Here is a 57671-nt window from a genome sequence, read left to right on the forward strand (position 1 = left end):
GTGTCTGCAATTGTTTGGCAGAAATGTGCAAAGCTTTTGGAAGAAGAATATCCTCCCCCACAATTTAATACTTGGTTACGGCCTCTACAAGCTGAAATGCAAGAAAATTGTCTGATTCTTTTAGCGCCAAATAAGTTTGTAGTGGAGTGGGTAAGAAAGAATTTCTACACGCGTATTAAAGAGTTAGTACATCAATTTGGTGGTGAGCTTGTTTCTTCTGTGAGTATTGAGGTGGGAACTAAAGTAGTTCAGCCAGTTGTCTTAGATAAAACCGTTGCTGAGGCAAATGTAGTTAGTGCTAAGGTATCAACTAATAAAACTGCTGACTATAAAAATAGCTATTTAAATAAAAAATTCGTTTTTGATAGTTTTGTTGAAGGTAATTCTAACCAATTAGCACGTGCCGCCTCTTTACAAGTCGCTGAGCGGCCAGGTGATGCTTATAATCCTTTATTCATATACGGTGGTGTAGGTTTAGGTAAAACACATTTAATGCATGCTATTGGCAACGCAATACTAAAAAATAACCCTGAGGCTAAAGTACTTTATTTACACTCAGAAAGATTTGTTGCGGATATGGTCAAAGCCTTGCAAACTAATTCTATTAATGAATTTAAGCGTTTTTATCGCTCCCTTAATGCGTTATTAATTGACGATATTCAATTTTTTGCAGGTAAAGATCGGTCGCAAGAAGAGTTTTTTCATACATTTAATGCTCTATTAGAAGGCCAACAGCAAATTATTTTGACCAGTGATCGCTATCCTAAAGAAATCGAAGGTGTAGAAGAGCGCTTAAAATCTCGTTTTGGGTGGGGCTTAACTGTCGCTGTAGAGCCGCCTGAGCTAGAAACACGTGTAGCGATTCTTATTAGTAAAGCAGAACAATCAAATATTGAGTTACCTTATGAAGTAGCATTTTTTATTGCTAAACGTATTCGCTCTAATGTTCGAGAGTTAGAAGGTGCTTTAAGACGAGTAATTGCTAATGCCCATTTTACTGGCAAACCAATTACTATTGAATTTGTTCATGAGGCCTTACGAGATTTACTTGCTTTGCAAGACAAATTAGTCACTATAGAAAATATTCAAAAAACGGTGGCTGAATATTATAAAGTGAAAGTCGCTGATTTGCTGTCTAAGCGACGTAGTCGATCGATTGCCCGCCCTAGACAAATGGCAATGGCTTTAGCAAAAGATTTAACTAATCATAGCCTTCCTGAAATTGGCGATCATTTTGGTGGACGTGATCATACAACGGTTATTCATGCTTGCCGTAAGATTAAGGAATTAATACAGATTGAAAATGATTTCGCAGAAGATTTTAAGAATCTTATGCGTATTTTATCGTCTTAATTGAGAATTACTATGTTTGAAATTGCTATTCCTAAAAACGAATTGCTCCCACGTTTATTAATGGTTGCTGGCGCTGTCGATAAACGTCAATCGCTGGCTATTTTAGCCAATATTTTAATTACAATTAAGCAAAAGCGATTAGTATTAACCGCGACTGACTTAGAAATGGAAATATCAGCTTTTTTAAATTGCCATGATTGCCTTACTGAGGGTGAGATTACCGTCCCTGCTAAGAAATTTATTGATATTATTCGTTCCCTTGATGAGGAAGCAGTTCCTACTATTAAATTAGACGATAATGCAGTGCTTTTAAAGGCGGGCCGTAGTAAATTTAAACTTGCAACGCTGCCAGCAGAGCAATTTCCTAATAGCGACCAAGAGCAACCTGATATTGAGCTTTCTCTACCACGAGTAGAGCTTCTTTATTTATTACAATCTACTCATTTTGCTATGTCGCAACAAGATGTGCGCGTCTTTTTAAATGGTTTACTATTTGAGCTTGAAGGTAATACGATTACTACTGTTGCTACTGATGGTCATCGTATGGCTATTTGTAGGCGTTTATCTAATCAAGATTTACCAAGTCAACGTCTACTTATACCGCGCAAAGGTATTCAAGAAATGCTACGCTTACTTAACTCGGTGACTGATGAAACAATTAGTGTTATTGCGGGAAAAAACTACTTTTGTTTAATCACTCAAGATTATAAGTTCAATTCAAAATTGATTGAAGCGCGTTTTCCTCCGTATGCTCGAGCAATTCCTGCTAACAATGATAAATTTGTTTTAATTGAAAAAGATATTTTAAAACGTTCGTTGCAACGAATTATGATTTTAGCACATGAAAAATCTCGGGCTGTTTTACTTCATATTCAAGCTTCAGGAGTAACGTTAGTCGCTAATAATCAAGAAAAAGAAGAAGCAACGGAGTCATTAGAAGCTAATGTAGATGGCAATGAACTTAAAATAGGAATTAATGCCAGTTATCTTTTGGATGTTTTAAATATTTTACCAGGCAATCTTGTTCGCTTATCAATGTCAACTACCGATCGCAGTATATTAGTTGAATCGTTAGAGGATGAACAATATCAATATATTATTATGCCTATGAAATTATGAAGCTTAATGAGATACAAATAACTAATCTTCGTAATATTAGATCTGCGAAAACTACTCTTCATCCACATATCAATTTTATAACAGGCAATAATGGCAGCGGTAAAACCTCATTTCTTGAGGCAATTTACCTTCTTGCTAGCGGCCATTCTTTTAGAACGCGAGAGATTTCAGCATTAATTTCTCATAATCAGGAAAAATTAGTTGTTTTTGCCAATACGGTAAATGAACAATATGTCAGTATTCAAAAATCTATTAAATTACCCACTATTGCTCGTCTTAATGGCCAACCATGTTTAACGAGCAGTGAGTTAGCTTTTTTTTTGCCTTGCCAAGTAATTTATCAAGATATTTTTCAATTTATTGACGCAGGCCCGGTTGTAAGACGCGGTTTACTTGATTGGGGATTGTTTCACGTGGAACATTCCTATCATTCAATATGGAAAGATTATCGCCGTGCATTGAAACAGCGCAATGCCTTATTAAAGCAGCGGGTTCCAAACACACAATTGTTACCGTGGAACAAAATGCTTTCCTCTTTGGCGACAATGCTTGATGAATTACGTAGAGGGTACTTTTTGAAATTAGAACAGGCTTTTACAGAAATCTTGCCTAAGCTGATAGACGTCGAATGCTCACTGCACTATTACAAGGGTTGGGATAAACGTAATGAAGATAAAGACTTAGAAACCTTACTAAATGCCAATTATGAAATGGATTTAGCACGTACACATACACACTATGGGGCTCATCAAGCTGATCTAAGCGTTACTAGTAGTGATTTTAAAGTAAAGAATTTTCTCTCTCGTGGCCAACAGAAAATGATTTTGTTTGCTTTGAAGTTTGCGCAATCAACGTTACTTAAAGAGCCATGTATTTATCTAATTGATGATTTTACTTCCGAATTAGATAGTATCCATGTGCAGCGTCTATTAACTTATATTGCTGAAAGCAGCCATCAATTTATTATAACTCTACGTAAAGAGTTGCCGGTAAGTGATCAATTTATTTCTGCACATCATGTATATAGTATGCATCTAGGCCATATTACAGAGAAATTTTAGGTAGTCATTAATCAACGTAATTAAGCGAATATTGTTCTGTAAAATGCATAGTATTCTAAAGAAATTCAGTAAAGAATTAAGTTAAGGTAATTGATAGCTATGGTCTATACTGAATTAATTTTAAATAATGTTTCACGTGAAACATAGCCGCATGCTTAAATCAAATGGTTTATAGAATTAAAACAATCAATACAAATTTATGCCTTTCCTAGCCATTGATGGGCATTCGCAGGAATTGTTGTGAATTATTAGCAAGTGATATAAACCCTATACGATTAATGGTATAATTATTTTTTAGTAAACTGTATATTAGGTAAGAGGATACTCTTTATGGCTGTTGATGCTAGTTATGATTCGTCTAATATCAAAGTATTAAAAGGATTAGATGCAGTAAGAAAAAGACCTGGAATGTACATCGGTGACACAGATGATGGTACAGGCTTGCATCACATGGTTTTTGAGGTAGTTGATAACTCAATAGACGAAGCATTAGCAGGTTATTGTAAAGAAATTTATGTCACCATTCATGCAGATGAATCCATTACAGTCAAAGATGATGGCCGTGGTATTCCCGTTGATATTCACCAAGAAGAAGGGCGATCGGCTGCTGAAGTAATTATGACTGTCCTTCATGCAGGCGGTAAGTTTGATGATAATTCTTACAAGGTTTCAGGTGGTTTGCATGGTGTAGGTATTTCGGTTGTTAATGCCTTATCAGAAGAACTGCATTTAGTTATCCGACGCCATGATCAAGTACATGAGCAACATTACCGTCATGGTGTACCAGATGCACCCTTGACAGTAACAGGTACGGCTACCAGTACAGGTACCCAAGTTTGGTTTAAGCCTAGTGCCGAAACCTTTAGTAATATTGAATTTCATTATGATATTTTAGCTAAGCGCTTAAGGGAGCTGTCTTTTTTAAATTCCGGTGTCTGTATTCATTTATATGATGAACGTACCCAAAAGCGGGATACCTTTCGCTATGAAGGTGGAATAAAAGCGTTTGTTGAACACCTTAATCGTAATAAAACACCTATCATTCCTGTGGTTTTCTCATTCACATCCGAAAAAGAAGATGTGACGGTTGAGTTAGCTATGCAATGGAATGATTCGTTTCAAGAAAATATTTTTTGCTTTACTAATAACATACCTCAGCGCGATGGTGGAACTCACTTAGCAGGATTTCGCGCGGGCTTAACTCGTACATTGAATAATTACATTGAAAATGAGGGATTTGCTAAAAAGGCTAAAGTAACAACCATTGGTGATGATGCGCGTGAAGGCCTTACTGCGGTTTTGTCGGTTAAAGTGCCCGATCCTAAATTTTCTTCGCAAACAAAAGACAAACTTGTCTCATCAGAGGTGAAGTCAGCGGTTGAATCACTGGTCAGTGAAAAATTCCATGACTTTTTATTAGAGAATCCGGCTTTGGCGAAATCGATTGTCGGTAAAATGATTGATGCTGCGCGGGCACGGGAAGCGGCACGCCGTGCTCGAGATATGACCAGGCGTAAGGGCGCTTTAGACATAGCAGGCCTACCTGGTAAATTAGCTGATTGCCAGGAAAAAGACCCCGCCTTATCTGAGCTTTATATTGTAGAGGGAGATTCTGCAGGTGGTTCAGCTAAGCAAGGTCGTGATCGTAAATTTCAAGCCATTCTACCGCTTAAAGGTAAAATTCTTAATGTGGAAAAAGCTCGTTTTGATAAGATGCTTTCTTCACAAGAGGTAGCTACGCTAATAACTGCATTAGGCTGCGGCATTGGCCCTGATGAATATGATCCAGATAAAATTCGCTACCATCGTATAATTATCATGACCGACGCTGACGTTGATGGATCACATATCCGTACTCTGTTATTAACCTTTTTTTATCGTCAAACTCCTGAACTTGTTGAGCGCGGCTATATTTATATTGCCCAACCTCCTCTTTATAAAGTAAAACGAGGTAAGCATGAGCAGTATGTAAAAGATGATGAGGCCTTATTTGAGTATTTAACTCAAAGTGCCCTAGATAATGCTGAACTGTATCCTGCCAATGATGCGCCACCCATCTCGGCCAGGGCGTTAGAAGAATTAGTAAAACAGTTCAGGCAAACTGAAAGAATCACTAGACGTCTAGCCAAACGCTATAATGAAGAAGTGCTTAAGCAGTTAGCTTATTTACCTGTATTAAATTCTACCAATTTTACGGAGTTTGAGACTATTACGACTTGGTCTAATCAATTAGAGCAGAGTTTACAAGATATACGTAATAAGTCAGTACAATACCGTGTGGAGGTTATTCAGCAAGCTGAGCAAAGCCTCTATATGCCCCGAGTCGTGACTACGCAACATGGTATGGAAAGCTTTTCGACACTAAATGTAGAGTTTTTTGCCTCTAAAGATTATAAAGAATTAGTTCAGTTAGGTTCAAAATTAGCGAATTTAATTGAAGAAGGTGCCTATGTAAAACGAGGTGAAAAGGTTCATTCAATTGTGCAGTTTGAACAGGCACTGTTATGGTTAATGGAAGAAGCAAAACGCGGGCAATCTATTCAACGTTATAAAGGTCTGGGTGAAATGAATCCTGAGCAACTTTGGGAGACGACCATGGATCCTAATGTGAGGCGGATGTTACAAGTTAGCATTGAAGATGTAATTGTTGCTGATGAAATGTTTACAACGCTCATGGGAGATAATGTTGAGCCACGCCGTGACTTTATCGAAAGTAATGCCTTAGAAGCAGAAAATATAGATGTTTAGTTCACTACCAAAAAAAAAGCCGCATCCTTGCGGCAAAGCACATCCTGTGCTGGTCCCTTGTCTGTTGACTTCCTGTCAGACTATTCCATGTCATCCTTTATTGACAAGTATATGTATTCTTTAAAATTTAACCTAAAGTTAATTGCGGTTTAAATTGTAAGAAATATCTCAAAAAGAAGAGGGCTAAGGCGGGGTTAACAAATTAGTACGATTTAGGTACACAAAATAACCTGCTTAGAAGCCTTTACGAAGGCAATCTAGCCTGCAATGATAAATTACTGCAATTTCTTGGAATAACGCGCATGCCCATGCAACTTTTGCGCTGGTTTTTTTACAATTCCAGATAGTTAGTTGAAAAAAGAAGAGCTTATGCTAAAAATAATTATTATTTTTAGCGCAAATTTACCTACGCTACTCGTCAAACCAATACCTGGCTAAGGGAGTATGACGGTAATGGTTAAGATAGCTCTGGAAAAATTTATTTGCTTTTTCTTTTTGGTTAGTTTTTAACAGGCTACAAAGAAAAGTTTGAGTGTAAATTTCATTTTGAGCATCACTACCACCTAATTGAAAGCAATTCTCTATAACAGGCTCCATTAAATCACAAGCACGCTGATACTGACCTTGCGCAAAAGCGTTAATACCTTGACATAAGGGAAGAGCAAGAGTCTGCCATAAATATTGTTTATAGGGTGAAGTTAGGCTTGCAGCATAATGCGCCATTGCCTGCAATGATTCTTCAGCTAAATCGGTGTGGCCAGCTCGAGTAAGGCAATAGATGAAATGTGCATTATTAAAAGCAATATAATGCTCCATAGGATGTAAACCTAAGTAAGGTATAATTTTAGTAAAGTAATGATCTTGTGGAAGCCCTGCTAAATCCATACGCCAGAGTAATGAAATAGCATCTAATTGCTCTAATACCGTATCAGGCATCGTGCCAAAAATTTTAGGAAAAAGATTTAAAACGGCTTTTTCATTCCGGTTGGCGACATAAAAGAGGGCAAGGTGCCAAGTATTATGACCTCTTAACAGAGGCAGAACATCATTCCAGGATGATACTAAACGTTGTAGGCAATCTATACCCCCTTGGATATCATTTTCTAAAAGATAAGCATGAGCTAGTGTGTGATGTGCCCAGGGGACTGCTTCTTTTGTTATTTTGAGTGCTTGGTTAGCAATTGTTTTAGCTTCGCTATAATGACCGCATAACTCATGGGCAAAAGAATAGCTTGCTAAAAAAGCGGGATCATGTTGATTCTGCCTCACACATTTTTCACAAAGCGCTAAAAAGTATTTATTTTGATAAGATTGTCCCGTGCAGTAGAAAAGCCATTCAGCAAATTTTAAAGCTAAAATATCTTGCGGGAAAAGTTCAAGAATACTGGTAAACAACGTAATCGCACACTCATAGTCTAAATGAGCCCATGCATAAACAGCATAAAATGTTAGCTTTTCTCGTAAATTTGAGGTGCGTAGCGCCTTTTCTGCATGTTGTAACAGCTCTATAGCCAGGGTTGTAGCAGCATCTTCTTGAGCATACAAATAAAAAGCAGCTGCATACGTTTGTAAAAGTAAATTATCAGGCTCATTATTCGCTGCTTGCAGAATGCTAATAGCATTATTGCCTGAATTTAACATTTCATCATAAAAGTGATTAATACTATCAATCACCTGCTGTGAATCAGTGGTAACTACTAAATCTCTTTGTGTTTTCATAGGGCTTACTTAAATTTAGGCACATAAAGAAATCATAGCAGATGTAAATTAATTACTAAGAAAGGAGGTAATTGTTTTAGGTGAAAACGTGGTAATTTTAGCGTTATTTTGCGATAATACATATTGTATTAGTACTTAATTTTAGCGTTTAATTCAAACTTCAATTCTTTATACTAGCCGGTGTCCAAAGTAATAAACAATTTAAATGATAAGGAGACGCTTGTGCTTAATTGTAAGGGATTAATAAAAGTAATTATGAGTGCTAACTGACCTTTAAATTTTAGATAGTGTGTCTTTATATGATGATATCCAATATTGAGCAAAAATCTCTTACCGACTTTACCGAAAAAGCATATCTTGATTATTCAATGTATGTGATTTTAGATAGAGCCTTACCTCATATTGCTGACGGTTTAAAACCGGTACAACGACGTATTGTCTACGCGATGTCAGAGCTTGGCCTTAAGGCAACTGCAAAGTATAAAAAATCAGCTCGCACCGTGGGAGATGTATTGGGTAAATTTCATCCGCACGGTGATTCAGCCTGTTATGAAGCCATGGTATTAATGGCCCAACCCTTTTCTTATCGCTACCCTTTTGTTGATGGTCAAGGAAACTGGGGGTCGCCTGATGATCCTAAATCCTTTGCAGCAATGCGCTATACTGAGGCAAAATTGTCAAACTATGCTGAGTTACTTTTGTCAGAACTACAGCAAGGAACAGTTGATTGGGTCGATAATTTTGATGGGACTTTGCATGAGCCTTCTTTATTACCAGCGCGATTGCCAAATGTCTTATTAAATGGCGCAACAGGTATCGCTGTAGGGATGTCAGCTGACATTTTGCCACATAATTTAACTGAGGTGGCAAATGCTTGTGTTCATCTATTAGAGCACCCAAATGCAAGCTTAGACACGATTTGCAAGCACATTAAAGCCCCTGATTTTCCGACACAAGCTGAAATTATTACACCTAAAGCACAAATTCGTACGATGTACCAAACGGGCATAGGTTCAATTAAGATGCGTGCAGTTTATAAAATTGAACATCATCAAGTTGTTATTACAGCACTACCTTATCAGGTTTCAGGCGCGAAAGTAATAGAGCAAATTGCTGCTCAAATGCAGCAAAAGAAATTGCCTATGGTTGAAGATTTACGAGATGAATCTGATCATGAGCATCCTACTCGTTTAGTTATCCTACCTAAATCAAATCGAATAGATGTTGAAAGCTTAATGTCACACCTTTTTGCAACCACCGATTTAGAGCGTAGCTATCGGGTTAATTTTAATATGATTGGTTTAGATGGTAAACCTAAGGTAAAAGGTTTATTGACCATTTTAACGGAGTGGCTAAGTTTTAGATTAACTACCGTTGAGAAAAGATTACGTTATCGCTTAAATAAACTATTAGAGCGCATCCATGTCCTTGAAGGTTTACTTATTGCTTTTCTTAATATAGATGAGGTCATTGAAATAATTCGTGAAGAGGAAAATCCCAAACAAGGATTAATAAAAAAATTCAATTTAAGCGAGAAGCAAGCCGAAGCTATTCTTGAAATAAAATTACGTCACTTAGCTAAGCTTGAGGAAATAAAATTGCGGGCTGAATTAGATGAGTTATCGACAGAACGTAATACTATCGAAGCTATTTTAGAAGATGAATCAGCGTTAAGACAGTTAGTTAAAAATGAAATTATTGCTGATCGTAATAAATACGGCGATAAGCGAAAATCGGCTTTAATTGAACGCAGTGAATCACAAGCCCTTAAAGAAACAGATATCTTACCTAATGAACCTATTACTGTGGTTTTATCTCAGAAAGGATGGATTCGCGCAGCCAAAGGTCATGATGTTAAAGGGGATGATTTAAGTTATAAGGCCAATGATGCCTTTAAAGCGCAAGCAAATGCGCGTAGTAATCAACAAATTGTCTTTTTTGATAGTGAAGGAAAAGTCTATACGCTACCAGCGCATGTATTGCCTTCTGCTAGGGGCCAAGGTGAGCCATTAACTGGCAAGTTAAATCCTGCTGATGGCGCTACATTTGAGGCCGTTATTGCAGGCGAGCCTGACGATTATTTTTTAATTGCAAGTGATGCGGGCTATGGCTTCATTACGCAATTAAGTGATTTATATGTTAAAAACCGTAATGGGAAAGCTTGTATTAAATTGACTGAGCATAGTTTGGTTTTAACGCCACGTTTAGCAAATCAACGTGAAACATTAAGCATTGCTTGTGTGACCAATACCGGCCGGCTGTTAGTATTTTCAGCAGAAGAATTACCTCTATTGAGTAAAGGCAAAGGGGTAAAATTAATTAATATTCCAAGTGCAAAAGCTGACGTGCGGGAAGAGTACTTAATCGATGTACAAATTTTAAATAAAAATGATTTCTTAACAGTTCATGCCGGAAAACGCCACTACACACTTAAGCCTACTGATCTAGAACACTATCGTGGTGAGCGGGCAAGACGTGGTCATTGCCTACCTCGAGGTTTACAGAATGTAACTGCCTTGCGGGTTATTACTTCTGATGCGCAATAAAATTGCAGGAAGTTGTCAATTACATGCTAAGGGATAGAGGTACAAATAATTAAGCCATTAGTTATAAAAGGATTGACTGTTAATGAGTAGACTTTACAATTCCTGCAACTGAAACCTTGTAGGGATTGTAAGTGGGACAACAAAAATTCTTAGCCAGGCTTAATAAGCGCCTGATCCTAACAGATAAAGCGCGTTATAAGCGTGAACCGTATCAATCCTATATGACAGGGCCTGAATGGGGGAATGTAGAATTAGCAGAAGATTTTGCTAAATTTCTCCGTGAAAGTAATTCGATGTTTCAATTCCCTTATTTTAGACGCATAGTCGATTTATGGGGGATTTTTAAGAACTCCTATCAGGCTGCACGTAAATACAATAGCTTTTGGCAAATTGCTACCTCTGAATACATGTTAATGGATGTCTTTGTTTGTTTTTTTACCACCATTGAATTGTTGCCTAAAGGAATTTTATCTTTATTAGTTAGGCCGTTTCTAAAAAAGGAAAACCCTACTGAGTTTCAAACACACCTGGCTGCTTTCTTCACGCGCTATGCCAATGACTTACAAACTATTCCATTTTATGATCAAAATTATGCAAAAGCGCGTCACGATTTAGCAAAACACTACCAGCATTCTCCTGATAAATCATGGATTGATTGGATAAGTTTTAAATTTGTCTCCATGGAGTTATGGGCAAGGCATTGGATCTCTAAGCCTTTGCATCATTGGTTTCATCAAGAAACAAATCTGGTAGAAGCAACGACAGATATAGTGGTTAAATTCAATACGCCTCATATTAGCTCTGCTGCTGCGACACATGCTTTTACAACTAAGCTTGCAAGGCTAGATCCAAGTATTAAAGCAGACATTGTAAACGATCAAATTTATACAAAAAAATATAAGTCAGATTACACATCTGTTTACGCGCGTTTAAGAGTATCACGCTACAGTGCTTTTAAGCCTGCCCTACATGCTTTAAATGAACAAGGAATTTATTTAAGAAAAATTGCTGGTCAAGATCAGGTGCAAGTGAAGTGCGAAATAAATACGGTTAATGAAAGGACAGTTAAATTAATACAAAATAAATTAGAACAAATTGAGGGCGTCTCATCTGTAGGTGATTATGGGGATAGACTTCGTCGCAACCGTCGTATTTGTTTGTTTGATGTACCTGTTAAAAATCTCGCTGATAAATTAACTGAATTTGAAAATATAGAAGATGTACAAGTGAAGTTTATTCATAATTTTTAAAGAGATTAATATGTCATTTTTTAAGAAAATAAAAGCAGGTTTACCCGCATTAGGTAAATTCAATGCCATTCCTGCTGGGATAATTGATAGAGCCTATTTAGAAGAGCCGAAAGGGTTTTTAAGTCATTTTGTGCGCTTTTTAAAAATTCGCCTAATTTATGCAGCGTTATTTATTCCGCTAAGTGTGATTGATTTAGTGGTATCAGGGCTCTTGGCTACACGTTATGCATTAGGAACGTTTTTCATATCAGATGATTTACAAGATAGCCGTTTAACACAGCAAAAAAAATATACCTCAATATTTAGTAAAAATTTATATTCTTTATTTGCCTCCCTCGTTGGTTTGGTTTTTCCTAAATTAGTTGCATTTTACTTTACTCCCGATAAAAGCACGACCACGGGCGTGGAAGCAGGCGGTAGTTATTATAAAGCTAACGAGGCTGAACTTAGGCAGCCTGAGACAGTTGAAGAACTGCAAGCTATTATCCTTAATGCCGCAGCAACAAATACTACGATTATTCCCAAAGGCGCAGGACGTAGTCAAGGTAGGCAATTTATACCGGAGCAAGGTAAATCAGGACTTGTTATTGATTTAAGTAAATTTAACAGCGTAGAAATTCACACAACTGAAAAGATTGCCTATGTTGGTGCTGGCGCACGTTGGATAGATGTACAAAAAGAAGCAGATAAACATAAGTTGGCCCTAGATGTGATGCAAGCATCTAATGTGTTTTCTGCTGCAGGTTCCGTAGGCACTAATATTCATGGCTGGTCACATAAATCAGGTTTGCTTTCTAATACTATTTTAGAAATGGAGATTATTAATGCAAAAGGTGAGCTTGAAACAGTTAAACCTGACCATCCTTTATTTAGTTTAATTGCAGGCGGATTAGGGCTTTTTGGTGTCATTACGCGTATTAAATTACAATTAGTGGACAATGAATTACTAACTGAAAAAAGCGTTGAAGTTCACTTAAAAGAGTACACAAATTATTTTTACCATACTGTTTTACCTGAAGAAAAAACAAGGATGCATTTATATCGCTTATCCTTAGATCCTAAAAACTTATTAAGTTCAGGGGTTGCAGTTAATTATAATAAAGATGGCGATAGCCCGCCTGTTCAGACAATACCTAACTTAGTAGAAGAGAATGATGGAGGCACGCGTTTTAACCGAATATTGATTAACTTAGCGCGCCGTATTGGTTGGATTAGGAAAAAATATTGGGAAGGGGAGCGTTCACGTCTGCTTGCTAATAATTCACCGGCATTAACTAGAAATGCGATTATGCAACCGCCTATTAATGCTCTATTTAATCCGTCAGTGAGTGAAGCGGAATGGTTGCAAGAATACTTTGTGCCGCCTGAGCAATTAGCTGATTTCCTTGCTGCATTAGGGCAGTTGTTAATGGAAAATAAAGTTAATTTAATAAATGCTTCTGTTCGTTTTGTTAAGCAACACGACAAATCACCCTTATCTGTGGCACCTGATAGTGATCGCTTTGCTGTGGTACTTTGCTGGAATCAGTCTCTTCAGCTTGCTAAGACAGTTAAGGTTAAAAAATGGATACGTGAGGCGCAAGAACTAACCGTAAAACATGGTGGTGCTTACTATTTGCCCTATCAACATGTTTCTGCACCTGAAACATTTCACAGAGCCTATCCTAAAGCACCTGAGGTTTTGCAACTAAAGACAGCCATTGATCCCCAAAACCGCTTTTCTAGTGGTTTTTATGAAAAGTATATAGCTATAAAACCTAAACAACCTGATCACTTTAGAGCAATTGTAGCCTCTGAAGAAACTAAAAAAGAATTTGCAGGTTTCCTTGAGAATGTTTTACAACGGGTAGAAACAAATAAGCTTTATGCGCTTTTAGAAGATATATTAACTTACAATGACACGCATGATGAAATTTATGAGGAATTATGCCGTCGCTTACCAGAAATTATGCCCTCAGTCTTTGGAACAGGCCGCCGTATTTTAAATTCTTTAACTAGTATCAAAAAAGATTTGACTGAACAAGCTGTTCATCTTTTAGAAGATAGAAAAACAATCAATGGGCTCGTTGAGATAGGTTATCCGGGACGTTTTGTAAAAGGATTTAAAGATAATTTTAAAGTAAATGGGCCTGTTATTGCGGTGTATGAGCAGCAATCAGTAACCGATTACATTCAGACTGGTTTTCCAAGGCCTTATGATCAGTTTGCAAAACTTGATTATAAGGCCCCTAACCTTGCTAAATTGCCCAATAAAAGTGCTGATGTGATTACTTGTTATGTTGGGCTACATCACTTTCCTCAAGATAAACTAGCTTCTTTTTTAAAAGATGTAAGACGAGTTTTACGTGATGGTGGCCATTTCTTATTAGTTGATCATGATGTAATTGATGAAAAATCCCTACATATGGCTCATATGGCACATAGTATTTTTAATGCTGTGAACGGTGTTAGTTTAGCAGAGGAACAGCAAGAAATTAGAAATTTTAGGCCAATGTCATATTGGCAAACATTATTAGCACAATATGGGTTAGGCTATGCTGTAGAGGGGCCAGAAGTTCCTTTAATTAGGGCAGGCGATCCAAGTCGAAATCGTATGGTCAGCTTTGTAAAAACAGCACCTGTGTTAGCAGTTCAATTGGTAGAGCGAGAGGAGAAAGAGGAAGCTGAGGAAAGCACGGCGGGATTAAATCCCAGGGTACAAACTGAACCTGCTCAAATTGGTGCATGGCGAGAGAAGAAAACGTTACCAAAAGTTGCTTCGTGGTCACAATTTAGTGTTCATAATTCTCAGTTACAGGATTCAGATTTAGGGTTAAAGCGCTCAAAGTCAACTAATGACATGCAAGCAACCTGTTCAATGTAATAAATTAAGGCGCTGAAACTTGATACAAGAAATGTTAATGGGTAATTAGTCTTCTAACATCTTTATTAATAACTCTTTTTTTGCTGCTGATAAAGATGTTAAAGATAAGCTTTGTAGAGATAAAAGTTTATAAAGAGGTAACGTTGATAAATTTTCTTGTGCTTTTAAATGCTTGGCAATTGTCATGATATCACCTCTGACTAAAGGGCCGGTAAGGGCTGCTGATAGATCAGTAGTATGTTTGATATTATCAAGGCTAGTTTGTATTAAGCGAGTCGTTATCTGTTTGGCGTCTTGCTCTTTTATCCCTGCAGCCATAAAAAGTTCAATGGCTTGTGTTGCTAGTGTGACTAAATGGTTGGCGGCAAGAACAGCTGCAGCATGATAAATAGCTTTTTTATGAGGATTAATAGCAACTAAATTTGCCCCCAAGGGGTTAAAAAGGGTGGCTAAAACGTTTAAAGCGTATTCATCGCCTTCTATTGCGCAATCACACGCGCTAAATGCAGCTGGGTCAAGTAGTGTTTTTCTAAACGCTTTTAAAGGATGAAAATTAGCAATAAAACACCCTAGTTCTTGTAAAGGCCTTAAGATATCTGAGCTTAATACACCACTGCAATGAACGATAATGCTGCCAGGTAACACTAATTTTTTATCGGCAAGTTCTAAAGCGATTTGTGCAATGATGTCATCAGGTGTGGTAATAAAGATTAAATCTGCTGGTGGTAAATCTGTTAAACAGGCTATAGCATGTCCTGCCTTAATTGCTAAGCACGCTTGTTTAGCATTTATAAATTGCTTACTTACAATCGCTTGTAGAGAAGCTTGCCCTGTTTTAATCAAGCTAATTGCCAGATTTTGGCCTAAACGGCCAGCGCCAATTACATTAAAACGGAAAGTGTGCATTAACTAAATGCTACCTTACTATGTAAAATTTAAGTGACTAGATGTTAGCATAAATTGACAAAGCGCTTATTAAAAATCAATTAATTTACTACACTCTCGGACTGGTCACTTAAAAATCAGTATCAATAAAGTTTTAATTCTACTAAAACCCTGTTCCAAAGTATTTAGCCCGTGTTTACTTTGTCTTTAAGGCTTTATTCCGCCAGCAATAAGAAATTAGCAAGAATTACTAACAGGCATCTTTAAATCTTGATAAAAGTAGAGAAATAGTGGCATTATTAATCCCAGTAAAGAGGGGCAGATTTTTTAAAAGCTATAAGTACAATAGAAGTAAAATCTTATAAACTAAAAGCTCGCCTTAAGCAAAAAATCACCGAACTTAGCTACGATATACATGAACAGCTCACTAATTTCACTTATTAGTAACAGCTAATATGGCAAATGTTTATCATATTTCTGTTTAAGAGGTTTCTTTTAAGCGAACTGCCCTAGGAGAATCAATAAGGATGTTAGGTATTGAGATTATGGGTCAATTTAAGCAGGTTATAATAGTTAATAACTTATTTGTTTTATCTTTAATTTCAAGTATGGCTCAATAAAACTGTTTATACAGGTTAAAAATTTGTCATCATTTATAGAAAATGATGCTAATATTTTATTAGAGTTGGCTGTGTTTAAAGTGTTAATTTTTAAACAAATTTATTTTAAATTAAACATTGGCGATCAGCGAATGAGCAGTATGTTGTTAATTATTTTTAAGTTAAAGCATTTTTGTTATTAGAAATACTATTGAACAAATCTGCATTTTCTGCTTAATATGAATATTCTGCTGATACCAGAAGATAAGGAAATAAAGCCATGCCTCTGCCAAGTAAGGCTTTACGATATGACGATTTAATTCTGAAAAGCGCCGGAGAAGTAGTACCTACCTCAGGGCATGAAGTTTTCAAGGTTGAATTTTTCGACGCAGCTGGTGAAAAAAAATTAGGATTTTATAAACCACTCTCATCGACATACCCTCGTATTTTAGCTGAATACTCAGTTGCTACCAGTGTTTTTATGGGGACTCTATTAGATAGAGTGGCTGAGGAGCGTTTGGTACTCAATGAACACGATGAAGTAATTGGTAGTGTATCTATCGCTATTCCAAATTTTAAACCTCTACAGCAGTGGACTGAGCCAACACCTGCCGACCCCCATGAAAGAGAACGCGTTTGCCCTAGTGTAGAAACGTTACTTTACGATAACTTTGCTGAATTATTATTGATGTTATTGTTAATTGGCGAAGATGATGGGCATCCTGGTAATGTCTCTGCTATGGGGCTGATTGATGGTGATATGCGCTTATACTATGTTACGCATATCATGAAAGGTGGCCGCTTAAGTGATCTTTTGAAAGATGCGCCGGAAATATTAATGCGTTTAAGAGGGAGTCTTTTTGATAACTTCCCTAATTCATTACCAGCAACACATTCCCCAGCGCATACGATTCCTTCCAATGGCAATGTCGCTAAAATTTATAAAAATTACGCTGAATTTCAAAAGTTAGCAGCAAATCCTTCGCTATTGACTAAAGATGGACCTGTTTCATTTCAAGATCAGCTGTTTCATGCCTTATTAAAGCAATTGATTATTTTTGATCCTCAATTATTGCGTGCACGACTTGAACATTATTTTGGTGATAGAAAATTTGATTATTCATGTCTAGATGAACAACAAAGAGCCGAATTGAAGAGGGTACACCCTACTTTTTTTCAGCCAGAATTTGAACAAAATGAAACGTTTGTTGATCATATTATGAAAGTTTTTTACGATAGATATCAACAATTATATCGAGCTGCAGTTTTTTACCCCGGATGTCCAAAAAATGACAGCGGTGTGGCTGTTGTTGCCTTTAATGATTACTTACGAAATAAGCCGTCTGCGGTGCAGCAAATTATAGCGCAAGCAGAAGAAAAAAATAGCAGAATGGACAAGGCTTGGAAGTATAAGAAAGAAACTCATAGCGCTAGTAATAATAGCTCTAACAATGAAAGCTTTATTCACATAGAGAAGCCGTCGATAGAGATTGATAAATTTTTATTTGATCCATCAGCGCGGTTTGATCCTGTCAAAATAAAGCAACGATATCACCAAGTTTGGCGTGATTCACTTATTTTCTTAATCAAAGACAGCCTATCGCATGCAAAACGGCTAGCTAAAGAGCTAGTAGATGAGCTACGTATCACGCCTATTGTCTCATCGCAAGTAGAAAAGCCAGTACTCACAACAGATGACGCAGAATTAACAAAAGCACTTCAGCTTTTAGATAGTGACTTAGATAGTGAATCAATTTCAATTGACTGTGACAAAAACAATAGTCTCTTGCTAGGTGTGAAAGATTTAATTAAATTTAGAGATGCTTTAAAGTCGGCTGCATTTAATTATTATAATTTAGAAATCCATGAGCTAACAGTTGAAAAAAACCAAGAATTTTGCCGGTTAGTTTCAGATGCCATACTTAATTATGAGAGCAATATCTATACTCATTTATCTGGCACGCAGTGGTCTAAAAAATTTGGCGAGCTTATGAATAAGATCTTAAACTTCTATGGCAATTTTAATTTTCAGAGACATTTAAGTTCGCCAGACTCACCTATTGAAACGAAAGATAAATACAATTATGCGCAGCTCTTAAAGATTCCACATACAAATCCAGAGGTAAGATCAGAAGCTATCAAGGCCTTATTTGATTGGGTTAATAAGCTAAATAAAGATACGTTTAATGGAATAATCTCGACTATTATTGCTGAGTATTATTCCCCAAGCTCATTAAACCCGCTTGCCAGTCGTCATCGAGAGGAACCGGTGACTCAATACTTAAAAGTCAGTAAGGAAGATAACGCTAATAAATTGGCATATATTCTAAGTACAGGGGGGCATAGTAGTACTTCCTTAAATACACAGTTAATAAAATATTTAATGAAATTATTTGTCTCCAAGACTATTCAGTCCTATACCGTTGGTGGTATTGAGGATAAAACAATTGGTGCTATCGATGTTAATTTAAGTAGTGTTGAATATGCCTGTGAACAGGGTAAGTTTAATGAAAATGAATATACTTTACATGCTATTCAATATGCGAAAACCGATCCTCGGTTTACCCATTTATATTCTACGAGTTCACTAGCACGCTTTAATCAATGGATGTATAAATGGGTTGCAGGCTTAGTGAGCTCGGATTTTGAAAGTATAATTAGGCAGGCGCTAACACAATATGAGCCTTACGCTTGGAATTGGTTTAGTAAAAAAGGCCGTGGTGACGAAGTAAGAACTGTTCTAAAGAACAAGTCTCTCTCAAATGCAGGCTTACTTGCTTATATATTTTCTCGCGGTGAAACCAACGATAGCTCATTTAATAGTAAGTTATTTAGTTTACTATTAAATAGGATGCAAATGGCTATCGCAATGAGTAGCGAGCCTGAACCTGATGCTCAACTTGTTTTGAAAGTAGCAATGGCTCCAGAACATATACAATACTATTTAAAATCGTTAGCCGATTATGCAAAGGGTCAATCTTATGAAGAGCGCCCTGCTATAACAGGGCACACAGAAAAGACTGATTCACTGTCCCTTGCGGTTTGATAAAGGTATAGATTCTAAACATGATCTATCTTTAATAATAGACTTAATTAAGTAGTCAATGTCTTTAGTCAGTTCTTGTAAGGCGTTAAGATCATGTTTAGTAGGCTTTAATTTAGCTTGTAATGTTTGTAGCTCATCATCGTAAAGCTCAATATGCCCTTGCCAATCAGTAGGTGCGGTTAATGCCGCATGTGTTGCAACAGACAATTTATCAGCAGCATGCGCTAACGAGAGCGTAAAATCTTCTTTATTAACTTCTTCCTCATTCGTCTCATTTTCCTGTTGATGCAGCTTATCATAAATTATTTTTATTACTAAAAAGCAAGTTGGTAGTAAAAGAATAAAGCCGGCTATCCAAATAACGGTGTTATCATTTTGACTGGCTATGACAGGAGTAGTTGGCTCGTTAGAAGATATTAAAGGTCGATAAGGTCTAATGGGCGCTGGGCACATTTGGGGCGTTGAATTTAAGGTTAAAGGTAATATTTGCTGGGATAAAGGTTGTGGCTTAGGGTGTTTTGCTGGCTTAAATAAACTATTATGGGCATGGGCGGTACGTGCAGGTTTTTTTACTTTTTCTACGTTTACACGCTTGGCACTAGGAAGCGTGTCTTTGGCTTCAATAAGCTTCTCTTCTACGGGCGCTATGGATTTGGGCATTACTGGCAAACCTTGGACAATACGCTGTTGATTAACCCAAGCGTGCATAGAATCCATAAGTTGCTCAGTTAACTGCTTAACATTGGTCACTAACTGCAATTGGTCATTATAATTACTATGCTGGTTTAGATGGTTAACAACTTGATTAACTTGCTCAAGTAATTCGTTACTAGCTTGGTGTAAATCACTAGGAGACGTCGCAAAACGAGCCAAGTTATCTTGATTTAAAATAAAATTATCAATAGTCGTTTGTCGTTTTTTGACGACTTTATCCCACCAAGTTAAATCTTGTTTATCTTGAATAAATTGATGATAAGCGCGGGTATTTGCATCTAAAATAAGCAAAATATTTTTTTCTGAGTGCTGAATGAATTGCTCAATACTTTGTAATAAATGTTGCATCTCTTCGCGAAATTGCAATAACGTGAATACCTCACCTGCTTGATCAAAAACTTGTAAAAGCCTATCTAAAATTGTTTGAAAACGTACTATTTCTTGTAAGTCCGTAATACTCTGACCATAAGCTGTTTTGACTGATGCTGGGAGTGAATGAATAAGTTTAAAATCAGGACAATTTTCTAACATTTGCTCATCAAGAGTGACTGGTAAAAGGGTTGGTTGTATTGCAAAATCGGTAATTGCATCATTTGAAACCATTGCGCACGCTTTGGCGGCTAATGTTGGAAACGCGGCTTTGGCGTCTAACGCTTGCTCATCATTTTTAAATTGCTCCCAGTATGGGTGTGGGTTAACTGGATCTTTTGCTAAGGCAAAATGCAATATAGTATGTCGTAATTCTGCAACTTTATTAAGTTGTTGCTTGACAGAATAAAGACGTTTTTTTAACTGTTGGGTTAACAGCGTATGAATAATTTCAGCTTCTACATTCATTTCAATACCATACCGGCAATCTGCTAAAAATAAGCGATCACTGCCATAGGTAGGTGGTATATGGATTTCTATAGCGCGCAAGTAGTGGCGCAATAATTGTAATTGCTGGGCAACATAGGTAGGATTTTCAATCACAGCAAGGCGTTTTAACATCTGCGCAACATCAAGCAGCACGTAATTCATGGGTTGATTAAAATATTCAGCTGATAACTGACTATTACGAATTAGTAAATAATCACCAATATGACGCATGAGAGTACTTAGCCCTGGCCAATTTAAACGCTGGCTTTCAATTAAGCTAATATGAAAATCATCCAAGCTAAGTTCATGCCGTGGACGATATTCATTATTTAAAAACCAAGCATTTTCGTTTTCATTAATAAAGGCAACGTCGTTATTTTCAGAAAACCAGCTGTCACTGGTTTGTAATAATTCTTGATCAAGTCCGCTAGCTGCTCGTGCAGTAAGAATACGCTGCCTAAACTGTAATTCAGTTTGCAGATAGCAATTTTCACGATGCAGGGGCCAGCCAAAAAGACCAAATCGTGATTGAGCTGGCATTGGGCGGTATGTTAACTTATGATGTCCCTCACGCATAAAAACCTCCTGTTAATATTAATTGGGCATATAATTTCCTTTAAACAAAATCAGTTAAGACAGTTTACTAAATGAGTAATGAGAGTAATTCGTTATCTGCTTTTCATTTGTAAAAGCGGGACAATAAGCTGGCTCAATCAAGCGATTGATATTCTTGATGAAGCTTATTATTGAGTTTCTTAAGTTTTTTAGTCTATTATTAATTAGCCATATATTGCTGCCATTGTAAATATTTAATCTTAGAAACTTCGTATGAGTGGCTGCAATGCATGAAACATGACAAGGAGACTTTTTTCGGGTTATGATGCGTTACACTTTTATTGATGTTAATTATGTTTACTGATTACCTAAAAACTTTACCGCAGTATCTTACGCCAAAACATACCTTAACTAATTTTGCAGGCTTGCTTGCGGCAGTTAAAGTCCCTATGATTAAAAATCATTTAATACGTCGTTTTGTAAAAAAATATGACGTAATAATGAGTGATGCCTGTGAAGAAAATCCACTGAATTACGCCTGCTTTAATGACTTCTTTATTAGACAATTAAAGCCAGGTAAAAGGCCTTTAGCAGCGGCAGATATCGTGTCGCCTGTTGATGGAGTAATAAGTGAATTAGGGGAAATTAAAAAAGGCCAGATTCTGCAGGCCAAAGGCCGCTATTATACCGTTGAAGAGTTTTTAGCATGCGATAAACAATTAAGCGACCAATTTATTTCTGGGCGGTTTGCGACTTTGTACTTGTCGCCTAAAGATTATCATCGCGTGCATATGCCAATGACTGCAACGTTGCGCCATATGGTTTACCTACCAGGAAAATTATTTTCAGTCCAACCAACAACTGCTCGTGTTGTGCGTAAGTTATTTGCCCGTAATGAGCGATTAGTTGCCTTTTATGATACTGAGGCAGGTCTTATGGCCATGGTACTCGTTGGGGCAACGATTGTCGGAGCAATTGGTACAAGTTGGTTAGGTGACCTTCAGCGTGCTAAAAAACAGCAGTATTTTAGTTATCTTGATAAACCTAAAGTCTTACATCAAGGTGACGAAATGGGTTACTTTAAGCTAGGATCAACCGTGGTATTGCTTTTTGCTAATGGCCAACAAGTCCACTGGCTTGACGGTTTAAAGGCAGGTGACACGATTCAATACGGACAAGCATTAGGTAAGATAATCACAGCTTAAATAACTATTGTCGTAGCCTGTTTGCAAAGCAAACAGGCTACTTATGGCACAACTTATTTAGATAAGTAAATAATTTATGGTACCGAGAAGAGGACTCGAACCTCCACGGAGTTGCCCCCACTAGCACCTGAAGCTAGCGTGTCTACCAATTCCACCACCTCGGCATTATTTGGCGTACGTTACTGAAGAACAGTTAAACTGTCAACCGTTATCATACTCTTTCTTAAAAAGTATAGTTATAAATAAGTAGCTCATTTATATTAACCATTAAATCAGCTATTTTTTGTAGCGAATTTATATTAATTACCGTTGGAATAATAAGTTATGATATTGCTTGATCTACTTAGCAAAGGGGTTGATACTTATTTTGCTTGCAAACCACAACCTAAACCGTCCACAGAGGCCATCAATAAAGCGCGGCTAATTGCGCATCGCGGTGCCCATAATAATCAAAATGCTTGCTTAGAAAATACGGATGCTGCTTTTGCGAAGGCGTTAGCACTGGGCTGTTGGGGTATTGAGCTTGATGTACGTGCGACCTCTGATCAAATTATTGTTGTTAACCATGATCCAACCTTAAAAAGATTATGGAAAAAAAATTTAACAATTAGTGCACTTACACATAAACAGCTATGTCAAGAAGCACCCTTATTGCCAAGTCTTGCCGAAATCGTAGAACGTTACGGTAAGAAAATGCATTTATTCATTGAAATCAAAGCGCCTTTCTCTCAAGTGGACGCATTAATTGAAATTTTAAAACCGCTTACTCCTGGTCAAGATTACCACTTGCTTTCCTTAAGCGAATCGTTATTTCAGTTAATACAAACACATTTTCCTAGGGAATCTCTATTATTAGTGCCTTTGTATCATAATGTTCCCCATTTTTGTAAAGTAAGTATAGAGAAAAGCTACGGTGGTGTTTTAGCTCATTATCTATTATTAAAAGCGCATCACATTCACAATTTACGTAAAGCTCGGCAAAAAGTAGGTGTTGGTTTTATTGATTCTAAAAATTGCTTATACCGCGAGTTAAATCGCGGCATTGAGTGGATTTTTAGTAATAACGTTGAACAGGTAAGTGGCTATTTACGTGATTTACAGACAAATTAATACTATTGATACTTAGCTTAAGTTTATAGAAGTTGAGCTTTAGCTCAACCTTTATAAACTAGCTTAAAATCAATACTAATTAACGCGGCGCAATCATATCTTTGGGGTTAACATACTCTTTAAATTGCTCAGCAGTTAAGAAGCCTAGCTTTATGGCCGCTTCTTGTAAGGAAATGTTTTCATGATGAGCTGTTTTAGCGATTGTTGCTGCTTTGTCATAGCCAATATGTTGATTTAATGCAGTGACTAACATTAACGAATGCTGCAGGTAATAATCAATTTGTTCTCGATGAGCGGCTAAGCCTTCTACACAAAATTCTCTAAATGAGTGGCAAGTATCTACCAAAAGATTTACAGAGTGTAAAAAGTTAAAAATAATAACCGGCTTAAACACATTCAGTTCAAAGTTTCCTTGGCTGCCAGCAATACCAACTGTTGTATCATTCCCCAGTACTTGCGTACAAACCATGGTCATGGCTTCGCATTGAGTTGGATTAACTTTACCTGGCATAATAGAAGAGCCGGGTTCATTCTCAGGTAAAATTAATTCCCCAATGCCGCAACGTGGGCCAGAACCAAGCCAGCGTACATCATTAGCAATTTTCATTAAAGCGCAAGCTAGCGTTTTTAAGGTACCATGTGCCATGACTAAAGGCTCATGTGATGCTAACGCTGCAAATTTGTTAGGGGCTGAAATAAAGGGTAAGCCCGTAATTGTGGCAATGTGTTGTGCTACTTTAGTAGCAAACTGAGGATGAGTATTTAGCCCTGTTCCTACGGCTGTACCACCTATCGCTAATTCAAACAATTGTGGTATAACATTTTCAATCCAATGCAGGCATGCGTCAAGTTGAGCAACATAACCAGAAAATTCTTGCCCAAGCGTAAGTGGCACGGCATCTTGCAAATGTGTACGCCCAATTTTGACAATGTCTTTAAATTCATCTTGTTTGGCCGCTAATGCATCACGTAGGCGACGAACTTCCGGTATTAAATGATTATGAACAGCCAACGCCGCGGCTATGTGCATTGCCGTAGGGAACGTATCATTAGATGACTGCGACATATTAACCATGTCATTGGGATGAATAGGTGTTTTACTACCTAACGTACCTCCAGCCAATTCAATGGCTCGATTGGCGATAACCTCATTGACATTCATATTTGATTGCGTACCACTACCGGTCTGCCAAACATGTAACGGAAAATGATCGTCTAATAAGCCTTTATGGACTTCTTCAGCTGCTTGGATAATTAGTTTAGCTCTGTCTTCAGGTAGTTTCCCTAACTCAACGTTAGTAAGGGCCGCTGCTTTTTTTAAAATGCCGAATGCATGGATTACCTCAATAGGCATAAGATCACGGCCAATATTAAAATGGTGTAAAGAGCGCTCAGTTTGCGCACCCCAATAACGATCAGCTGCAACAGCAATCTCGCCCATACTATCGGATTCTAAACGGGTTGTGCTCATGTAATTAATTCTCCAGTATAACGCATTGACTCTTTACCATTTAAGCTTTTAGTTTCACAGCCATTTAAGGAATGAAGCGAGCTCACGGTAATAGGTCATGTTCAATTTGTCAACTATATATTTTAAACTATAAATTTATGATAAAAGAATAACTAGCTTACCTTAACAAACTTAACTGATTACAACGAAAATTAAAGTAGATTAATTGTTATCTAGTATTCAGGTAACATAAGCACAATACTCTATTTAAATAGGTCAAGTAGTGAGAGAAGTACGTATCTATCAGCCAGGCTATTATCAAGTAGGTCAATTAATAGAATTAAGTAGCGAGGCAGGGCAGCATGTTGGTGTTGTTTTACGAATGCAGCCAGGTCAGCATTTAACCTTATTTTGCGGTGATAATCAGGAATTCAATGCTGAAATTATCAGTGTGGCTAAAAAAAAAGTATGGGTAAAAATTCTAACGTGCCATGAAGTAAATCGAGAATCGCCCTGCTCAATTCACTTAGCCCAAGCAATTTCAAAGGGCGAGCGGATGGAGATGGTGGTACAAAAAGCTGTCGAGCTGGGTGTCGCTAGCATTACACCGCTTATAACTGAGCGCTGTGCCGTAAAATTAGATGCTGCCCGGCTTGAGAAAAAACGCCTACAGTGGCAGGCAATTGCGATAGCTGCTTGTGAACAATCTGGCCGCAACAAAATTCCCCCTATTTTGCCAATCATTTCATTAAAGCAGTATTTAGATAACCCTCTACCTGCTTTAAAGCTTGTTTTATCCCCAACTGGTAAAAAAACACTGAGTCGTTTTGATCAAAAATTAGCTGAAATAGGATTAGTTATTGGCCCTGAAGGCGGGTTAAGTTTGGATGAATTAGATTGCCTCGATGCACAGCAATTTTTACCCTTAAGTCTCGGGCCGCGTATTCTTCGTACCGAAACTGCCGCAATAGTTGCACTAAGTGTGTTGCAAGCGATTTGTGGTGATCTATAATGTTCTACAGCAACTTTAATTTAGTGAGGTTTTCATAATGAGCAATACCATCAAGACTATTACTGACACAAATTTTGAAGAAGAAGTGCTTAAATCAAGCAAGCCTGTATTAGTTGATTTTTGGGCAGAATGGTGTGGTCCTTGTCGTGCATTAACACCAATTTTAGAGGAAGTCGCCGCAAATCATAGTGAAAATATCACGTTTGCTAAGCTTAACATCGATGACAACCCAAGAATACCGTCACAATATGGCGTGATGAGTATCCCTACACTTATTCTCTTTAAAAATGGCCAAGTTGAAGCGATCAAAATGGGATTATTGTCTAAATCTCAATTAAGTGCTTTTATTGAAAGCAATAGTTAATTCACCTATTCTAGGAAAATCTCCCTGTTAAATAAGCAGGGAGATTTTTTATTCAATTTAATCATTTGCAGCTGCCTTCTTAGTGTTATCAATTTACATACTTACCTAGTCTCGAACATGCTCCTTTTAAAATTAAAATGATTTAAAATTAATGCCCTTGTGTAAGTAAAAACTAATTTTTAATTGACGAAAACTAGACATCCATGTAGTTTTTACGCGTTTTACATTAAGAATAAATTAAAGGAATAACATGCTGTTTGACTTAAAAAAATTTAAATTACTTTGTATGTTGTTGATTGTAATAATTTTTCCTATCTTGGCTGGCTCTTATGTACCTACTGAAATTAAATCTGTAAGTTATGCGCTTAGCTTAAGTATGAAAACGATACTTGAGTTTTTCATGCCCTTTATTATTTTTAGTTTTGTTTTTTCTTGTCTGTCTAATTTGCAGAAGGGCGCTGTTTTTTTTGTCTGTTTATTAATTGCTTGTGTGTTTGTATCTAACTTTACAGCCTTAATGATTGGTTACTCGTCAGGCTATATAGGCCTTAACCTTTTTCATTTTACAGCGCCCGCCACAACGAACGTGGTACAATTATTACCGGCTTGGCAATTTCATTTAAAAAAACTCATTCCTAATGATGTCGCTTTGCTTATTGGTTTTCTCTTTGGCATCTTCTTTTCTTTACGGCCAACGACCTGGTCTAAGACCATGGCAAGTGTATTAAATACAATGGCTAATAATTTTTTAAAGAAAGGCTTTATTCCTTTATTACCGGTATTTATTTTAGGCTTTTTATTTAAACTCGAGTATGAGCAGGTGTTGCATACCTCTTTAAGTTTATACGGCCCTATTTTAATTTTAATTATTGCGACTCAATGGCTTTATCTAGGCAGTTGGTATTTTATAGCAAGCCAATGCAATTTTAAAAAATTTATCTTTTATTTAAAGAATATACTACCCGCTACTTTAACTGGATTAAGTACTATTTCTAGTGCAGTAGCTATGCCTGTTCTCTTGGTGTCAACTGAGAAAAATTTAAATAATGCTGAAAAAGCAAAGATGTTGGTGCCAGCAATTATTAATATTCACACGGTTGGCAGCGCAATTGGCATTCCAATTCTTGCCTTAGCAACGTTATTGACTTTTAATCTTCCACTGCCTTCGTTGCAAACATTTATTATGTTTGCTTTTTATACGGCATTAGCAAAATATGCCGTCGCTGCGGTACCTGGTGGTGTTATTATTGTTGTGGCGCCTATTTTAGAAGCCCATTTAGGATTTTCTAGCGATATGATTGGCTTAATCACTGCGATTTATTTAATCTGTGATCCCTTTGGAACGGCAGCAAACGTGACGGGCAACGGTGTATTTCCTCTTTTATTTACTAAAATTCATGAAAGATTTAACAATGTCTCATTGCCTTCAGTTATCGATACTCGCAAAACGTTGGCATTAAATAAAAATTAATGGATATTGGCCCGGCTTTAGCGATTGATAAACCGGTAAAGCCACGGTTATTGCAGTAGCTTAAATTAGAAGGTGAAGTAACTTTGATTATTAAGGAACATCATTATCAAGATTTAATTACCATCTTTAATGCTTGTTTTGCTAAAAGATATAATACCCAGCTAGTAAAGGGTGATAATGAGCCCTTATATTTGCCTGCTACTGCAAATCGTCCTTTTCACGCTATTTATTTTGCTTATGGTTTTTTTAGTAGTGCATTGCATGAATGTGCTCATTGGTTCATCGCTGGCAAAGCACGGCGTGGATTGGTAGATTATGGGTATTGGTATGTACCAGATGGACGTACGTATGAAGAACAGGCGCTTTTTCAACAGGTTGAGGTTAAACCGCAAGCATTAGAATGGATTCTTTCGACAGCAGCAGGCTATCGCTTTCAATTTAGCATCGATAATTTAAATGGCGCGCCTATTGATTTAGATGCATTTAAGCAAGCCGTCTATCAACAAGTATTGACTTATTGCCTGGAAGGATTACCTAAGCGTGCAAGCCAGTTTCGAGCTTGCTTATGCGATTTTTATCAAACACCTTTAGCATTGGATAGCCAACAATTTAACTTATAAACTAATAATCAGCTAATTTTGGGCTATATTTAGTATAGGATTTTACGTAGCGTCTTTAGGTTGTTTATTTTGGTGATCTTAAGAAAAGTAATCTGAAATTACTGGATCTCATTTAAAAGCTGTGTTAGGCTAATCATGTGGCTGTTTCCAACAGGCCGGCAATCTTAAGTTACTTCTTTATGATATTACTGCTAATAAATAGGCCAATACATTTGGTAACTAGCTTGGCAATGAAGCCTGTTGACGACAACTTTCCACGCCGATCTTCCTAATTAAATTATCTCGGAATCCCATTTCGTTTAAACAGACAACAATACATCAAGTGAGTAGTATGAATCTTAGAGAACTTAAGCAATTACCTATTGCCGATCTTGTTAACATAGCTCAGGAAATGGGAGTTGAAAATACTTCCAGCAAACGTAAACAAGATATTTTATTTGCTATTCTAAAAACACACGCTAGTAAAGGTGAGGATATTTTAGGTGGAGGTGTTTTAGAAGTATTACCTGATGGTTTTGGTTTTTTACGCTCTGAGGACGACTCGTACTTAGCAGGCCCTGATGACACCTATGTATCACCTAGTCAAATTCGCCGTTTTGGACTTAGGACGGGTGACACAGTCTATGGTAAAATTCGTCCGCCAAAAGATAATGAACGTTATTTTGCTTTGTTAAAGGTTGATCAAATTAATTTTGATGCGCCAGACAGCACCAAACGCAAAATTCTATTTGAAAATTTAACGCCACTGTTTGCTACAGAACGCTTAGTGATGGAGCAAGGTAATGGCAGTACAGAAGACTTAACAGCTCGTGTAGTGGATTTGTGCGCACCCTTTGGTCGAGGCCAACGCGGATTAATTGTTTCGCCACCGAAAGCTGGTAAAACATTAATGCTACAAAACTTAGCCCATTCAATTGAAAAAAGTTATCCTGATTGTCATTTAATTGTGCTTCTTATTGATGAACGTCCTGAAGAAGTAACGGAAATGCAACGCTCAGTAAAAGGTGAAGTGGTTGCTAGTACATTTGACGAGCCTGCTAATCGCCATGTGCAAGTTGCAGAAATGGTTATAGAAAAGGCAAAGCGTCTAGTTGAACACAAGCGTGATGTAGTCATTCTTTTAGATTCTATTACCCGGCTTGCCCGCGCTTACAATACAGTTATTCCTTCCTCAGGTAAGGTATTAACGGGTGGTGTTGATGCTAATGCCTTACAACGGCCAAAACGCCTTTATGGTGCAGCTCGTAATATCGAAGAAGGTGGTAGTTTAACAATCATTGCGACTGCCCTTGTCGATACTGGCTCTAAAATGGATGAAGTTATTTACGAAGAATTTAAAGGCACAGGTAATATGGAAATTCATCTAAGCCGAAGTATCGCTGAACGCCGAGTATTCCCCGCAATTAATATTAATCGCTCAGGTACACGCCGTGAAGATCTTTTACTTTCGCCTGAAGACCTGCAACGTACTTGGATTTTACGTAAAATACTTCAATCTATGGATGAGTGTGATGCGATTGAATTTTTACTTGAAAGAATGAAAAATCACAAAACAAATGTAGAGTTTTTCGACGCAATGAAGCGCCAAGAATAAAAAATATTAAAAATTAATAAGGCCCATTTTATTTTAGAAGTAAATCGACGTTAGCTAGCTTCGTTTTGTCTATATAAACATGGGTGCTCCCGAATGAAGCTTGTTCATCGTTTGAGCTGGTTTATTACTTCGCTCGCAAAGGCAAATGATTCTGTATTTTACCAGCGCGTATCTAAGCTTAGGAAAACTGTCATTACGATCCTTTTCTTCTTTGTCTAGAGGCCGCCATTTGCTTTAATCCCTTTGCTCCTCTTTGCGGACGGCATTATTGTTGCGTGGATAAATTAACGTAGCTCAGGCGCAGGCCCATAGGACCGTAACCTGGGTTTCACTTTATTTCATCCAGGCTACAAGGTCGTTTTGATCACTTATCCTATTCACGCAACAATGCCTATTGGCCAAGACGAGCGGTTCTGGCGCGTTTTTACTAAAGTCGAACTATCATTGGGCGCCTCTTAGTTCAATTCTTGCCCAACAGCTTGCTCAATCAACATACGTTTTAAAGGAGTAAGTTGGTTACATGCATTAAGCCCTAACTTGCGCAGTGCAATTATAGGCGGTAAAGGGTTTGCAAAGAGCGTTTTTAACCCACCCATTAAAGTAATGACTTGCCATACTGCGTGTTTACGTTGTCTTTGGTAGGAAGCCATCTTACTTTTAGAAAAATTTTTATTTGACGTTTTATCTAAACAGTTTAACCACGTAGTAACATCTGCTAAACCAACATTTAATCCTAATCCGGCCAACGGATGAATGGTATGCGCTGCATCCCCCATCAGTAACCAATTTTCTCCTACATATTGTTTAGCATGTCGCATAACCAGGGGAAATTGATGGCGCTCGCTTAGTAAATTGACTTGTCCTAATTTATAGGCAAAAGCTTCACTGAGCGCTTGCTCGAATTTATCTGGTGATAAAGACATTAAGTGATTAACATGGCTTGGGGTAGTTGACCAAACAATAGAGCAAGTCTCATTAGCTAAGGGTAAAAATGCCAATGGGCCATCACGGTTAAAGACTTGATACGCTGTTTTTTGGTGTTTTTTTTCAGTTTGTACAGTCGCAACTAACGCATGTTGATGATAGGGCCAGCTAGTGACAGGTACATTTAGCATGTTACGGATAGGAGAATTTCCACCATCGGTTACCAGCAATAAACGGGTGTTCCAGGTTTGTTGCTGGCTAGCAACAGTCAAGCCTTGTGTCATACGAGTGAGGTTTGTAATTCGGTGATTAGAAAATACAGTGACATTGTTTTCAGATGCTAAACATTCTAGAAGAGCGTTTTTGATCACAGCTTCTTCTATAATGGCTCCTAAATTGGTATTTGCAATTAGGCGCGCATCAAAATCAATACAAGCTTGCGTAGTTGCATCCCAAACATGCATATGTCGATAGGGTGAGATACGACTTTTATCAAGCCTATCCCAAGCCCCTAATTGTTTTAATAAACATTGTGAGGCATGGTTAACCGCATAGACACGTAGATCAGGGTTTTCTAGAGACTTTATTTTTAAGTCACTTGCATCAATGAGTGCAACATGAAAATCACGCCTTGCCATAGCTAATGCAGCAGTTAGGCCAACAATGCCTCCACCAGCAATAATGACTTCAAACTGATGCGCCTCCATTTTTCCCCCAAAATTATAAATCAATACCGCAAACTAAATCAGGAATAATGCCTGCAAAACCACGCGTATGATGGGTTAGAATTTTCTTTAAATGACCACTGTTGTCAAACAAAGACAAGCCTAGGCTGCGCAAAAAACCTAGCCCAGGTAATTTCGATGTAAATAATTCTACTAAACCATGAGTAAATTTAGAAATCACATATTGATCGTAATTACGCATGCTTTGATATTGAATAAGCATCTCACTGCTTAAGCCATATTGAACAATACATTGAGCTAATGTTGCTACATCACGCAAGCCTAAATTAAACCCTTGGCCAGCAACCGGATGCAGGGTATGAGCTGCGTTACCAATAAATACAAGCGGCCAGGCAATAGGTGTTGGCATGATAACTTGTTTTAAAGGGTAAATAACTTTTTGCCCTACTTGATTAAATTTACCTAGCTTATAGCCAAATACCATTTGCAACTGACTTAAAAATTCAGCATCGGCCAACGCATGAAGTCGATTTGCCTCTATAGGGCTTAGCGCCCAAACCAGTGCCATACGTTGCTTAGTCATGGGTAACATGGCTAAAGGGCCAAATTGCGTAAATCGTTCATAGGCACAATTACCATGTGGACGAGCTAAGCCAATATTCGCAACAAGCGCATGCTGGGCATAATCTTTAACATTAACCGCCTTATCTAAGCCAGCTAATTGGCGCACTTTGGAGTGAGCGCCATCGGCTGCGATAATGAGTTTTGCTTTGAGCGTTAATTTTTGCGTATTGTGCTGTATTGTTGCCAAGTTATTTTGTTTATCAAGTGCTATTAATTCTGCTGGTGCTAATATCTTTTTATGGTCCACTAATTGAGAAAAAGCCCGGTTAATATGTTGCATTTCAATCACATAGCCTAATGGCTGACCATTTGACCGTTGCAACGTTGCTTTACCAAAGCGGCCTTGCTCTGAGGCATAAATAGTGTAAATAGGGCTCGCTTCAGCCGCGAGTAGAGGCCAAATTTCTAACATTTGTAAGATACGCATGCTTGCAGGCGATAAGGCAAGTGTACGTGCATCAAAATTAGAATTAACTTTATCAGAAAGAGGAAAAGTCTCAATTAATAACGTATTAAGGCCTTTGCCCGTTAATGCTAAGTGCAGTGCTGTTCCGATCAGTCCACCGCCGACAATTAAAATATCTACTTGTTGTTCATTCACGCATTAAGGCCTCAATCTCTGCAATATCGACTGGCAGGGCGCCAGTTAAATTATAGTTCCCATCCTCGGTTACTAAAATATCATCTTCAATACGCACACCAATGTTCCACCATTTTTCATCTACGTTTGGAAGATTGGCACTAATATATAAACCAGGCTCAACCGTTAACACCATGCCTGGCTGTAATGTACGCCATTGATTATCGATTTTATATTGCCCGCTATCATGTACATCTAAGCCTAGCCAGTGCCCTGAATTATGCATATAGAATGGTTTATATGCGCCATTAGTGATTAACTCATCAACATCCCCAACCAATATACCTAATTCACACAAGCCGGTGGTTAAAACATGTACTATTGTTTCTTGAATAGTATTCCAAGCAGCGCCTGGTTTAACACATCGAATACCTGCTTTTTGGGCTTTTAAAACTAAGTTATAAATAGCGCGTTGTGGCTCACTAAATGTGCCATTGATTGGAAAAGTGCGAGTAATATCGGCAGCGTAATTTTCAAATTCACAGCCGGAATCAATTAAAACGAGCTCACCGCGTTTAAGCGGTTGGTTATTGTCTATATAATGTAAAATACAAGCATTCTCGCCACTGCCTACAATGGGAGTATAAGCAACATTCGGGCAGCCTTGTCGGCTAAATTCATAAATTAATTCTGCTTCTAACTCATACTCGTTCTCAAGAGACCGGCAAGCTCGCATGGCGCGTTTGTGTGCTGCTATTGAAATTTCAGCAGCCTTACGCATGACGGCTATTTCAGCCTCGCTTTTAAATAAGCGCATTTCACCAATTAATGGATCAATATCATATAACCCTTCTGGTGGCTTTATGCCACGCCTAACCTGCGATTTTAACTCTTTTATCGTTTGTAAAATTAATCTATCAAAAGCCATATTTCGGCCTATTTCATAATATAGAGCGGTTTTATTGGCTAATAACTCGGGCAATTGCGTTTTAAATGAATCAATAGGGAAGGCTTGCTTGACATTTAAATGTTGGCAAGCACCTTCTTGCCCTAAGCGCTTACCAGTCCATTGTTCTGCCTCAGGTTGACGTGGCTGATTAAATAGCAAGCTTTCGCCTTGGCTGCCTGCAAAAAGAATCAATACAGCATCTGGTTCATTAAAGCCAGTTAGGTAATAAAAGTTACTAGCTTGCCGAAAGCGATAATGACTATCACCATTACGAAAAGCCTCTTGACCTGATGCAACAATGGCAACGGAGCCTTCGGGCAATTGCTTTGCTAGTTGGCAGCGGCGCTGATGATATTCTTCTTGGGTAATCATGAAAAATCCTTGTTAGTGTTTAGCACTATCATTAGTATGCAGGGTATGCAAATCTGCACTTAAGCGCAAGACAGCCATGCGGGTATATTCACTTATTTCCATCAGTGCTTTTTCATCATCTTCATTGATACTTAAGGAGTCATAATCAAGTTGAGCAAATTCAACAATATGTTGCAAAGCCTCACGTGATTCGTCTTCTTCTAATAATTCATAATTTACACCAGATAAGGTAATACCTTGAGTAAAACCTTCACACCATTGGCTAAAGGCTTGTGCTCGGTCGATAAGGGGTGCGTTTTCAGCGGGTAATAATAATTGGAAGGTAAAATCAAAATTATTAATTTGTTGTTGAGTAATGACATAAGTATCAAAGATAGCAAGTGCTGCTGTTCTCGTAAGCTCATCTTTCTTGGCTTTTAATGTCAAGGCTTGCAAGTAAGTCTCGGCCTTGCTGGATGAACCAGCACATAAATAACCGCACATAACCCCATGTAACTCACTGCTTGATATGGGTAAAGATAAAATTGCTATTCTATCAGCAAAATCTTGGTAGCTAGGTAAACATTCAAGATTACTCTCAATGGGCATATTGATACTCACAAAATAAATAACTAATAATAGCTTAATTGTCGGAACAAGCCAAAATTGTTACTATTTAAAGAATAGCACTTACGTTAGTAAAACAACTCTGTTTGTTTCACTAAATTAATACCAATTAACTAAAGTACTTTTGACATACACAGCTTAAGGCAAAACTATTATGACAGCGTCAAAATCTTGTACAATCAAATTATTAAATAAAAATTATGACATTAAGTGTCCCGAACATGAAACCGCTAATTTACAGAAGGCTGCAGCGAAATTAAATGAGCAATTGCTGCAAAATAAAAAAAAATTCAAACAGCTTGATGATTTCCAAAACTTAGTTCTTGCTTCACTGCATATAAGCCATGAGCTTATCTCTTGCCAAAAACAGCAAGAACAGCAGCGCCATCAAGTAACCCAATTTATTAATTCGTTAGAGAATAAAATAAATCAAGTGGTGAATGGCAATCCATTCGCAGAGCCCCAAACGGAAGGTTAATTATAATAGAATTAATTCAATCAATAACCTTAGTCCGAAATACCGTGGCTTGACCCTGATTGTTCCCCACAAAATTACTCATAAAATGAGCCGAAGAGGTAGCCTGGGTGAAACAAAGTGAAACCCGGGTTTCGGCCCTGCGGACCTGCACCTAGACTACCTTTCGCGGCAAATATAACCATACCCTCTACGTACCGCGCTTTATGCGCGGTATCTAGAACGATGGCTTATCTTAAGCAGGACCATTTTGTGCTTAGATAAATGTTTTTGGATACCGCGCATAAAGCGCGGTACGTAGGGATAGGTTATATTTCTATAGATAAACAGTTAGTTATAGGCAATTTTGTGGGGAACAATCAGGGCTTGACCACGGTATCCATTTCTATCTCCATTTTTCTTAAATATTGTGGTTCACTTGATGGTGTTAAGTCATGGCACGTAAGCAAATCAATGAGATATCAATACGCCCTAGCCAGGTAATAATAAATCAGATTTTTTAAATAAAATTCTAAAGCCTAGGATTTGGAATCTGAATAGACCCACCTGTAACGTTAATATCTGCTTTCTTTTCATTTTTTTAACTGTAAATTTAATAGCCATGTCTCATATGGGCTGCTATACTCCAATTAACCGACAGTAGTAGATTTCTGAACCAACACGTATAGTTAGGGAAGCATTCTGTAGTTAGCGTTGTGCAAGCCCGCCCTGAAGCGGGAAGCCTGAACTAACTCATTCGCTGCCCACCTGAACCTCAGGGTTCAAATCTCATACTGTCGGTAACTGTTTTATCTAAAATCCTTCAACTGATCCTTATAAGCTAATAATTGATCGCGTACTTTAGCAGCCATTTCAAACTCCATGTTTTCTGCATGCGTATGCATTTGCTTTTCTAGCTGTTTTATTTGTTTTGCCAACTGCTCTGTTGTCATTGTTTTATAAATTGGCTGAGATTCTGCTACTTGATTTTTGCGTTTACCACTGCTGTAAGCGCCTTCCATGATATCTTGTACTGCTTTATTAATAGTTTGTGGCGTAATGCCATGCTCGTGATTAAAGGCAATTTGTTTATTACGGCGCCTTTCTGTTTCATCTAAAGCGCGTTGAATTGAACCAGTTATTTTATCCGCGTATAAAATAGCTCGCCCTTTAATATTACGAGCAGCGCGGCCTATAGTTTGGATTAAAGAGCGATCAGAGCGTAAAAAGCCTTCTTTATCGGCATCTAAAATGGCAACTAAAGCAACTTCTGGCATGTCTAGACCTTCACGTAATAAGTTAATGCCTACGACCACATCAAATTCGCCTAAGCGTAAATCACGAATAATTTCTACGCGCTCAACCGTATCAATATCAGCATGTAAATAGCGAACTTTTATACCATGTTCGCCTAGGTAATCCGTTAAATCTTCTGCCATGCGCTTGGTTAAGGTTGTTACTAAAACCCGATGATTTTGACTAGTTACTAATCGTATTTCCGATAACAAGTCATCCACTTGATTTTTTACCGGCCGTATGATTACGTCCGGATCCACTAAACCTGTAGGTCTTACAACTTGCTCTGCAACATTATCGGCATGTTGTAACTCATAAGGCCCAGGTGTTGCTGAAACATAAATTGTTTGGGGTGAACGGTCTTCAAATTCTTCAAAACGCAAAGGTCGATTGTCTAAGGCAGATGGCAGGCGAAAGCCGTAATTGACTAAGGTTTCTTTACGAGAGCGATCACCACGATACATGCCACCAATTTGCGGTACGGTGACATGCGATTCATCGATAATTAATAACGCTTCAGGCGGTAGGTAATCAAAGAGAGTCGGCGGTGCTTCGCCTTGTTGTCGTCCAGAGAGGTAGCGTGAATAGTTTTCTATGCCTGAGCAATAGCCTAGCTCTAGCATCATTTCAATATCAAAGCAGGTACGCTGTTGTAGACGTTGGGCTTCTACTAATTTATTTTGTGCAGTAAATTGGTTCACACAATCACGTAATTCCGTTTTAACTAACTCAACGGTTTGTAATAGTTTTTCACGTGGTGTTACGTAATGGGTTTTAGGGAATACCGTAACTCGTGGCAAGCGGTGTATGACTTCCCCAGTTAAGGGATCAAAGCTCGCTAAATTTTCTACATAGTCATCAAATAATTCAATGCGAATGGCTTCTTTTTCAGAATCAGCAGGAAAAACATCAATGACATCGCCATGAACCCGAAATTGCCCTCGTTCTAAAAATTGTAGATTGCGGGTATATTGCATTTCAGCGAGTCTTTGTAAAATTTTACGCTGGTTACATTGTTCTCCACGCGATAGATGTAATAACATACGCAAATATGAATCAGGATCGCCCAAGCCGTAAATAGCAGATACAGTCGCGACAACAATGGCATCTTTACGTTCAATAAGGGCTTTCGTTGCTGATAAACGCATTTGTTCAATGTGCTCATTAATAGAGGCATCTTTTTCAATGAACATGTCAGAGGAGGGAACATACGCTTCGGGCTGATAATAATCGTAATACGAAACAAAGTATTCGACAGCGTTATCGGGGAAAAAGGACTTAAATTCACCATATAGCTGGGCAGCTAGGGTTTTATTAGGTGCCATAATCAACGTAGGTCTTTTCATTGCCTGGATAACATGTGCAATGGTATAAGTTTTGCCGGAACCAGTTACTCCTAAGAGAATCTGTCGAGCTAAACCTGATTCTAAGCCATCAATTAATGAAGCAATTGCTGTAGGCTGATCGCCTGCTGGTTTATAATTTGAATAAATTTTAAATACTTTTTTCATTTCAACTCTAACCTAATTTGATTTGAAATTGCATGAATCAATTGTAAATAGGAGCTTTAATATGTACATTGCACTAGCTAATCGCGTGCAGCAAGTAAAACCCTCTCCCACCTTAGCTGTAGCAGCAAAAGCTACTCAAATGCAAGCTCAAGGGCTTGATATTATTAATTTAGGGACTGGTGAACCTGATTTTGATACACCCGAACATATAAAAGCAGCTGCTGTTGCCGCTATCGCCGCAGGCTATACCAAATACACCGCAGTTGATGGTATTCCTGAATTAAAACAAGCTATCCGTGATAAATTTAAGCGTGACAATGATTTTGATTATCAACTCAATCAAATTCTTGTTTCCGTGGGCGGTAAGCAAAGTGTATATAACCTTTGTCAAGCTCTCATTAATGAGGGTGATGAAGTTATTATTCCCGCTCCTTATTGGGTTTCTTACCCAGATATCGTTTTGCTAGCTGCAGGCGTACCGGTTATTATACCTTCTACTCCCGCAAATCACTATAAGATAAGCCCTGAACAACTTGACCAAGCGATTACCCCTAAAACCAAGCTATTGTTCCTAAACAGCCCTTCTAACCCATCTGGCGTAGCTTATAGTATAGCTGAATTGCAAGCACTTGCTGAGGTATTGAAAAAGCATCCGCACGTCCTCATTGCTACTGATGATATGTATGAACATATTATCTGGTCAAAGCCCTTTGCCAACATCTTAAATGCTTGTCCTGAACTTTATGAGCGAACAATTGTACTTAATGGTGTTTCTAAAGCGTATGCAATGACAGGTTGGCGTATTGGTTATGCTGCAGGCCCAGCATTACTCATCAATGCCATGAAAACAGTACAATCACAATCAACGTCTAATCCTTGTTCTATTGCACAACGCGCCGCAGTGGCTGCTTTAAATAGTGGACAGGAGACGGTACAAGAAATGGTTAAAGCATTTAAACAACGTCACGACTATGTTGTCGATCGCCTCTCTAATATTCCTGGCATTGAAGTAATCCCTGCCGATGGTACATTCTATATTTTTCCTAGTGTGCAACAGATTATTGAAAAACGAGGCTTTGCAAATGACATCGAATTTGCCGAAAAACTCTTACAAGAAGATGGCGTAGCACTCGTACCTGGCTCAGCATTCGGTAACGAAGGATGCATCCGCTTATCCTTCGCCACTAGCCAAGAAAATTTACAAAAAGCAATGGATCGCTTACAGCATTTCTGCCAGCAATAAAAAAAAAGTAAAATTAACCATAATTCACTTGACCCATAAGCGGAATCGATTTAAGATTCCGCCTCATTCCCCGGTAGCTCAGTCGGTAGAGCGGATGACTGTTAATCATTAGGTCGGCGGTTCGAGCCCGTCCCGGGGAGCCATATCTCATATGGCTTCTATGAAAATACCTTCAAGTTTTAAATTTTACGTGTCGAATATGTGTCGAAGTTTGATGGATCTTTCTAAGAAAACTTTTCTCGACAGTATTCTTTTATGGCCTCAAATAAGCTAACAGATATATCATCGTAAGCGCTCCAGGAACCTTATCTTTTAGTATTTTTATCCTCCGCAGAAGTGTATTTAAAAAGATATATCTGTATAATTTGTCCCAATATAAATAATGATTAAATATTGCACTGGAGTTTAGTAATGCACAATATAGCTTGGCTTGAGTCTCTAGCCACAAAAACTGATTATGATATTGACATCAATGAGATTTTAAAAAATCAATCTTTAGATGTACAAAATGCATATTATTCTAATAATCAAACCGTTCTTAAAGCATTGCTAGGTGATGAGGAAAGGCTTGCTAATAAGAATACTATTTTTCATTGTTAAAGATGCTTTGTTTATTTTATGAAAAAATCATCACTAACGGTGGTAGGTACTGGTATTAAATTTTTATCTCAAATGACATTAGAAGCAAAAGTATATATTGAAAAGTCGGATAAGGTATTATATTTAGTAAATGATCCTGCGCTTAAGCAATGGATTAATCAAGCTAATAAAAACAGTGAGTCCCTTGATGATCTATATTTCAAACATCCTCAAAGACTAGATTCTTACACGGCTATCACTGACTATATACTTTCTCATTTGATTGATTCAAAACACATTTGCGTAGCATTATATGGGCATCCGACTGTATTTGCTAAGCCTGCATTAGATGCAGTCCTAATTGCTATCGCGCAAGGATATGATGCAAAAATACTGCCTGGTATTTCTGCAGAAGATTGTTTATTTGCAGATTTATTAATTGACCCTGGAACATGTGGGTGTCAGTCATTTGAAGCAACGGATTTTCTTTTACATCGCCGAAAATTTGACCCTAATAGCCATCTTATTTTGTGGCAGCCTGATGTAATAGGAATTCAAGATCACGAGAAGCCTAAAGATACTGTAGGGTTACATCACTTACGCGCATATCTCACAGAATTTTATCCTTCCTATCACGATGTTATTGTCTATGAGGCTGCACAATATCCAGGACTTAAGCCAAATGTATTGACAATACCATTACAGCAATTACCCGATGCTATTCTTTCATCTACCTGTACATTGTATATAAAACCAGCTGGCAAAACTGAGTGCGATTATGAATTTGTAAGAAGATTAAATATAACTCTGTAAGAAATAAAAAATACTAAGGAAAGTCATGATTAAATTATTCAAATCAGTAGGACAAACCTATTATTCTAATTACCGAGGTGTTCCAAGCGCATGCTGGATAGATATTTTTTTTAATTTATTAAATGCAATGTCAGTTGGTGTTTGTTTTTTTCTATCGTTATATTTTGTAGATGAATTGCATTTTAATATGATAATAGTTGGATTACTTATGTCTAGCTATGGAATAGGGACAGTAGTTGGTGGAATTGTATCTGGTAAATCATGTGATAGATACTTACCAAGAAAATTAACCATACTCAGTTTGATTTTACAATGCGTCGCTTTCTTTTCTCTCGCTTGGTTTCATACCTTTGAGTGGTTAATTACAATATTATTTATATTAGGATTTTCAAATTATAGTTTTAAAACAGCAAATAATGTATCGATGTTGAGTCATTGTTATGAAGAGAAACGAATACGTCTTAAAGCAATTAATATTTCACATGCAGCTTCAAATTTAGGATTAGGTATTTCAGGAATTGTTGTGGGCTTGATGGCCTCATATGGCTATACAAGTATTTTTTATTTGGCAAGTTCAATATTAATTTTTTCAGCAATTTATCTGATTTTCTTTCATAAATCATTCATGCAATCACCAAAAGATGGCTCTCAGGGAAAATTTCAAAATGGTTTGAATTCAAACATTCCAAAAAAAAAAATTTTAGCCTTAGCATTACTAGCGACTTTTTTTGTGGGAATGATTATTGCTCAACTGGGCTCCACTTATCCTGTATATGTAAAAGATGCCTTCCCTGATCTAGCTACAAAAGCAGTAAGTATTTTATTTATCTTAGATACCATCATCATTGTTTTATTTCAGACGCCACTATCAAATTACTATGGTCATTTTAATACTGTTTTGATTATGGGTTTAGGCGCATTTTTAATGGGCTTAGGGATGTTTATTTTAACCCTTTCGTCAACCTTTGCATTGGCCATGATATCCTGCTTCATTTGGACGACAGGAGAAATGTTGTTTATTCCAACAGTACAGTTATTGTGTTATGAAAATGGCAACAAATTAAAAAAAGGGCAGAGTATGGGAATGTTCCAGTCAACCTATGCAATTAGTACGGTTGTTGGTCCAACAATTGGCGGATTCATGTATGTCAAAATTGGAAGTAACTCAATGTGGTATTTAAGTCTCATTATCGGCGTGGTGTGTTTAATTTTCTGTATATCTCTCTCAAGAGATACAAACAAATCCGTCCTTGTATTGCGATAGACAGAAAGGCGAGTGATCAACTCACCTCCCTGAGACTATTTTCGATTAATGCTCACGCATCCACGCAAGAATGGTGCGTCACTTGAAAATTCCGCGCCCGGCTTTTTGTATTTTTTAGGAATAGACGTAAATCGTTTGTCTATTTTAATAATCTCATCTGTCATGCGGACAACGCCATATCTATCTGGCTTGCAGTGATAATAGGTAAATTCAACATGCTTTGCGATTTCTCCTAAAATCGTGTCGCTGCATTTAGCCTTATCTTTTGATAATTCCTCAGAAAAAATACGCATAATATTTTCTAGTTCACGCAGCTCCAGAAGCATATTAGTTACTTCGCGAGATTTAGGTGAAAAAATATGTGTAGAAGGATTTTGCAGCGAGTAGTATATTGGCAATTTATCTTTTTCAAATATGAAATGAGAGGGCCGCATGACTGTAGGAAAATATTTCTTCAAACCATAGGACCCTGTATAAGCATTTTGAATATCTCCTAAAGGAAGAGCGTCTTCATTTAGCGCAGGAACAAAGCCAGGGGCTGCGCCAATTGCAGTTGCAAAAAGATGTCTTGCGGTATCAGCCAAATAAGGATTTGGTTTTAAATTTCTCTTTTTTTGAATCATGGAGAATGTCATATCGTAATAGACGCGGTTTCTTTCATATTCATAATGCTTCCATGCAAGTTCATGTAAATAATTTTTTAACGTTATCCATGAACTTTCGGCGTGTAATTTTGTTACCCATTTTTCAGAAAAATACATAACGCAACAGCGCCAATTAGATTTTGCCGTAATTTCCTTAAATATATGCCAATGATCATAAAGTGATTTAGGCGTAGAACTTTTTATATTTAAATCTCGTTGAAGAGTAGAGTGATGACTTGTTGAGCCAATATTAGGCAACATAAAGACAGAGCGCGCGCCTGCTGTAGAAGATAAAATACCATTTGGTGCATATGTACGATGATATTTGATACTAAGGATTGCAGAAAAAGGAAAAAACATGCCTGGTGTATAAACAAGCCAAGGTATCGTAATTCCTTCCTTTTTAAGATCAATGAAGAGTTCTAATTGCTTGTCAAGTACCATGCCGAGTGGTGCATTGTTTATACTATAGCTAAGATTTTTATATATATCTTTAGGGACATCACTATCTGTTAATCGATAAAAACTACCATCTTGTTTAGGAAAGAGCGAACTTTGTGTATCAGCTTCTATAGCTCCATAAGGATAGTAAGCTAAATAGATTGGAAATGATTTATCGGGAGATAAATTATCAACATGTTTTGTAAACAACGGTTCAATTTTTGCAACACGGTCACGTACATCATCCCAGCAAACTTTAACTAAACCTTGTATATCATCTATATCCATCATTATCCTATCCTGCAAACTATTTACACAATTTTTTTATCATATAAAAAATACATAAATATTTTAATATATATAAAGTCGCGAAGATTATCTTCTACTATCTAATGTTAATCAATGATGTAATGCACCTTCTTTAATGAACCAGAATACATTTGTAAATAATTAGGAGTATGAGATATGGAAAGGGATTTACCTAAACCAGAAAAAAAGAACTAAGATTGATTTTAACATTATCGCGGAAAGTAAAGCATGAATTAAAAATATTAGCTGCTGTTGATAATAAATCAACTGGAAATACCAACCAGCCTATTTTTTAATTTTTTTAGGATAAGTAATATGAAAGAAAATAAAAAATATAGTTCCCACCATTCTGAATTTATTTCAACTAATCATAAAAAAAATTCAAAAAAAACTAAAAAGGTTAAGAAACATGTTCCCAAATTTTTAAAATGGCTTAAAAAGCGTATAGAGTCTGGAAATAGAAAATTCGCTCTAGATTCACAGGAGCTAATAATTACTAAGCCATCCCATGCTAATCCAAATATTCTTTTTATTTTACCTGAAGTTTTGGAACAATATGATAATTATTCAGGAATATCTGCTAAGTTAATGCAATTAGAGCTTAAGAAAAAGTTGATGATAACCTTTGATTACACTATTGTCAGAAATAAAAGCATTATTGAGGTTTTTCCCATTAATTTTTTGGATTTGAATTCTGTTTAACGTAACTTAATAAGTCACTCTGATGCAGTTGTATACTTTCATAACAAAGATACTTGTCAATTATAGCAACGGCCATCTACAACATTATTTTTGTGCAGCATTCATAAATGTTCCCTTTTAATTTAGATTTGATTTGATGTTATTTTATCACGCTCTGCGTCACTGCAATTTATATGCAGTGACGCAGGATTTCTCAACTAATCTAGTTAGATAACACCTATCCAAAATGGCCTCTGTCCTAACGCACCAAATAAGATAGGACAAAAAATCCCTACCAAACCTCTTGCACCAAGATCTTCACTTTGTTAATTTTCTAAATGAAGTATGACTGATGAGCCGGTGGAAATCCGGTGAAACGCTTAAGCGTCTTATACTAAAACCATGCTTATTCCCTAACTTCATGGTTGGACGTTTAGTCGGGAAGCCTTAAAGGAACTCTGTCGTTCGATAGAGCTAATTCATTGTTCACTATGAAATGGATGGCGGATAAAGCACTTTCGTTTTATCTAATCTTTTTACTTACATTAATGAGGAAATCACAGAAAAGAAAATTATCTATGGCCATATCGTTTGCCTTATAACGATTGCTTTGCCCCCTACTTCGAGCTTTACGGCTATGCCAAGTTTCACTAGCGAAGTGAGCTGCTCGACCAACACTAAACAGCGCTCAGGGCAAACACTATTGATAAAGTCCTTTTGCAGGTGAACTATGCGTACCCAGTCATTGAGACAATTCGCTAATCAACAAATTAAATTAGATAGACAAGGTAAATACCTTTATCGCAAGCATCGTGCTTATGTCATTCATAAAATGATTGATGATTTATTTGCTATTCGGCAAGTACCACCTTCTTGGCAAGCTCTAAACACGCAACAGATTACCGAACTAGTTTCTTATTGGAAAAAGCGCAAGATTAATCCGGTTACAATCATGCGCTATATGACCATCATTCGTCGTTTCTTGACCATGTGCGAGTCTCCTGTTGGCAATATTGATAACAAAGCGCTTAACTTAATACGTCCTATTAAACGCAAAAAGCGCAAGTTAATTGTTAAAGCAGATATTTGGCAATCAATTACCGATCCATACGCTCGAATCATTATGGCGTTGCAAGTAGAATTTGGTTTAACCTTTCGTGAAGCCATTACTCTAAAACCTGCCATTCATATACAAGATAATCAACTCTGGATTACTAGAGACATTGCTTTTAATTCCAGAGATCGAACCATCCCTATTCGAACAATAACTCAACGTTCCCTGTTAAATTTTTTTAACCAGTTACTTGGCAGACTTGATAATCTTATAAACATCATTCCTTATGAAGAAATCCGCTTAAGATGGCGTAGTGCTTTAGCCAAACATCGCCTATCCAGCGCTAAAAGCTGGCGTTATTTGTATGCGCAGCAAATGTATACAAGCTTGCTGACTGAGTATGGTAACTATAAAACTTACTTGTTGCTACAAGATGAGATGGGAATAAAATCGCGTAACACGTTATGGTTGTATCTTAAAGATGTAAAATTGGCTGGGACAACTGGGACACTTGGGACAGCGCATTAGTACTGGATTCACGCTGTCCCAAATTGTCCCAAGCGTTAAAATTTATGGGACAATTTTAATGACCAATTTACTCACCACCCTAGATTTTATCAGTGAATTTATAGACTCTTGGTGTACCTACCCCTCTAATCCTAGGTTTATGAGTAGGTAATCCATCAGGCGATAATCTTAACCAGCCTTCATTTAGCAATACCTGAATAACCATTTTAGGGTCAAAGCCAAGGCATAACTCTTTTTTAAAGACTTCCGTCAAAACCATATAAACACGATACCCTTCATCGTCAGTTGCATAAAATCCTGCTCGATTATGCAAATGCTCATTATTTGGCGTTCTAACATTATCAAAGCGACTAGCACCGTGGGATTCAAAAAAAGATCTGACTTGCGCGAGTATGGCCCTATCTTCTCGGTTACCTTCTCTGCCAAACGCATCTAACCAAGCTCTAAAGCAGACTTGGACCGCATAGAATGATTGCCCTTCTTCCCAGCCTGTCAGTCCATATTGAGTTGCTAATTCACCTGCAACAGCAACGAGCGCAAAACGCCGAGCTACTCTCATAATTTGGCCAGTTGAGCCAGGCATAGCAACACTGCTAGTAAATTCCGCTAATTTATTTGTTATGGTACTTGCAATCGTTTGCCGATTAGCTACTACTTTTCTTAACCATTCCATACCAACAGCACCATAGTACTGGCTAGCATACTCTTTTAAAGACAAAGCCATGGTAACAGGGCTAAGCTGATTATGAATACATTCGTAAATACCCATATGAAAGCCAGCGTCTGCCTCAATATCCGCTAATCGAATTTCCTGCCCGACATTCGTTCGCTGCCCAATTCTTGCCATCAAAGACATGAGCGATTCTTCACCAGCAGAAAGAAAAAGCAATGTCCATTGAGAAACGGGTTTGGCCATTCCTTGACGATTAGCGCGTGTTTTTCCTTGACCATTAGCAAGCAAATAAGTAGCTTCTCCTGCTTCTCTAGGATCCATCTGACTGAGCTCATCTAAAATTAGTAGCCCATCATATGTAGTGCAGCTAACCCCTCAAGCCCATTTGCTGTACTTCGCCATAAGCGACAATAAGCTTGCGGATTACCCCAAACTGAAGCAGCCACTTTTAAAACCGTACTTTTGCCGCAAGATGAAGCACCTCTAAAATGAAAGCCGCCAGAATCTTCACCAGCAATCGTTGCTAAGGTTGGTGCAAAGGCAGTGCTAATAGCAAAAACTAGTCGTGAATTTCTAGCAGATAACGCACCGATAGAATCTCGCCAATCTTCAACAGTACCTGATACTGACAGTGCCGACTCAATTGCATTATTATTTTGAAAAACAATTCTTTCTGACGAATTACCTATTGTTTGTGATGCAGTGATAAACGTTTCACCATACCAGCCTAGTTTATCTACACAGCGCGCTCTTGCTTCAACAGGACACACTTGTAAATAGATAGCCAGTAAATCTCGCGCAATTTTACTCGGTGAAATAGATAAGCCAAGGTTAGCTAGCTCGCGTCTCACTTCAGAAGAATCACCTTGCAGTAGCGATATTGGCATGGCCCATTGGTGTATCACACCGTCGTCATCTTGCCATTCCAATTGCCATTCCAATAAGCGGCCCCAATCACCACTTTTAGCATCTCGGGTTTTAGCAATGACATAAAGAGGTGAACAAATCCAGCGTGGTGCCATTGGGTTACCATCTTTATCTTTGCCAAGAAAAGAAATGCCTTTCTCTGTTAACTTAAAACAACCACCTGCATATTCATAAATGACAGGGAAATTACCCGCTTTATTTTTGATATTAATAATTTGATTTTGAGTCATGACGCTTTCTCCAAACAGCGTTCAGGAAAGGCTTAAGTTCTGTAATAGAAATCATTCCTTTCTTGAACCGAAATCTATGTTGATTGAACTTATTCGTTGACTAAGGATAGGCTTCGCCCTTCATCACTAGTTGAACAATAGACTCGTTGCTGCTCTAGAAATGCTAAAACATCACTTTTGCGATATAAAACCTTGCGACCAATTTTAAGATAAGGAATACCGGTGCCTGCCCAACGATTTCGTTCTAAAAGTTGAGTAGAACAACTTAAAACAGCCGCTAACGTTGTTGATTAAACAGGGCAGAACGTGGTGCAGACTCAAATTCATTTAAGAGTTGTAAACGTGATACTTTTTGATTCATAGAAAACCTCAGCAATTGATTATTCATTCAGCTTAATGCCGACGGTATTGCATCCTACTTTACGAATATCAGTTGACTGTCCGGCCGGGTTCCCTTGCGGGAAAAAGTCGGTGATAATTCTTTTTCCATTACTTTTATAGAACCGTTAACCTATAAAAGTTTAAAGCTCGAAGTGAGTATTGCGTGAAACTTAAAAGCTCGTCAAGCACTTTCATGACGGTGATAACAAATGGACTTATTTGATAATGAAAATTTTTTTATTGATGTAAATTGTCCCATTTGTCCCAATTGATATTTCTTAAAATGGGACAGCTTTTAGCCTGTGGTTATGCGAGTGTACCGCTTGTCCCTTTTGTCCCACATAAATATAAAAACTTAGACTGAAACTTTAACATTCAATTTTAATTCCTTGATTTCACTTCGTTGCACTCAAGATACATCGTGTCCCATAGTGATTTTTTTGATGTATGAGGTTCTTAGCCTAATACACATGCGACTGTCTCAGGTGTACCAGTTGTTCCAGAGAGTTAGCAATACGTGACGGTATCAGGCTAAATAGATTTATTAAGACAATCGTAATTATGTTTTGGTCTATAATGCCTATACTGAAACAAACGCATAGAAGCGGAAAGTATTTAGAAGGAGCAATGGAATGAGCGCAGACGATCAGAATATTGAAATTTGCTGTTCAGAGTGTGAACAAACTAACGTGATGAATAAAAATGATCATTTTGAATGCCAAAGTTGTCATGAAATATTTAGTGGAATATATCAATGTGAGTATTGTGGACACTATTATTCTGCTGATCAAGAAATAGAGGGAACGTATTTCCGAGGCTGCTGCCAATGCGATGGGAAAGACTTGTCAAAGGATTAAAGGAACCATTGTAGCCTGGGTTCAGGCCGGAAAGGCCGCAACCTCGGTTTCGCTTCATTTCACTGCAGGCTACATTTGCTGTTTAGGCGTTGTCCATATTAATTCACTTATTACAGATTCGCCTAGATACGAGCACTATACTTAAAGAGCATATTTTCTTTTACAGTCGAAAATAACTTGGGAGAGCAATGAAGCTAGAAGTTATTACATGTAAATCTTTAAAGCTCTGTCTTGAAGAGCTTGAACCATTTATTTTGAATGGCCGACATCTTGAAACGGGTCGTGAATTAAAAAAATTTGGGAACCTTAGATCAAGGGAGCTTCTTGGCTGTTGGTTATTAGCGGCAGTTTTAAATCACGAAGCTATGTCCGAGGATATAAAAATTTGCACAGACCCTACTGGTTCAGATGGAATTTTATATAACACAAAGACGCAAATAGCTTGTCGCTTGGAGCAGGTTATGGCTACGCAGCACAGCCGAAGTGATAAAAATACAGAAGAGTTGATTTTAGAACTAATCCATAAAAAGCAAAATAAAGGCGACAAGGCCTATGCTGCTGGAAAAACACTCATGGTCTTCTTGAATAGAAGAGGAGATAGTTGGTGCCCTAATCGTTTGGCTAGTAAATTACCAAAAATAGATTTCAACTCAGTTTGGGTGGTCGGATTACAAGAAGTTGTAAATGATTCATATTGCTACAATCTAACTCAGTTAATATCTGGCATATCTCCTATCTGGAAAATTAAAATTCAAAAAGCATTTGATGATTGGATAATTGATAAGATTCAATAGCAAGAAAATAAATTATTTACGAATTAACACTCAAAACAATCAATTAAATAACCTCTGTTGAATTAAGCTCCAACTTGCAAAATTTGTACATCTCATTCTTCGACACATCTTGATAAACTCTAACAGGCACATTTGGAGCTAGAATGCGCCCAAAATCAAAATTCGTAATTTGTTGATTTTAATATGTTGTTGAGTAGAATCGAGCCGCAGACCTATTGATTACGAATTAATCTTCTTTCGCAGATTCATTTAACTCAGCTTCAATTTCTTCAACTGTTGGTAAGCTGCCTTTCAAATCAGTGGGAATTGATTTTGATAAGGTATATTCTGAAACACCTATTGGAGCACTAATGTTTCGCAGTGCGTATTCAGCTATAACCTTATTTTTTGATTTGCATAGCAAGATTCCAATCGTTTGGTTATCGCCAGGCTTTCGTAATTGATCATCAACAGCTGCAAGATAAAAACCCAATTGCCCTGTATGTTCCGGTTTAAATTTTGTATTTTTCAATTCGATGACAACAAATGCTCGTAATTCGAGGTGGTAAAACAGTAGGTCAACAAAAAACTCTTGATCATCAAAAGTTAGAGGGACTTGAGAACCAACAAAGGCGAAACCTTGGCCGAGCTCAATAAGAAAATCACGAATATGGGTAATTAAAGCATTTTCAATATCGCGTTCATGAGCTTTGCCTTGAATAGTCAGAAAATCAAAATTATAGGGATCTTTTAATATTTCATTAGCTAAACCAGATTGTAATTCTGGTAAATGCTTGTGGTAATTGGAGGTTTTATTGCTGGCTATGGCTTGGCGCTCATACAATCCACTTTCGATCTGCATTTCAAGAACGGTTCGTGACCAACCATTTTTTATAGTTTGTTCAGCATACCATTCCCGCTTAGGTTCTTCTTTAACCATCTGCATTAAACGCACAATATGTCCCCAAGGCAATTGCGAAACGGGCTGTTTCGTAAATTCAATATATGGATAAAGTTGGGCAAATCGTCGCATGTATTCAAGGTTTCTTTTAGAAAAACCTTGCATTTCAGGGAATGCTTGTCGCATATCATGCGAGAATTGCTCAAGAAAATGCGACCCCCATTGATGGCTTTTTTGTTTCTCGATTAAATCAGTACCAAGCTCCCAATAGAATTTGATCAGCTCACTATTCGCAGCCAGTGCTGCACGAATTTGAGCTGTTTGTAATCGTGTTTTGATATCGGTTAAGAAATGTTTGTAATCTTGATTTAAACGTAATTCGTCATTTTGAACTTTAATTTCTTTACTCATGAACTGCTCCTTGTGGTTGGATTGCTATTAGTGTTGCGGATGGTTGGACACCCATGCACTTTAAAAAATAATCTGTAATTTGTTGCATTGGTTTTCTTAACCGCTCAACATCGGTCACGATATATCCAGCAGTGATATCGCCGTTCATTTTATGGTTCATCAAACGTTTTAAAGCATAAGCTGAGATATCCAGCCCCTCAGCAATGGTAATAAACGTTCGCCTTAAATCATGAACCGTAAAATGAATCCCTGAGAGCTTGGTTACATTAGCCATTTGTTTACGTGGCTCAATAATATGACCTGCGGCTCCTGTGCCGGGGAAAACATACTCATTAATCCTCTTTTGGCTGCGTGATAATAGCAGCTCATAGAGGTAAGTAGAAAGAGGAAGGGTATGAGATTCGTGGTTTTTAGTATCAAGTATGGTTAATGTTTTAGCGTTGAGATCAACTTGATCCCAGCGTAACGTGGCTGCTTCCTGACGGCGCAATCCTGTTAGTATTATTAACAATAAGTAATCTCGTAAAACTTCATTTTGTAGTTGTTGTACGCCAAGGTACCAAGCCGCCAATTCATGAGCTTTAATAAAACTTTGGCGACGCTCAACCCGATACCAGGCTCTGGTTTGGGATAGACGTTTTACCGGGTTTTCGGTAATCAATGATTTACCTTGTGTATCCTCATATTGACCGGCTGCAAAATTAAATAGGGCACGCAGTAGACGCATGGCTAAATTGGCATAAGCCTCGCCATGTACTTGCCCTAATTTTTTATGATGCTTTGCAACGTTATCTTTGGTGATGGCAAGAAAGGGTTTATTAATCCAGCCTGAAAATCCTGTGGCTAATACCTTTTTGTAATTATAAAGGGTATTGTGTTTTAGAGATTTGCGAACTTGAATGTAATCATTAAACACATCATTTAATGTGATTTGGCGCATTTTTTCAGCGCGTTTTTCGGCAATTGGATCTATTCCAGTCGCAATTTGCCCGAGCAGCTTTTGAGCTTCTTTTCTTGCCATTTCTACTGTCAGCTCAGGATAACGACCTAATGTAATGCGAGACAGTTTATTCTTTATCAGTTTTTCAACAAAAAAAGCCTTAGTTCCACCGGAGGTAACTCTGATACCAAATCCCTTCATAGCATCATCATAATAGCGTTTTTGTGCCGTTCTTCCCTGAGTTGTTGAAACAGGCAAAGGTAGTTTATCAACAGCTGATTTTGTTATTTTCATTTTCTCTCTTATTCAAACGTGTCGAATATGTGTCGAAGGAATGATTAAAACATAATAAAAGTAATTGTGCTATAAAAAAAGCCGATAGGCCTTATAAACAAAGGGGTATTGGGATAATTTAAAAGTTGGTAAAAGTCATTAAAAGCCCTAATTTTATAACTTTTAATCATTAGGTCGGCGGTTCGAGCCCGTCCCGGGGAGCCATATTTAGTATGGCTTTTATCAAAATTCAAATTTCTTTCTTATCTTTTTAGATACCCTTTAGGGAACCCGATTTTTCCCGTCACCTTAATTATTGTATAACTAGGTAAGTTCAAAATATTATCTACATAGACTTGTAGGTTGGGCCACTTGATCCAACAACTACTTATCAATTCCATAGCGCTTTCTACTAACGTAAAGTCTAACAACCATTGTAGCCTGGGGGTAGGTCCAAAGGGCTGTATCCCAGGTTTTCATTTTACTTCCATCGCTTAACAAACCCTTAAAATTCCATCTGTGAAACATAGCTATGTAACTTGCGCTAAAGCATGGCCTGGCCCTATTCCAGCCGGCTTAGAAGGTAAACCTGGGATACGGCCCTTAGGAGCTATTTCCAGGCTACGTCTGCTGAAATATCCAGCCCCTCGATAATTTTTTACCCTCGAATGCGGGTATAATTGATTTTACCCGCACTTGGGGGTATATTTAATATTATTGGCAATTGGGGGTAAAAAGAGGAAATTTATGATCATTCGATCAGCAAAAGATTTGGCAGTATATTTAAATGACAAGCGCAAGCAACTCAAAATGAGTCAGTCTGAAGTTGCAGATTTAGTAGGTTTAAAACAGGATACTATATCAAAATTTGAAAATAGTCCCGACAATAGTCGAGTTGATACCTTATTTAGGATATTGTCTGCCCTAAATTTAAATATTAGTCTTGTTGAAAAAGGTCAAGAAACTGATGAAGAGATAGAATGGTAAGGCGTAAATTATACATATTAATGAACAATGAGCTCGTGGGGGAGCTTACCCAGGATAATGCAGGAGGTTTGGGTTTTTCCTATGTTACGGACTGGATTTCCAAGTCACATTCGCGACCAGTATCTTTATCGTTACCGTTAGTAAAGCAAAAGTTTTTAGGTGAAGTTGTTTATAACTTTTTTGATAATTTACTTCCTGATAATCCGCAGATAAGAGCCAGAATTCAAGCTCGTTTTCAGGCAAGATCATCACGACCGTTTGATTTGTTGGCTTTAATTGGAAGTGATTGTGTTGGTGCAATACAAATTGTTGAACATATTCCTCAGGCGCAGCAGCTAAATATTGAAAGTCATGTGGTCAGTGAAGCCGAGATAGCTCATACTTTGCGTTCTTACCAAACTTCTCCACTAGGAATGAACAAAGAAGATGATGAGTTTAGAATATCCATAGCTGGCGCTCAAGAAAAAACAGCTTTTTTATATTACCAAAATGAATGGCATAAACCATTAGGGCCTACACCAACAACTCACATATTCAAATTACCTGTTGGATATTTATCACATCAAGGAATTGATTTAAGTGAAAGTTGCGAAAATGAATACCTCTGTTTAATGCTAGCCAGCAAATTTGGTTTAGATGTTGCAAAATCAGAAATCTTACAATTCGAAGATGAAAAAGTACTGGTTGTCGAAAGATTTGATAGAAAATGGAGTCGAGATAATCGTTATATACTCAGGTTGCCACAAGAAGACCTATGTCAATCATTAGGTTATTCCCCAAATTTAAAATATCAGTCAGATGGTGGCCCCGGTATTAAAGAAATTATGCAGCTACTTAATGGTTCACAGCGACCTCAAAAAGATAGAGATGAATTTTTCAAAGCACAGATTGTTTATTGGTGCCTTGGCGCTATTGATGCGCATGCCAAAAATTTCAGTATAAATCTACAGCCACAAGGAGGTTACCAGTTAACTCCATTATATGACATCATTTCAGCCTACCCTATCGTGGAACAAAAACAGCTATCGTTTAAGAAATTGAAAATGGCCATGGCTTTATACGGCAAAAACAGTCATTATAAGGTTCACAGTATTCAAAAAAGACACTTTATTGAAACAGCAAAGAACGTCCAATATTCTAAAATTAAAGCAGTTCAGATTTTTGAACAAGTGATTGACCGTATTGATTCTGCTATCGATGAAGTCACAGCACAATTACCGAGCCACTTCCCAGAAAAAATTGCACAGCCAATCTTCAAAGGCATGAAGAATTTTAAAGAGCGAATGATATCCCTCTCAACTCTAAACTAAATTTCCTTAACCAGAAGATTAGCCGACGTAGCCTGGAAGTAGGCCAATAGGCCGTATCCCAGGTTTTCATTTTTCTTCCATAGCTTAACAACCCCCTAAAATTCCATCTGTTAAACATGGCTATGTAATTTGCGCTAAAGCATGGCCCTATTCCAGTTTTCATCGTTATGTTCAGAAGGGAGTATTGCAAGAAAAGTGGGATATGATGGAGTGCAAGGTGATTTTGGAGAATAGGCGTAGTGAAGGTAAACCTGGGATACGGCCTTTTGGGCCTACTCCCAAGCTACGCCGGCTAGAAGCTACAAAAATAGCGAGATAGGCTGAGTAAGTAGCCCGTTTGAACCAGGAAATAATCTACGTTTGCTTTACTTGCGGCAAGCTACTTGGAAGCTGCCATAGAATCCAATTATTTGCTTATCATCCTTACTAAATCTAACCGTTTCATCATATTTTTTTTGCCATTCTTCTTCAGACGTGCCTTGTTCAAGGTCAGTTTTTTTAAATGCATTTAATCCCTCTAGTAATTTCATTTTTTGACTTTCTTGCCATAAGATTGGTTGAACAAGCCCGCAATTGATAATCTCAAAACCAATTTTTCTACACTCGTAAAATAACTTCATACCAATATCGCCGTCACGCCTCATTCCTTCTATTTCTTGTTCTGGCAGCACCAATGCAGGAGAATATCCTTGCCAAGCAAATGTTGGCGGGTAGGCGAACATGTGGCTAATGATGCCTTCTTCTCCCACATAGATACCCCCATCATTTAAATTCTCATAAAATATTTTAATGGCTTTACGCGGGCTATAAAGATGATGCAACAAAAATCTACAATAAATTAAATCATAATTTTCGCCTAACTCTGCAATATCATAGGCCGAAAGAACGGTAGTGCTCACATTGGCTATTTTGTTTTGCTGCAATGTTCGGTGCGTTACCTTCAATTGTTCCGGGCTATTATCTATGGCGGTTACATATCCCTCTTTACCTACATAATTCGCAATCCAGGACGTCATAACACCTGCGCCACATCCAACATCTAAAACCTTCATACCTTTTGCTAGGCCGGCATCTAATAGAAATTTCTTGGTGCTTGCATTATAGGATTCGTCTAAGAGGTCATAACTAAGACCGCTCTCACCTATTTCAAAATCATATTTTTCATTTGTCATGTTCGACCTCCAGATGTTTATTCAACATCTCATTTGCCAATCGATTCACTTTAAAGCCTAAAGCTATCAATTAAGTATACTGGAGCCCTGGATAATACACTTGCAATTTCTCAATCAATTAAACCATCTCTTTATAGGTCAAAATTCTCTTCCGAATAAGCTTTTTATAGTAAAAAAATCCAATGTCATTCATTTAAACTCGCAATTATTAAAATTTGTACTATGTTTTAACTGTAGTATGTAGTACTTAATTAAGGACTAATGATTAAAGAGGGAACATTATGAAAAAATTAATAATTACAGGATTTTCTACTGCTTTACTTTCAGCTACTTTAGTTGGTTGCGGTTGGAATACTATGGATACAGTGGGTTCCAGCCTTGTAAGCACTGGTACCAATGTAGTAACTACAACTGGCACAGTAGTGGGTTCAGGTGTTGATCTATTAGTAGGTCGCCCAGTTACTCACGCAGATATGGTGGTTTATCGTAAGCATGGTGTTATTTATCGTAACGGCCATTCTTATGCTATCCAAAATGGACGATACATTATTGTTCGTTAATTTTGCTTGCCCTTCATTAAGTCTTTTAATGAAGGGCTTTTCTTTTTTATCTTCATATGACTATTTTTTATAAGTAAACTTAACTACTACTTAATCTTTAAATTACTAAAGTCTTAAAATCAATTCGCCAAATCAACCTCTCATTGGTAGCGAGTATATACTTTAATTAGGTTTTAGGAGTAAAAGTAATTTGCTTTAAAGTTTATATCACCGCTAAACTTATATTTATTTTCTATACTTAGGTTAAAGATAATGGTCAAAGTAAATTTTAAGTATAATTTACCTTAAAATGTAAGGTTGACATAAACACTATAGCTTTTGTGTCGCCAAATGAACATTATCCCGTAACATGCGAAGCATTTATATGGGAACCATATTAAGTACCTAGTTCAGGGAGTGTAATGATGAGAACGATGCTGGCTTGCTGTCTTTTCGTAGTAGTTAGCTTGTTAACGGGATGCTGGACGACTCAGTCGGGGCAGAAATCGGGCATTATCGTGAAAGTAGCCAAAGAAGGTCGCTACTGGGGAACTTATGAAGGTGAGTTAATTCGTGGTGGCTTAGATAATGCAAGTGGTGCTACTGGACGTGAGTTTCATTTTACATTAGGGCAATTTAAATCAGACTTAGTAAATCAAGCAATCTATGCTATGGAAAATAATAAACATGTCGTGCTTAAATATCATTGTGAAGCTTATGTTCTCCCCTGGAGCGGCGAGACAAAGTGCTTTGTTGATGAAATTAAAATATTAGATTCTGCGAAGGGCACTAAAGCGCCTGAGTGATCGCACTCTTGTTGACGTCTCTATAAGAACTTGTCTAATCGTACTAAAGAATAATGTTTTGCTATCTAAACATACAGTACTAGATAGCAACCTTCTTAAGTATTCATAGCTGGAAGCGGTAAAGGTGTACTGCTATCTTGTGGTAATTGTTTATAATTTTTAGTGTTAGCAATAAAGCCTTTATTAATGAAAAATGATTTAACTTTTTTTAACCAACGGTCTTCGACATATAAGGTAAAAATATAGGCAAATGCAAGGCAGGTAGGCAAAGTCACTAAAGAGACCAGGATAGCTCTTAATAATAAAGGATAACCTGCGCTAGTCAATAACGCATTGGTAAAGTGTGATAATGAACATAGTAAGGTAAGGTGTGTTAGATACAATGCAAATGATATTTTCCCTAAAAATAAAGATATTTTTGAAGTAAATAGGGATTTTAAATTATCACTAGTAAGAGCCCAAAAGAGTAAAACAATCATAGGGAAAGCAGCGCTTATTTTACCAGTTAAATTTAATTGATAAAGATAGGCAAAAATGCCGCCTAGACTAGTATCAAATAAATAATCAATATTAAAAAATTCAACGATTTTGGCATATAGGCTGTTTTCTTGCAGAAGGGTAAGCTTATATTTTTGTAATAAATAGCCATATTTTTTATTTAAAATATAGAGGTCACAAAAACATAGTCCGGTGAAAAAAAGGAAATAATAATAAAAGTGCTTATAAAATATAGGCAGTATTATTAAGTAAATAAGGGGTCTGATTTTCCATGTACCGAATAAGGATAAGAA

At 37.5% G+C, this 57671-nt stretch carries 42 protein-coding genes, 2 tRNA genes, 1 other RNA gene and 2 pseudogenes (1 of these 47 running past the window's edge); 30 read left to right on the forward strand and 17 right to left on the reverse strand.

What is annotated here, in order from left to right; all coding sequences use genetic code 11:
* The 4 genes from dnaA to gyrB all read left to right on the forward strand — a co-directional run.
* Positions 1-1353: chromosomal replication initiator protein DnaA (gene dnaA / locus DYE47_RS00005; RefSeq protein WP_425324451.1), on the forward strand; the 1353-nt coding region annotated here is incomplete at its 5' end.
* Between the two features lie 12 nt (positions 1354-1365).
* Positions 1366-2472, forward strand: coding sequence for a DNA polymerase III subunit beta (gene dnaN / locus DYE47_RS00010; RefSeq protein ID WP_115301309.1), 1107 nt, complete (start codon positions 1366-1368; stop codon positions 2470-2472).
* Positions 2469-3533 carry a DNA replication/repair protein RecF gene (gene recF, locus DYE47_RS00015; protein ID WP_115301310.1) on the forward strand — a complete coding sequence of 355 codons (1065 nt, stop codon included), beginning with the start codon at positions 2469-2471 and terminating at the stop codon, positions 3531-3533. The genes dnaN and recF overlap by 4 nt, the downstream gene beginning before the upstream one ends.
* Positions 3534-3863: 330 nt before the next feature.
* On the forward strand, positions 3864-6281 hold the full coding sequence (gene gyrB / locus DYE47_RS00020) for a DNA topoisomerase (ATP-hydrolyzing) subunit B (RefSeq protein WP_115301311.1): 2418 nt from the start codon (positions 3864-3866) through the stop codon (positions 6279-6281).
* A gap of 411 nt (positions 6282-6692) precedes the next feature.
* Here gyrB and DYE47_RS00025 read toward each other — a convergent pair whose 3' ends face one another.
* Positions 6693-8000, reverse strand: a complete 1308-nt coding sequence (locus DYE47_RS00025) for a tetratricopeptide repeat protein (protein WP_115301312.1) — start codon at positions 7998-8000, stop codon at positions 6693-6695.
* A gap of 299 nt (positions 8001-8299) precedes the next feature.
* Here DYE47_RS00025 and parC point away from each other — a divergent pair, with 299 nt between their 5' ends.
* The 3 genes from parC to DYE47_RS00040 all read left to right on the forward strand — a co-directional run bounded on the left by parC (position 8300) and on the right by DYE47_RS00040 (position 14659).
* Positions 8300-10546, forward strand: coding sequence for a DNA topoisomerase IV subunit A (gene parC, locus DYE47_RS00030; RefSeq protein WP_423202362.1), 2247 nt, complete (start codon positions 8300-8302; stop codon positions 10544-10546).
* A 131-nt stretch (positions 10547-10677) separates the two neighbouring features.
* Positions 10678-11796: a hypothetical protein gene (locus DYE47_RS00035; RefSeq protein ID WP_115301313.1), complete on the forward strand. Its 1119-nt coding sequence runs from the start codon at positions 10678-10680 to the stop codon at positions 11794-11796.
* Positions 11797-11806: 10 nt separating this feature from the next.
* Positions 11807-14659, forward strand: coding sequence for an FAD-binding protein (locus tag DYE47_RS00040; protein ID WP_115301314.1), 2853 nt, complete (start codon positions 11807-11809; stop codon positions 14657-14659).
* A gap of 45 nt (positions 14660-14704) precedes the next feature.
* On the opposite strand, the gene DYE47_RS00045 is transcribed toward DYE47_RS00040, so the two are convergent.
* Positions 14705-15565 (reverse strand): Rossmann-like and DUF2520 domain-containing protein, encoded by an 861-nt coding sequence (locus DYE47_RS00045; RefSeq protein ID WP_115301315.1) that lies wholly within the window; start codon positions 15563-15565, stop codon positions 14705-14707.
* Between the two features lie 858 nt (positions 15566-16423).
* Between DYE47_RS00045 and DYE47_RS00050 the strand changes: the two genes are divergently transcribed.
* Positions 16424-19189 carry a hypothetical protein gene (locus tag DYE47_RS00050; RefSeq protein WP_115301316.1) on the forward strand — a complete coding sequence of 922 codons (2766 nt, stop codon included), beginning with the start codon at positions 16424-16426 and terminating at the stop codon, positions 19187-19189.
* Here the strand turns inward: DYE47_RS00050 and DYE47_RS00055 are convergent.
* A complete protein-coding gene (locus DYE47_RS00055; protein WP_115301317.1) occupies positions 19169-21337 on the reverse strand; it encodes a hypothetical protein in 2169 nt (722 codons plus the stop codon). The two genes, DYE47_RS00050 and DYE47_RS00055, sit on opposite strands and share 21 nt — an antisense overlap.
* 332 nt (positions 21338-21669) lie before the next feature.
* Between DYE47_RS00055 and asd the strand changes: the two genes are divergently transcribed.
* Complete coding sequence (asd, locus tag DYE47_RS00060; protein ID WP_115303965.1) at positions 21670-22521, forward strand: archaetidylserine decarboxylase; 852 nt, start codon at positions 21670-21672, stop codon at positions 22519-22521.
* 77 nt (positions 22522-22598) lie between these two features.
* Here asd and DYE47_RS00065 read toward each other — a convergent pair.
* Positions 22599-22685, reverse strand: a tRNA-Leu gene (locus DYE47_RS00065).
* Between the two features lie 160 nt (positions 22686-22845).
* Here DYE47_RS00065 and DYE47_RS00070 point away from each other — a divergent pair.
* Positions 22846-23631 carry a glycerophosphodiester phosphodiesterase gene (locus tag DYE47_RS00070; RefSeq protein WP_341273387.1) on the forward strand — a complete coding sequence of 262 codons (786 nt, stop codon included), beginning with the start codon at positions 22846-22848 and terminating at the stop codon, positions 23629-23631.
* A 79-nt stretch (positions 23632-23710) separates the two neighbouring features.
* Here the strand turns inward: DYE47_RS00070 and fumC are convergent, their stop codons facing one another.
* Positions 23711-25102, reverse strand: a complete 1392-nt coding sequence (gene fumC, locus DYE47_RS00075; protein WP_115301318.1) for a class II fumarate hydratase — start codon at positions 25100-25102, stop codon at positions 23711-23713.
* A 262-nt stretch (positions 25103-25364) separates the two neighbouring features.
* On the opposite strand from fumC, the gene DYE47_RS00080 reads away from it, so the two are divergent.
* From DYE47_RS00080 to rho, 5 genes are all read left to right on the forward strand, one after another.
* A complete protein-coding gene (locus DYE47_RS00080; protein ID WP_115301319.1) occupies positions 25365-26093 on the forward strand; it encodes a 16S rRNA (uracil(1498)-N(3))-methyltransferase in 729 nt (242 codons plus the stop codon).
* Between the two features lie 37 nt (positions 26094-26130).
* Complete coding sequence (gene trxA, locus DYE47_RS00085) at positions 26131-26457, forward strand: thioredoxin (RefSeq protein WP_115301320.1); 327 nt, start codon at positions 26131-26133, stop codon at positions 26455-26457.
* Positions 26458-26707: 250 nt separating this feature from the next.
* Entirely contained in the window at positions 26708-27928 is a 1221-nt protein-coding gene (locus tag DYE47_RS00090) for a cation:dicarboxylate symporter family transporter (RefSeq protein ID WP_115301321.1), read from the forward strand.
* Positions 27929-28011: 83 nt separating this feature from the next.
* A complete protein-coding gene (locus DYE47_RS00095) occupies positions 28012-28548 on the forward strand; it encodes an elongation factor P hydroxylase (RefSeq protein ID WP_115301322.1) in 537 nt (178 codons plus the stop codon).
* 331 nt (positions 28549-28879) lie between these two features.
* Positions 28880-30142 carry a transcription termination factor Rho gene (gene rho / locus DYE47_RS00100; RefSeq protein WP_115301323.1) on the forward strand — a complete coding sequence of 421 codons (1263 nt, stop codon included), beginning with the start codon at positions 28880-28882 and terminating at the stop codon, positions 30140-30142.
* A gap of 455 nt (positions 30143-30597) precedes the next feature.
* On the opposite strand, the gene DYE47_RS00105 is transcribed toward rho, so the two are convergent.
* From DYE47_RS00105 to DYE47_RS00120, 4 genes are read right to left on the reverse strand one after another with little or no spacing between them, the layout of a single operon-like run.
* On the reverse strand, positions 30598-31773 hold the full coding sequence (locus tag DYE47_RS00105; RefSeq protein ID WP_115301324.1) for an FAD-dependent monooxygenase: 1176 nt from the start codon (positions 31771-31773) through the stop codon (positions 30598-30600).
* Positions 31774-31786: 13 nt separating this feature from the next.
* A complete protein-coding gene (locus DYE47_RS00110) occupies positions 31787-32977 on the reverse strand; it encodes an FAD-dependent monooxygenase (protein ID WP_115301325.1) in 1191 nt (396 codons plus the stop codon).
* A complete protein-coding gene (gene pepP / locus DYE47_RS00115) occupies positions 32970-34277 on the reverse strand; it encodes a Xaa-Pro aminopeptidase (protein ID WP_115301326.1) in 1308 nt (435 codons plus the stop codon). Before pepP ends, DYE47_RS00110 begins: the two co-directional genes overlap by 8 nt.
* A gap of 12 nt (positions 34278-34289) precedes the next feature.
* On the reverse strand, positions 34290-34865 hold the full coding sequence (locus tag DYE47_RS00120) for a UPF0149 family protein (protein ID WP_115301327.1): 576 nt from the start codon (positions 34863-34865) through the stop codon (positions 34290-34292).
* 172 nt (positions 34866-35037) lie between these two features.
* Here DYE47_RS00120 and DYE47_RS00125 point away from each other — a divergent pair, with 172 nt between their 5' ends.
* Complete coding sequence (locus DYE47_RS00125; protein WP_115301328.1) at positions 35038-35361, forward strand: cell division protein ZapA; 324 nt, start codon at positions 35038-35040, stop codon at positions 35359-35361.
* 624 nt (positions 35362-35985) lie between these two features.
* A non-coding RNA gene (gene ssrS, locus DYE47_RS00130) (6S RNA) lies at positions 35986-36145 on the forward strand.
* A gap of 1 nt (position 36146) precedes the next feature.
* On the opposite strand, the gene uvrB is transcribed toward ssrS, so the two are convergent.
* Complete coding sequence (gene uvrB / locus DYE47_RS00135; RefSeq protein ID WP_115301329.1) at positions 36147-38144, reverse strand: excinuclease ABC subunit UvrB; 1998 nt, start codon at positions 38142-38144, stop codon at positions 36147-36149.
* A gap of 61 nt (positions 38145-38205) precedes the next feature.
* Between uvrB and DYE47_RS00140 the strand changes: the two genes are divergently transcribed.
* From DYE47_RS00140 to DYE47_RS00160, 5 genes are all read left to right on the forward strand, one after another.
* Entirely contained in the window at positions 38206-39387 is a 1182-nt protein-coding gene (locus tag DYE47_RS00140; RefSeq protein WP_115301330.1) for a pyridoxal phosphate-dependent aminotransferase, read from the forward strand.
* Positions 39388-39454: 67 nt separating this feature from the next.
* Positions 39455-39530: transfer RNA gene (locus DYE47_RS00145), tRNA-Asn, on the forward strand.
* A gap of 268 nt (positions 39531-39798) precedes the next feature.
* A complete protein-coding gene (locus tag DYE47_RS00150; protein WP_115301331.1) occupies positions 39799-39987 on the forward strand; it encodes a hypothetical protein in 189 nt (62 codons plus the stop codon).
* 18 nt (positions 39988-40005) lie between these two features.
* Positions 40006-40779 (forward strand): SAM-dependent methyltransferase, encoded by a 774-nt coding sequence (locus tag DYE47_RS00155; protein ID WP_115301332.1) that lies wholly within the window; start codon positions 40006-40008, stop codon positions 40777-40779.
* 25 nt (positions 40780-40804) lie between these two features.
* Entirely contained in the window at positions 40805-42043 is a 1239-nt protein-coding gene (locus DYE47_RS00160) for an MFS transporter (RefSeq protein ID WP_115301333.1), read from the forward strand.
* 35 nt (positions 42044-42078) lie between these two features.
* On the opposite strand, the gene DYE47_RS00165 is transcribed toward DYE47_RS00160, so the two are convergent.
* Positions 42079-43419: a hypothetical protein gene (locus DYE47_RS00165; RefSeq protein WP_115301334.1), complete on the reverse strand. Its 1341-nt coding sequence runs from the start codon at positions 43417-43419 to the stop codon at positions 42079-42081.
* 333 nt (positions 43420-43752) lie between these two features.
* Between DYE47_RS00165 and DYE47_RS00170 the strand changes: the two genes are divergently transcribed.
* Positions 43753-44139 (forward strand): hypothetical protein, encoded by a 387-nt coding sequence (locus DYE47_RS00170; RefSeq protein ID WP_115301335.1) that lies wholly within the window; start codon positions 43753-43755, stop codon positions 44137-44139.
* Positions 44140-44848: 709 nt separating this feature from the next.
* Positions 44849-45700: an integrase gene (locus DYE47_RS00175; protein ID WP_115301336.1), complete on the forward strand. Its 852-nt coding sequence runs from the start codon at positions 44849-44851 to the stop codon at positions 45698-45700.
* A gap of 79 nt (positions 45701-45779) precedes the next feature.
* Here DYE47_RS00175 and DYE47_RS00180 read toward each other — a convergent pair.
* Both DYE47_RS00180 and DYE47_RS16315 read right to left on the reverse strand, forming a co-directional pair.
* Positions 45780-47530, reverse strand: a pseudogene (locus DYE47_RS00180) (DUF927 domain-containing protein).
* A gap of 89 nt (positions 47531-47619) precedes the next feature.
* Positions 47620-47891, reverse strand: a pseudogene (locus DYE47_RS16315) (helix-turn-helix domain-containing protein).
* Positions 47892-48543: 652 nt separating this feature from the next.
* Between DYE47_RS16315 and DYE47_RS15915 the strand changes: the two are divergent.
* Entirely contained in the window at positions 48544-48768 is a 225-nt protein-coding gene (locus tag DYE47_RS15915) for a hypothetical protein (RefSeq protein ID WP_131750078.1), read from the forward strand.
* Between the two features lie 188 nt (positions 48769-48956).
* Positions 48957-49562, forward strand: a complete 606-nt coding sequence (locus DYE47_RS00190) for a hypothetical protein (RefSeq protein ID WP_115301337.1) — start codon at positions 48957-48959, stop codon at positions 49560-49562.
* Positions 49563-49788: 226 nt separating this feature from the next.
* Here the strand turns inward: DYE47_RS00190 and DYE47_RS00195 are convergent, their stop codons facing one another.
* Both DYE47_RS00195 and DYE47_RS00200 read right to left on the reverse strand, forming a co-directional pair.
* The gene (locus tag DYE47_RS00195) at positions 49789-50853 is read right to left on the reverse strand and encodes a PDDEXK nuclease domain-containing protein (RefSeq protein ID WP_115301338.1); all 1065 of its coding nucleotides are present in this window, start codon (positions 50851-50853) and stop codon (positions 49789-49791) included.
* Complete coding sequence (locus tag DYE47_RS00200; protein ID WP_115301339.1) at positions 50846-52087, reverse strand: tyrosine-type recombinase/integrase; 1242 nt, start codon at positions 52085-52087, stop codon at positions 50846-50848. Before DYE47_RS00200 ends, DYE47_RS00195 begins: the two co-directional genes overlap by 8 nt.
* 726 nt (positions 52088-52813) lie before the next feature.
* Between DYE47_RS00200 and DYE47_RS00205 the strand changes: the two genes are divergently transcribed.
* Both DYE47_RS00205 and DYE47_RS00210 read left to right on the forward strand, forming a co-directional pair.
* On the forward strand, positions 52814-53053 hold the full coding sequence (locus DYE47_RS00205) for a helix-turn-helix domain-containing protein (protein WP_115301340.1): 240 nt from the start codon (positions 52814-52816) through the stop codon (positions 53051-53053).
* Positions 53047-54363 carry a type II toxin-antitoxin system HipA family toxin gene (locus DYE47_RS00210; RefSeq protein WP_115301341.1) on the forward strand — a complete coding sequence of 439 codons (1317 nt, stop codon included), beginning with the start codon at positions 53047-53049 and terminating at the stop codon, positions 54361-54363. The genes DYE47_RS00205 and DYE47_RS00210 overlap by 7 nt, the downstream gene beginning before the upstream one ends.
* A 365-nt stretch (positions 54364-54728) precedes the next feature.
* On the opposite strand, the gene DYE47_RS00220 is transcribed toward DYE47_RS00210, so the two are convergent.
* On the reverse strand, positions 54729-55535 hold the full coding sequence (locus tag DYE47_RS00220; RefSeq protein ID WP_115301342.1) for a class I SAM-dependent methyltransferase: 807 nt from the start codon (positions 55533-55535) through the stop codon (positions 54729-54731).
* Between the two features lie 356 nt (positions 55536-55891).
* Between DYE47_RS00220 and DYE47_RS00225 the strand changes: the two genes are divergently transcribed.
* Together DYE47_RS00225 and DYE47_RS00230 are read left to right on the forward strand one after the other, a co-directional pair.
* The gene (locus tag DYE47_RS00225; protein WP_131750079.1) at positions 55892-56095 is read left to right on the forward strand and encodes a hypothetical protein; all 204 of its coding nucleotides are present in this window, start codon (positions 55892-55894) and stop codon (positions 56093-56095) included.
* A gap of 401 nt (positions 56096-56496) precedes the next feature.
* Positions 56497-56880, forward strand: a complete 384-nt coding sequence (locus tag DYE47_RS00230; RefSeq protein ID WP_115301344.1) for a hypothetical protein — start codon at positions 56497-56499, stop codon at positions 56878-56880.
* Positions 56881-56975: 95 nt separating this feature from the next.
* On the opposite strand, the gene DYE47_RS00235 is transcribed toward DYE47_RS00230, so the two are convergent.
* Positions 56976-57671: the 3' portion of an acyltransferase family protein gene (locus tag DYE47_RS00235; protein WP_160149811.1), read on the reverse strand. It continues 516 nt past the right edge of the window; 696 of the gene's 1212 nt are visible here — the last part of the coding sequence; its start codon lies beyond the right edge, outside the window; it ends in the stop codon at positions 56976-56978.

Source organism: Legionella beliardensis, from assembly GCF_900452395.1.
GTDB lineage: Bacteria > Pseudomonadota > Gammaproteobacteria > Legionellales > Legionellaceae > Legionella_C > Legionella_C beliardensis.

What these genes read in the sequence shown, in the direction of transcription:
- dnaN (WP_115301309.1), top strand. Translation starts at nt 1,366, where the DNA reads ATGTTTGAAATTGCTATTCCTAAAAACGAATTGCTCCCACGTTTATTA.
- recF (WP_115301310.1), top strand. Translation starts at nt 2,469, where the DNA reads ATGAAGCTTAATGAGATACAAATAACTAATCTTCGTAATATTAGATCT.
- gyrB (WP_115301311.1), top strand. Translation starts at nt 3,864, where the DNA reads ATGGCTGTTGATGCTAGTTATGATTCGTCTAATATCAAAGTATTAAAA.
- DYE47_RS00025 (WP_115301312.1), bottom strand. Translation starts at nt 8,000, where the DNA reads ATGAAAACACAAAGAGATTTAGTAGTTACCACTGATTCACAGCAGGTG.
- parC (WP_423202362.1), top strand. Translation starts at nt 8,300, where the DNA reads ATGATGATATCCAATATTGAGCAAAAATCTCTTACCGACTTTACCGAA.
- DYE47_RS00040 (WP_115301314.1), top strand. Translation starts at nt 11,807, where the DNA reads ATGTCATTTTTTAAGAAAATAAAAGCAGGTTTACCCGCATTAGGTAAA.
- DYE47_RS00045 (WP_115301315.1), bottom strand. Translation starts at nt 15,565, where the DNA reads ATGCACACTTTCCGTTTTAATGTAATTGGCGCTGGCCGTTTAGGCCAA.
- DYE47_RS00050 (WP_115301316.1), top strand. Translation starts at nt 16,424, where the DNA reads ATGCCTCTGCCAAGTAAGGCTTTACGATATGACGATTTAATTCTGAAA.
- DYE47_RS00055 (WP_115301317.1), bottom strand. Translation starts at nt 21,337, where the DNA reads ATGCGTGAGGGACATCATAAGTTAACATACCGCCCAATGCCAGCTCAA.
- asd (WP_115303965.1), top strand. Translation starts at nt 21,670, where the DNA reads ATGTTTACTGATTACCTAAAAACTTTACCGCAGTATCTTACGCCAAAA.
- DYE47_RS00070 (WP_341273387.1), top strand. Translation starts at nt 22,846, where the DNA reads ATGATATTGCTTGATCTACTTAGCAAAGGGGTTGATACTTATTTTGCT.
- fumC (WP_115301318.1), bottom strand. Translation starts at nt 25,102, where the DNA reads ATGAGCACAACCCGTTTAGAATCCGATAGTATGGGCGAGATTGCTGTT.
- trxA (WP_115301320.1), top strand. Translation starts at nt 26,131, where the DNA reads ATGAGCAATACCATCAAGACTATTACTGACACAAATTTTGAAGAAGAA.
- DYE47_RS00090 (WP_115301321.1), top strand. Translation starts at nt 26,708, where the DNA reads ATGCTGTTTGACTTAAAAAAATTTAAATTACTTTGTATGTTGTTGATT.
- rho (WP_115301323.1), top strand. Translation starts at nt 28,880, where the DNA reads ATGAATCTTAGAGAACTTAAGCAATTACCTATTGCCGATCTTGTTAAC.
- DYE47_RS00105 (WP_115301324.1), bottom strand. Translation starts at nt 31,773, where the DNA reads ATGGAGGCGCATCAGTTTGAAGTCATTATTGCTGGTGGAGGCATTGTT.
- pepP (WP_115301326.1), bottom strand. Translation starts at nt 34,277, where the DNA reads ATGATTACCCAAGAAGAATATCATCAGCGCCGCTGCCAACTAGCAAAG.
- DYE47_RS00120 (WP_115301327.1), bottom strand. Translation starts at nt 34,865, where the DNA reads ATGCCCATTGAGAGTAATCTTGAATGTTTACCTAGCTACCAAGATTTT.
- DYE47_RS00125 (WP_115301328.1), top strand. Translation starts at nt 35,038, where the DNA reads ATGACAGCGTCAAAATCTTGTACAATCAAATTATTAAATAAAAATTAT.
- uvrB (WP_115301329.1), bottom strand. Translation starts at nt 38,144, where the DNA reads ATGAAAAAAGTATTTAAAATTTATTCAAATTATAAACCAGCAGGCGAT.
- DYE47_RS00140 (WP_115301330.1), top strand. Translation starts at nt 38,206, where the DNA reads ATGTACATTGCACTAGCTAATCGCGTGCAGCAAGTAAAACCCTCTCCC.
- DYE47_RS00150 (WP_115301331.1), top strand. Translation starts at nt 39,799, where the DNA reads ATGCACAATATAGCTTGGCTTGAGTCTCTAGCCACAAAAACTGATTAT.
- DYE47_RS00155 (WP_115301332.1), top strand. Translation starts at nt 40,006, where the DNA reads ATGAAAAAATCATCACTAACGGTGGTAGGTACTGGTATTAAATTTTTA.
- DYE47_RS00160 (WP_115301333.1), top strand. Translation starts at nt 40,805, where the DNA reads ATGATTAAATTATTCAAATCAGTAGGACAAACCTATTATTCTAATTAC.
- DYE47_RS00165 (WP_115301334.1), bottom strand. Translation starts at nt 43,419, where the DNA reads ATGATGGATATAGATGATATACAAGGTTTAGTTAAAGTTTGCTGGGAT.
- DYE47_RS00170 (WP_115301335.1), top strand. Translation starts at nt 43,753, where the DNA reads ATGAAAGAAAATAAAAAATATAGTTCCCACCATTCTGAATTTATTTCA.
- DYE47_RS00175 (WP_115301336.1), top strand. Translation starts at nt 44,849, where the DNA reads ATGCGTACCCAGTCATTGAGACAATTCGCTAATCAACAAATTAAATTA.
- DYE47_RS15915 (WP_131750078.1), top strand. Translation starts at nt 48,544, where the DNA reads ATGAGCGCAGACGATCAGAATATTGAAATTTGCTGTTCAGAGTGTGAA.
- DYE47_RS00190 (WP_115301337.1), top strand. Translation starts at nt 48,957, where the DNA reads ATGAAGCTAGAAGTTATTACATGTAAATCTTTAAAGCTCTGTCTTGAA.
- DYE47_RS00195 (WP_115301338.1), bottom strand. Translation starts at nt 50,853, where the DNA reads ATGAGTAAAGAAATTAAAGTTCAAAATGACGAATTACGTTTAAATCAA.
- DYE47_RS00200 (WP_115301339.1), bottom strand. Translation starts at nt 52,087, where the DNA reads ATGAAAATAACAAAATCAGCTGTTGATAAACTACCTTTGCCTGTTTCA.
- DYE47_RS00205 (WP_115301340.1), top strand. Translation starts at nt 52,814, where the DNA reads ATGATCATTCGATCAGCAAAAGATTTGGCAGTATATTTAAATGACAAG.
- DYE47_RS00210 (WP_115301341.1), top strand. Translation starts at nt 53,047, where the DNA reads ATGGTAAGGCGTAAATTATACATATTAATGAACAATGAGCTCGTGGGG.
- DYE47_RS00220 (WP_115301342.1), bottom strand. Translation starts at nt 55,535, where the DNA reads ATGACAAATGAAAAATATGATTTTGAAATAGGTGAGAGCGGTCTTAGT.
- DYE47_RS00225 (WP_131750079.1), top strand. Translation starts at nt 55,892, where the DNA reads ATGGATACAGTGGGTTCCAGCCTTGTAAGCACTGGTACCAATGTAGTA.
- DYE47_RS00230 (WP_115301344.1), top strand. Translation starts at nt 56,497, where the DNA reads ATGATGAGAACGATGCTGGCTTGCTGTCTTTTCGTAGTAGTTAGCTTG.